This window comes from Pseudomonas sp. NFACC37-1, assembly GCF_900101575.1.
GTDB lineage: Bacteria > Pseudomonadota > Gammaproteobacteria > Pseudomonadales > Pseudomonadaceae > Aquipseudomonas > Aquipseudomonas fluorescens_AA.
Genome location: NZ_FMUZ01000005.1, coordinates 23987 through 77549, shown reverse-complemented (window position 1 = coordinate 77549; position 53563 = coordinate 23987). Strand labels below are relative to the sequence as shown.

Genomic DNA, 53563 nt, shown 5'->3' with positions numbered 1-53563 from the left:
CATGCGCGGATCTACGATAGCGACACCATCCTGAGCCTGGGTCACACCCCGCGTAAGCTCATCGTCTACGGTGCCGGCGTGATCGGTTGCGAATACGCCTCGATCTTCAGCGGCCTGGGTGTGCTGGTGGAACTGGTGGATAACCGCGGCCAGTTGTTGAGCTTCCTGGACTCGGAAATCTCCCAGGCCCTGAGCTATCACTTCAGCAACAACAACATCACCGTGCGCCACAATGAAGACTACGACCGGGTCGAAGGCGTCGACAATGGCGTGATCCTGCACCTCAAGTCCGGCAAGAAGATCAAGGCCGACGCCTTGCTCTGGTGCAACGGCCGTACCGGCAACACCGACACCCTGGGCCTGGAAAACATCGGCGTGAAGGTCAACAGCCGCGGCCAGATCGAAGTCGACGAGAACTACCGCACCTGCGTGCCGAACATCTACGGTGCCGGTGACGTGATCGGCTGGCCGAGCCTGGCCAGTGCCGCCCACGACCAGGGCCGCTCGGCCGCCGGCAGCATTGTCGACAACGGCAGCTGGCGCTTCGTCAACGACGTGCCGACCGGCATCTACACCATTCCGGAAATCAGCTCGATCGGCAAGAACGAGCAGGAACTGACCCAGGCCAAGGTGCCGTACGAAGTGGGCAAGGCGTTCTTCAAGAGCATGGCGCGCGCGCAGATCGCCGGCGAGCCGCAAGGCATGCTGAAGATCCTGTTCCATCGCGAGACCCTGGAAGTGCTGGGTGTGCACTGCTTCGGCTACCAGGCGTCGGAGATCGTGCACATCGGCCAGGCGATCATGAACCAGCCGGGCGAGCTGAACACGCTGAAGTACTTCGTCAACACCACGTTCAACTACCCGACCATGGCCGAAGCCTATCGGGTAGCGGCCTATGACGGGCTCAACCGGCTTTTTTGAGCGGCTCCGGCCGGTGGCCTGAGCCGGCCGGGGAGACCGATTTCAGCCCTTCCCGAGGGTGGCAGTGGCCAAACCGGGAAAGTCTGTAATCAGGCTGTCAGCGCCAAAGTCGGCGAGCCTGCGCATCAGCGCGGGCTCGTTGACGGTCCACACCGACACATGCAGCCCCTGGCGCTGCGCCTTGATCAGGCGTTCCGGCGTGCATAGGGTCCAGTTCAGCGCCAGAATCTCGCAGCCGTAGCTCTGGGCGACCTTCAACGGGTCGAGCCAGGCGTATTCGGCCACCAGTCCGCGGGAGATGTCGGGGGTCAGGTCCAGGGCCGCCTTGAGCACTTCCCGGGAACTGGACGTGATGGTGATCTTGTCCAGCAGCCCGAAACGCTGGGCCATTTCGCGGATGCCCAGCACCGTGGCCGCAGCGCGGGTGCGCGAAGCACTCTTGACCTCCAGTTGCCAGTGCTCGAAATCACACTTCTCGAACAGCTCCTCCAGGCGTGGGATCGGGCACGGCTTGATCCAGCCCGGGCCACCCTTGCGCGCATCGTAGGTCGCCAGCTCGGCGGCGGAATGTTCCACCACCTTTCCGCGGCGGTCCGTGGTGCGCTTGAGGGTCGGGTCGTGGATGACCATCAACTCGCCGTCCATCGAAAGATGCAGGTCCAGTTCGCAACGGCGTACGCCGTGCTTGAGGCACTCCTGAAAACCGGTCAGGGTGTTTTCCGGCGCTTCGCCCTTGGCGCCGCGGTGGCCATAAATGAGGGTCACGGTTCTTCCTTATTGATACCTGATTCGGTCAGTTCCCGGGCCAGGCGCCGTTCTTGCGCCTGTTTCTGCAGGATGTAGCGGGCCAGCAACTGGCGCTGGGCGTCGGTGGGGCGTTCGAACTCGGTGCCCACGTCGTAGCCGTCGCTCTTGGGGTCACAGTGGGTGACCCGCGCTCGCAGCAGCAAGCCGAGGGCCTGGGGCATCAGCACCAGCTTGATCGACAAGTGGGCGCCGACGGCGATTGGGGTGGGGTATTGGAAGTCGACGCCACCTTCGGAAATGATCACCGGCTGCGGTTCGCCGATTTCGCCGAGCACCGTCAGGGCAATGACCTGGCTGAGCAGGTCGATGCGTTTGTTCATCGCCTTGAGGTACGCCGCGACGCTGCGTTCGCGCTCGCTGATCTGGCGCAGCAGGTGCTGTGACTCGAATTCGCTCAGGTGCAGTTCACTGAGCAGATTGAACAGTGGAGAAGCATCCTGCAACACTTCCTGGCCAGCAGCTTCAGGAATGGAGAGGGGCCGAATTTCCAGTGCGATCGTGTCCTCGATACGGTAGTATTCGCGGCGATCTTCTTCATCTAATGTCGACATGGCGAACCCATGGTAGCGGCGGTGGTCTGAGTGTAAAGCTGGTTTGTGACCCCCGCCACAAGGACGTTCCTTTTCCCTCCGAACAAGCCCCGACATGTTCAGACCTCTCTTCGTATTTATCGGCACGCGTTATACCCGTGCAAAGCGTCGCAATCATTTCGTATCGTTCATTTCCCTGACATCCATCATCGGACTGGCCCTTGGCGTGGTCGTGATGATCGTCGTGCTCTCGGTGATGAATGGCTTCGACCATGAGATGCGCACCCGCGTGCTGGGCATGGTGCCCCACGCGACCCTGGAAACCGGCGAAGCCATCAGCGATTGGCCGAGCCTGGCCGCCAAGGTCAAGCAGAACCCGCAGGTGCTGGCCGTGGCGCCATTCATCCAGATGCAGGGGTTGCTGACCAACGACGGCAAGGTGTCCAAGGTGTTGCTCAATGGCATCGACCCCGGGCTCGAGCGGCAGGTGTCGATCATCGATAACTTCATGCAGCAGGGCAAACTCGACGACCTGGCGCCCGGCAGCTTCGGTATCGTCATCGGCGACAAGGCCGCGGCCAAGCTCGGCGTTGCCATTGGCGACAAGCTGACCTTCGTCGCCCCGGAGGTCACCGTGACCCCGGGCGGCATGTTCCCGCGCATGAAACGCTTTACCGTGGTCGGCATCTTCCATGTCGGCGCCGGCGAGCTGGACGGTTACCTGGGGGTCACCAACCTCCAGGACCTGGCCCGCCTGCATCGCTGGAAACCGGATCAGGTCCAGGGCCTGCGGTTGAAGTTCGATGACCTGTTCCAGGCCCCGCGTGTGGCCTGGACCATCGCCCAGCAGCTTGGCGAAGACCGCTACTACGCCCGGGACTGGACCCGCACCCACGGCAACCTGTACCAGGCGATCCGTATGGAAAAAGCCATGATCGGCCTGTTGCTGTTGCTGATTGTCGCCGTGGCGGCGTTCAACATCATTTCCACGCTGGTGATGGTGGTGAACGACAAGAAGGGCGACATCGCGATTTTGCGCACCCTCGGTGCTACGCCAGGGCAGATCATGCGGATCTTCATGGTCCAGGGCACGGTTATCGGCGTGATTGGTACGTTCGTGGGAGCCCTGGTGGGAATGTTCGCGGCACTGAATGTCAGCGCCGCGATCGCCGCCCTCGAAGGCCTGATCGGGCACAAGTTTCTCAACGCCGACGTGTACTTCATCGACTACCTGCCATCGCAGTTGCAGTCCGATGACGTGTTGATGGTCTGCGGCGCCGCGTTGGTCCTGAGTTTCCTCGCCACCCTGTATCCTGCCTGGCGTGCCGCGCGCACCCAGCCTGCGGAGGCGTTACGTTATGAGTGAGTCGGGCATGAGTGAAAAAGCAATCTTGAGCTGCCGCAACCTGGGCAAATCCTACGAGGAAGGCCCGGAGTCGGTGGTGGTGTTGTCGGGCCTGCAACTGGAGCTGCACCCGGGCGAGCGCGTGGCGATTGTCGGCACCTCCGGGTCCGGCAAAAGTACCTTGCTCAACCTGCTGGGCGGCCTGGATACGCCAACCGCCGGCAGCGTCTGGCTGGCCGGCGAAGAACTGTCGGCGCTGAACGAGAAGGCCCGTGGCCTGCTGCGCAACCGTTCCCTGGGTTTCGTCTACCAGTTCCACCATTTGCTGCCCGAGTTCACCGCGCTGGAAAACGTCTGCATGCCGCTGTTGATCGGCCGCACGGCGATTCCCGAGGCCCGTCAGCGCGCCACGGCGTTGCTGGAGCGGGTTGGGCTGGGGCATCGCCTGGAACACAAGCCGGCCGAACTGTCCGGTGGCGAGCGCCAGCGTGTGGCGATTGCCCGGGCCCTGGTCAACAAGCCCGGTCTGGTGATGCTCGATGAGCCGACCGGCAACCTCGACTCCCACACCGCCCAAGGCATCCAGGACTTGATGCTGGAGCTCAGCACCTCGATGCGCACGGCGTTCCTGGTGGTGACCCACGACATGAACCTGGCCCGGCAGATGGACCGCGTCCTGCACTTGCAGGAAGGTTGCCTGACGCCCATCTGACCGACCGAAACCCGACACTTGGAAACAGTGTCGGGTCTTTTATTTTCATACGGTGCCCCGCGAATGTTCAGACCGTTATCGATCTTTATCGGCACGCGCTATACCCGCGCCAAGCGCCGCAATCGCTTTGTTTCGTTCATCTCCATGACCTCGATGATCGGCCTCGCCCTGGGTGTGCTGGCGATGATCGTGGTGCTGTCGGTGATGAACGGCTTCCAGCGCGAAATGAGCTCGCGCATCCTCGGCATGGTGCCCCACGCCACGATCGTCGGTGTGAACCCGATCGACGACTGGCAGCCGGTGGCCGCCGCGGCGCTGAAGAATCCTGAAGTGATCGCCGCCGTGCCGTTTACCGAGATGGAAGGCATGCTCAGTCATAAAGGTTCGATGCAGCCGATCCAGATCAGCGGCATCGATCCGGCCCAGGAAGGCAAGGTGTCCATTGTTGCCCAGCATATCGTCCAGGGGCGTCTCGATGCCTTGAAGCCGGGCGAATACGGTGTGGTCATCGGCGAGATCACGGCCCGGCGTTTCCGTTTGAATGTAGGTGACAAACTGACGTTGATCGTGCCGGAAGTCAGCACCGCGCCGGGGGGCATCACGCCGCGGATGCAGCGCTTGAACGTCGTGGGTGTGTTCAAGGTCGGCGCCGAACTGGACGGCTCCATGGCCCTGATCCACCTGGCCGACGCCGCGCAGATGCAGCATTGGCAGCCGAACCAGGTGCAGAGCGTGCGCCTGGCAGTGAAAGACTTGTACGCAGCGCCGAAGGTCTCCGGTGACATCGCCACCGGCCTTGGCGCGGACTACAAGGCTGACGACTGGACTCATACCCAGGGCAGCCTGTTCAGCGCCATGAAAATGGAAAAAACCATGATTGGCTTGCTGTTGCTGATGATCGTCGCGGTGGCGGCGTTCAACATCATCGCCACGCTGATCATGGTGGTGAACGACAAGGGCGCGGACATCGCGATCCTGAGGACCATCGGCGCCACGCCGCGGCAGATCATGGCGATCTTCATGGTCCAGGGCACGGTGATTGGTGTCGTCGGCACGCTCATCGGTGGCGTGCTGGGGGTGATCGCGGCGTTGAACGTCAGTGCGCTGGTGGGCTGGCTGGAACGGGTCAGCGGCCAGCACATCTTCAGTTCCGATGTGTATTTCGTCAGCAACCTGCCGTCGGAGCTGCAGCGTGGCGACGTCGTGCTGATCTGCTCCGCCGGGTTCATCCTGAGCTTCCTTGCCACCGTGTACCCGGCGTGGCGTGCGGCGAAGATCGAACCGGCGCAGGCGTTGCGGTATTCCTGATCACTCAGGGATGGCCGCGAGACCCTTGTGGCGAGGGGATTTATCCCCGCTGGGCTGCGAAGCAGCCCTAAGCCCTGATAGCTCGGTACATCAGGCCGATTGAATTGACTGACTTGGGGCCACTTCGTGGCCCAGCGGGGATAAATCCCCTCGCCACAGGGTTTTGTGTCAGGGCTGGCCTGCCTTCGGCAATTCGATCAGGAACCGCGTCCAGCCATCGGCCGATTCACAACGGATCTGCCCACCATGGGCGCGGATGATCGAGCGGGTGATGGCCAGTCCAAGCCCCGCGTGTTCGCTGCTGCCTTCCTGGCGGGCCGGGTCGGCGCGGTAGAAGCGGTCGAACAGGCGCGGCAGCAAGTCCGCTGGAACCCCCTCGCCACTGTTCTCCACGCTGACCCTCACGCCTTGAGTCCCATCGACCATTCGCACCCGCACTTCGCCGTCGACGGGGGTGAAGCGCAGGGCGTTGTCCAGCAGGTTGGAGAGCGCCCGGCGCAACATGTTGCGGTCACCTTCGATACGGCCGTCGCCCTCGCGTCCCAAACGGACCTTGGCGTCTTCGGCCAGGGGGGCGAAAAATTCCAGCAGCACGTCCACTTCCTCGCCCAACTGCAGCGGTTCGCGATTGAGCGCCAGCAGGCCATGGTCGGCCTTGGCCAAGTACAGCATGTCGTTGACCAACTGCGCCATCCATTGCAGTTCTTCGAGATTGCTGTGCAACGCCTCGCGGTAATCCTCCAGGGGGCGTTCGCGCGTGAGGGTGACCTGGGTGTGGGTCAGCAGGTTCGACAGCGGCGTGCGCAACTCATGGGCGATGTCGGCAGAGAACGCCGAGAGCCGCTGAAACGCATCATCGAGGCGTCCGAGCATGGCGTTGATACTGTGGGCCAATTCCGCCAGTTCGGCGGGCATTTGCTCTTCGGGCAGTCGGGCGTTGAGGGAACGGGCCGAGACGTTGCCGGCGATGGCGCCCATGCGTCGCAATGGCCGCAGGGCCCGCCGGGCGGCCCAGGCACCGAGCAGGGCGGTGGCCAGGGCCGAAAGGCCGACGGTCAGCCAGATCAGCCTTTGCATGCGTTGCAAGAAGTGCTGGTGGTGGGTGATGTCCAGCAACAGGGTCAGTTGCGGTGAATCGGCTCGGTCGGGATACAGCGGTGCATTCAACACCCGGTAATCGTTGTCGGCATCGCTGAGGGTCGACAGGCCGGGCCGCTCCGGCAACTGAGCCGGAATCCGGATCGAACTGTCGTACCAACGCACGCCATCGCTGCCTTTGATGCGCAGCGCCAGGTCGGCCTGACGGCTCAGCTCATCTTCCAGTCGGCGCTGGGTCTGTTCGGCGTTAAGGTCTTGCAGGGCGCGGCGCAGGCCGATCAGCTTGCCTTCGAGCAGTTGCTGGTCCAGCTCGATGAAGTGTGCCTCGCTGCCACGGCTGAACAGCACGCCGGCAAACAACGACACCACGGCGGTGCAGGCGGCGAACAGCAGCGCCAGGCGGCTGCTCAGCGACCACCGGCCCCTCACAGGCTGCGCTCTTCAAGCACATACCCCATGCCCCGCACGGTGTGGATGAGCTTATTGGGGAACTCATCGTCGATCTTGATGCGCAGGCGCCGGATGGCGACTTCGATGACGTTGGTGTCGCTGTCGAAGTTCATGTCCCAGACCTGGGACGCGATCAGCGATTTGGGCAGCACTTCACCCTGGCGGCGCAGGAGCATTTCCAACAAAGCGAACTCCTTGGCGGTGAGGTCGATGCGTCGACCGCTGCGTTCGACGCGACGGCGGATCAGGTCCAGGCGCAAGTCGGCCAGTTGCAGGCTGGTTTCCTGTTGCGTCGAACTGCCTCGGCGCAACAGGCTGCGCACCCGCGCCAGCAACTCGGAAAAAGCAAAGGGCTTGACCAGGTAATCATCGGCCCCCAGTTCCAGGCCGTGGACCCGATCCTGTACCGCGTCCCGCGCGGTGAGGAACAGCACCGGGGTATCCAGGCCAGCCCCGCGGACGGCTTGCAGGATCTGCCAGCCATCGCGGCCGGGCAACATCACGTCGAGGATCAGCAAGGCGTACTCACCGCTCAAGGCCAGTTGCTGGCCGGTGATGCCGTCGGCCACCAGGTCGGTGTTGAATCCGGCTTCGCCCAGGCCTTGGCGCAGGTATTGGCCGGTTTTGGTTTGGTCTTCGACGATCAGCAGTTTCATGGGCGGCTCAAGACAGGGTTGGGACGAGGGCGTTATACCGTGGCAGGCGGGCTGGTGGCGCAACCTGACAAAGTTGTAATCGAGCTGTCAGCCGATTGGCAGGGCTGCAGCGATAGAGTTTCCCACACGCTGAATCCGATTGGAGTATGGACATGTTGATGGGAAACCGCTTGATTCTGGCTGCTTGTGCACTGGGCCTCAGTGCGCCGCTGTGGGCATCGCCCGGTCATTTCGATTTTGGCCAGCCCGCGCCGGCGGCCAAGGCCAGTCGCAGCATTGACGTGGTGATGGGCGACATGACGTTCGATCCCGGCGCCCTTGATATCAAGGCCGGCGAGACGGTTCGGTTCGTGCTGATCAATAAAGGCCAGTTGCTCCACGAGTTCAACCTGGGCAGCGCGGCCATGCACGCCGACCATCAACAGGAAATGCTCAAGATGCAGCAGAGCGGCCAGTTGATGCCAACCGCGATGAAGCCGGGGATGGATCATGCCGCCATGGGCCACGACCAGGCGAGCATGCGCCACGATGACCCCAACAGCGTGTTGGTGGAGCCGGGCCAGACCGCCGAGCTGACCTGGACCTTCAGCAAGGCCACGCGCCTGGAGTTTGCCTGCAATATTCCCGGCCACTACCAGGCTGGGATGAAGGGCGACCTGACAGTCAGTCAGTAAGCACTCAAAGGCTGCGGCAAAGGCTGATAGAATCCGCTGATTCTTCAGTCAGGTTTCCGTCATGCATCCCGCAGCCGAACATTCGCCGCTGGGCAAATCCAGCGAATACATCGCCACGTACACGCCGTCACTGCTGTTCCCGATCCCGCGCACCGCGAAATGGGCGGAACTGGGCCTGACGGCCGAGACCCTGCCGTACAAGGGCGTGGATTTCTGGAACTGTTTCGAGCTGTCGTGGCTGTTGCCGTCCGGCAAGCCGGTGGTGGCCATTGGTGAGTTCGCGATCCCGGCGGATTCGCCAAATATCATCGAATCCAAATCCTTCAAGTTGTACCTCAACTCCTTGAACCAGACCCCGTTCGCCGACACCGCGAGCCTGGAAGCCACCCTGCGCCAGGACCTGTCGGCCGCGGCCGGCAAGGCGGTGGGGGTGCGCATCCGCAGCCTCAAGGACGTGGAGCGTGAAGGCATCGTGGCGCTGCCCGGTACCTGCATCGACGATCTGGACATCAGCGTCGACTCCTACGCGCACCCGCGCCCGGAGCTGCTGCGCTGCGATGCTTCACGCATCGTCGAGCAAAGCCTGCACAGCCACCTGCTCAAATCCAACTGCCCGGTGACCAGCCAGCCAGACTGGGGCAGCGTGGCGGTGGAATATCGCGGCGCTGCCCTGGACCCGGCCAGCCTGCTGGCCTACATCGTCAGCTTCCGCCAGCATTCCGATTTCCATGAGCAATGCGTGGAACGAATCTTTCTCGACCTGCAGCGCTTGCTCAAACCGGAGAAATTGACGGTGTATGCGCGGTATGTACGGCGTGGTGGGCTGGATATCAATCCGTATCGCAGTACTGAAGACGTTCAACTGCCGAACCACCGCCTGGTCCGTCAGTAAACTTATCTTGTGGAGGTGAGCTCTTGTGGGAGCGAGCTTGCTCGCGATGAGGGCAGCACATCCAAGATTGAGGTTGGCTGATACACCGCTATCGCGAGCAAGCTCGCTCCCACAGAGGATGCATTGCAGGCACATGAAACTAAAAAGCCCTGCTATATAGCAGGGCTTTTTGCATGCGAAGGGTTCAGATCCCCATGTTGCCCAAGGCTTGCACGATGTTGCGCAAGGTCCCGGCCAGCGTGGGGTGCTCCAGCTCGAAGCGTTCGACAGCCAGGTTCACATTGTCAGCGAGGTTGGTGTCCTGTGTTTGGGTTTCCAGTTCAAGCTCAAATTCGATCTGTTCCATCAGCGCCTGCAGGTCGGCGCGTTCGGCTTCGGACAGGGGTGGATTCTGGTCCAATTGCTCGCGCAGTGTGTTGAGCTGGTCTTGCAATTCGCGGGCAGGCATTGGCGTACTCCCTTTATTGATAGGCACAGCCATGGACCGCGACGCTGCGTCAAAAGTCCATGGCCTGCCTTAAGAGTAATCCACACTCGCGCGCCCTGCATGATCCCGGTCAGGGCTTCTCGCCTTTAATGCGGCGCAGGCAGATATCGGCCAGGCACGTGTCGAGTTCGCCCAAATGATCGATCACTGAATGTACCCCGAGGCCGAACAATTGCACGGTGGCCTTGGCACGTTTGGTTTCCCGCGCCTGTTGGCTCAATGCCTGCCACTCGGCGGGCGCCAGGCCACACAAAGAACCGCAGGATGCCAGTCCGATCGTCCATAAGCCTGCGTTGAGTCCTGACTGCAACAACCGTGGTTCGCCGCTGACCAACACGCAGCCGTCCAACTGCTGGACGTTCAGCGCCATCAGCGCTTGCCAGCAGGCATGTGGCGCTGGCCATGGATAATTTGTTGCAGGAAGTTGCGGCGCTTTGATGGACGTGGGCAATGAAGCCGCCAGGCTATGGCTGATGGCGGGAGGCAATTCGTCCAGCCAGGCGCAGGGGATATTCAGATGTTGCAAGCGTTGCAGGCTTTCCAAGGCACCGGGTGTCGGCTGGGCGTGATCCCCTGGCGCTGCCCCTGGCTGACGAATGCGCGCTCCGAAATCCACCAGGCATCCGCTGAGGCCAAACAGTACGGCGGTCAGGCTGGGGGCGGGGAGGGGCAGGGCTTCGGCGCGGGGCATGGGAACGTCCTTGAAATAACCAGCAGCCTAATGGGCTCCGATGACAGTCCGGTGACAGTGAGGTGAAGGGTACCAGTCGCGGAAAAGTCCTACGGCCCGGGTGTTTTTCGGTGCTGCCTATCCACGCGTTCCGTCTTATACTAGCCAGCTTACCGCCTGGGCTCGGCGCCCTTGCCTGAATAATCCAAGGAGTTTTTCCCTATGCGCTGGAGCCATCGTCTAGCTCAGCTGTGTCTTTCCGCTTGTGTCCTGCTGGTTCCGTTCGCCACTCAGGCCGCGACGGAAGACGATCCTTGGGAAAGCATCAACCGTCCAATCTTCACCTTCAACGACACCGTCGATACCTATGCGCTCAAGCCACTGGCCCAGGGTTATCAATACGTGACGCCGCAGTTCCTCGAAGACGGCATCCACAACATGTTCCGTAACATCGGCGACGTCGGCAACCTGGCCAACAACGTGCTGCAGGCCAAGCCGGCCGCCGCCGGGGTCGACACCGCCCGGTTGATCTTCAACACCACCTTCGGCCTGCTGGGCTTCTTTGACGTGGGCACCCAGATGGGCCTGCAGCGCAGCGATGAAGATTTCGGCCAGACCCTTGGCTACTGGGGCCTGGGCAGTGGTCCGTATGTGATGCTGCCGCTGCTGGGGCCAAGCACCCTGCGTGACGCGCCGGCCAAGCTGGTCGATGACTACACCGCTCCTTATCGTTATATCGATAACGTCTCGGTGCGTAACTCCATTCACGGCCTGAACATCGTCGATACCCGCGCCAGCCTGTTGTCGGCCGAGAAGATGGTGAGTGGCGACAAATACGTCTTCATCCGCAATGCCTACCTGCAGAACCGCGAATTCAAAGTCAAGGACGGTCAGGTCGAAGACGATTTTTGATTTCGATTTGTAAAAGCACAGAAGGCGGCCCAAAAGGCCGCCTTCTGTGCTTTGGCATCGTGTTTGAGCGGGTTTGATCCTTCCATTGAGTTACGCTTCGCTCGGTTCTTATAACTCTCTGTGCTTTGACAAATAAAGACGGCAAGCGGCTATCTGCATGAGCTTGAAACGCCCCGCGGATGGGAGTACCGTCTGCGCCTTAGAAGGGCACCTCTGATGTAAGGGCGTGTAGGGCAAAGGCCTGAAGCCGGTACGACAGAGAGGCTAGAAAGCGAATCCAGTAGTGCGTGCCAGGCCAGACCGCCCAGCCCGCTACGCCAACCTAATTCTGGCGCCGTTTGCCCACATGCCAAAAACCAGTGCCACGCTGCTGATAATCGATGATGACGAAGTGGTGCGAGCCAGTCTCGCAGCCTACTTGGAAGACAGTGGTTTCAGCGTCCTGCAGGCCAGCAATGGCCAACAGGGTCTTCAGGTATTCGAGCAAGACAAGCCCGACCTGGTCATCTGCGACCTGCGCATGCCGCAGATGGGCGGACTCGAACTCATTCGCCAGGTGACCGAGCTTTCCTCGCAGACCCCGGTGATCGTGGTGTCGGGCGCGGGCGTGATGAACGACGCGGTCGAGGCGTTGCGCCTGGGCGCGGCGGATTATCTAATCAAGCCCCTTGAAGACCTCGCGGTGCTCGAGCACTCGGTGCGCCGGGCCTTGGACCGTTCGCGCCTGTTGGTGGAAAACCAGCGCTACCGCGAGAAGCTGGAAACCGCCAATCGCGAGCTGGAAGCCAGCCTGAACCTGTTGCAGGAAGACCAGAACGCCGGGCGCCAGGTGCAGATGAACATGCTGCCGGTCAGCCCCTGGACTGTCGACGATTTCCGTTTTGCCCACCAGATCATCCCGTCGTTGTACCTGTCGGGCGATTTCGTGGACTATTTCCGCGTCGATGAGCGGCGAGTGGCGTTCTACCTGGCGGATGTTTCCGGCCATGGTGCGTCCTCGGCCTTCGTGACGGTGCTGTTGAAGTTCATGACCACGCGGCTGCTGTTCGAATCCAAGCGCAACGGCACGCTGCCAGAGTTCAAGCCGTCTGAAGTCCTTGGGCATATCAACCGAGGCCTGATCAGTTGTAAGCTGGGCAAACACGTCACAATGGTCGGTGGAGTCATCGACGAGGAGACGGGTTTGTTGACCTATAGCATCGGCGGTCACCTGCCGTTGCCTGTGTTGTATACGCCAGACAGTGTTCGTTACCTGGAAGGGCGTGGTTTGCCGGTGGGCCTGTTCAACGAGGCCACCTACGAAGACCACGTACTGGAATTGCCACCGACATTCAGCCTGACGCTGATGTCTGATGGCATTTTGGACCTTTTGACAGAACCTACACTCAAAGAGAAAGAAGCGGCCTTGCCTGAACGGGTGAGCGCAGCGGGCGGCAGCCTGGAAGGCTTGCGTCAAGTGTTTGGATTAGCCACGCTCGGGGAGATGCCGGATGATATCGCCCTGTTAGTGTTGAGCAGGAACCTTTGATGAGTACCGGTAGAATCCAGTTCGCCGAGCAGGACGGCACCTTCGTCCTGAAGTTTGTCGGTGAAGTGCGCCTGACCCTGTGTTCGGCGCTGGATGCGACTATTGAGCGGATCTTCACCGCGCTGAACTTCAGCGCCATCGTGATCGACCTGACCGAAACCCGCAGCATTGACAGCACCACATTGGGCCTGTTGGCCAAACTGTCGATCCTGTCGCGGCAAAAGGTCGGCCTGCTGCCGACCGTCGTCACCACCCACAACGACATCACCCGTCTGCTGCAATCGATGGGCTTCGACCAGGTGTTCAACATCGTGGGCGACCCTGTGCCGTGTCCGGAATGCCTGGACGACCTGCCTGACCAGGATCAGTCCGAAGAGGAAGTGCGGATCAAGGTGCTTGAAGCCCACAAGATCCTCATGGGGCTCAACGATTCCAATCGTGAAGCGTTCCATGACCTGGTGAATGCGCTGGAGCGGCCTTGAGCCTTGGGTTTTGTGTAGGCTGCACCGGCTTTATCGCGAGCAAGCTCGCTCCCACAGGTTTTATGACGTTCTGACATCCCTTGTGGGAGCGAGCTTGCTCGCGATGGCCGCCACATCGCTTAAGCCAAGCAAGCCGCATAAAAAAGGGCGAACCCAACCAGGTTCGCCCTTTTTGCATGCCGGCTGAATCAGCTCAAAGCTTGGCTTGCAGCAACGCCTCCAGCTTCTCCTGGTCCCGGGCAAACTGACGAATACCTTCGGCCAGTTTCTCGGTCGCCATGGCGTCCTCGTTGGACAACCAGCGGAACTGCGCTTCGTCGAGGATCAAGCGTGCCTCCCCGGCTTGCCCTGGCGCCAGCTTGCGCTCCAGCTTGCCTTCGTCGGCGGCGAGTTTTTCCAGCAGGTCCGGGCTCACGGTCAAGCGGTCGCACCCGGCCAGTTGCTCGATCTGGTTGAGGTTGCGGAAGCTCGCGCCCATGACCACGGTCTTGTAGTCGTTGGCCTTGTAGTAGTTGTAGATGCGCGTCACCGACTGCACGCCCGGATCATCCGCGCCGGTGTAGTCGTTGCCATTGGCTTTCTTGTACCAGTCGTAGATACGGCCCACGAACGGCGAAATCAGGAACACCCCGGCATCGGCACAGGCTGCGGCCTGGGCGAAGGAGAACAGCAGGGTCAGGTTGCACTGGATGCCTTCACGCTCCAGCTGCTCGGCGGCGCGAATACCTTCCCAGGTGGAAGCGATCTTGATCAGCACGCGCTCGCGGCCAATGCCGGCCTTTTCGTACAGGTCGACCAGACGATGCGCACGCTTCAACATGGCCTCGGTGTCGAACGACAGGCGCGCGTCCACTTCAGTGGAAATACGCCCCGGGATCACTTTCAGGATTTCTTGCCCGACCGCTACGGCAAAACGATCGCTGGCCAGGCCCACATCGCCCTTGCAGTCCGCCACGCAGGCGTTCAGTTGCTCGGCATAGCCCTGAATGGCCGACGCCTTGAGCAGCAGGGAAGGGTTGGTGGTGGCGTCCACGGGTTTGACGCGGGCGATGGCCTCGAAGTCGCCGGTATCGGCCACGACGGTGGTGAATTGTTTGAGTTGTTCCAGCTTGGAAGTCATGAGCGTGCTCTGTCCTATGGGTCCGTTGACATTACCCGAGGGCCGGCAGCCGCTCAAGGGCGTGAAGAGGTATCGACGGCCCCAGCGGCAACAACCTGAAAACGGCTGTTTGAAAGGCCGGGGCGGTATCGGTAGATACGATGCCAAAACAGCGTGCAGGTTCAAAGCAAGTGACGGTTAACGCCCTTCCAGCAGTTGCCCTGCCTGATCCAGCAACGCCAACGGATCCTTGGTTTTGTGGATGTCCACCGACAACAACTGCCGAAACCGCCGCGCCCCCGGAAACCCGGTGCCCAGCCCCAACACATGACGGGTGATGTGATGCATCGCCCCGCCAGCGGCCAGGTGATCGGCGATGTAGGGCCGCAACTGCGCCAGCGCCTCGGCCCGGGTGATAACCGGCGCCGTGCTGCCGAACAGCTGCTGATCCACTTCGGCCAGCAGATACGGGTTGTGATAGGCCTCGCGCCCCAGCATCACGCCGTCGAAGGTCTGTAGATGCTCGTGGCACGCCTCCAGCGTCTTGATCCCACCGTTGAGCACAATCTCCAACTCCGGAAAATCCGCCTTCAACCGCGCGGCCACGTCATAACGCAGCGGCGGTATGTCGCGATTCTCCTTCGGCGACAACCCTTCCAGAATCGCAATCCGCGCATGCACGGTGAAACTTGTGCAACCGGCCTCACGCACCGTCCCGACGAATTCACACAATTGCTCGTAACTGTCCCGCCCATTGATCCCGATGCGGTGCTTGACCGTCACTGGAATCGACACCGCATCGCGCATCGCCTTCACACAATCGGCCACCAAATCCGGATGCCCCATCAGGCAAGCGCCGATCATGTTGTTCTGCACCCGGTCGCTGGGGCAGCCGACGTTGAGGTTCACCTCGTCGTAACCGTGCTCCTGGGCCATACGGGCGCAGGCGGCCAGGTCGGCAGGCACGCTGCCACCCAGTTGCAGGGCCAGGGGATGTTCGGATGGGTGATGGCGCAGGAAGCGTTCGTGATCACCGTTGAGCAGCGCGCCGGTGGTGACCATTTCGGTGTAGAGCAGGGCGTGTTTGGAGAGGATGCGTAGGAAGAAGCGGCAGTGGGCGTCGGTCCAGTCCATCATGGGGGCCACACTGAAGCGGCGGGAAGGCTCAGATCGCGTATTCTCTAGCTTTGAGCCTGTTTTTGCAGTGTTTGTATTCAACGTGTTTCGTACCGATTTTCGGGGGTTTTGGGGCGTTTTTACCAATCGGTTGGTACAATGTACCAACCGAATCAGAACGTGTACCAATTCTCATGGCAACGATCAGATCACGCAAAAAGGCCGACGGCACCATCAGCTACACAGCTCAGATCCGCATCAACCGCGACAAGGTGACAGTCTACCAAGAGAGCCAGACCTTCGCCCGGAAACAGGCGGCGCAAGCTTGGGCACGCAAACGTGAGTCCGAACTGGATGAACCTGGTGCGATTGAGCGGGCGAACCGCAAAAGCGCCACGCTCAAAGAAATGATTGACCAGTACCTGGTCGAGGTTGAGAAAGCCCGGCCGCTGGGCAAAACCAAACGCGCAACCCTTACGGCCATCGGCGAAACGTACCTGGGCAAGCTGGCCGATACCCAGATCAATACCCAATGCCTGGTCGATTACGCGCTATGGCGGATGAGCCCTGAAGGTGGGGGCGTCCAGGCGCAGACCGCTGGCAACGACCTGGCGCACCTCGGTGCAGTGCTTTCCATCGGCAAGGACGCTTGGGGTTATCAGCTTGACCCGATGGCGATGGGTGGCGCACGGCGCGTACTGCGCAAGCTCGGCTACAACCTGAAAAGTCGCGAGCGTGACCGTCGCCCCACTCTGGATGAGCTGGGTAAGCTCATGAAGCATTACCAGGATATGCAGGCCCGGCGCCGAAGCATCATCAACATGATGAAAGTTGTGGGCTTTGCCCTGTTCTCGACGCGCCGTCTCGACGAAATCACCCGGATTCGCTGGGACGACGTCGACGAGCCCGGCCAGCGCGTGTTGGTTCGCGACATGAAGAACCCAGGCCAGAAGATTGGCAACGATGTGTGGTGCTACCTGCCCGACGAGGCCTGGAAGATCCTCCAAACCATGCCTCGAGCCGGCGAGGATATTTTCCCGTACAGCCCGGAATCAATCTCCACATCCTGGGCGAAGGCCTGCAAACTCCTAGAAATCAAGGATCTGCACTTCCATGACCTCCGTCACGAAGGTGTAAGCCGTCTGTTCGAAATGGACTGGGATATCCCCCGGGTGGCGAGCGTTTCGGGGCATCGGGACTGGAATTCGTTGAGGCGCTACACACACCTACGTGGCAAAGGTGACCGCTACATAGGGTGGGAATGGCACGAAGAGATATTGAGGGCGCCCGTCCAACTGGGCGCCGCATCAATGAAGTGGCTTAAAAGGCGTGTTTTAACCCGTTGAGCTGGCTGTTCTCTTTAACCGCGGCTGCGCGCTGTAGATCGAGGTAAGCAGCCAGGTCGGTGATATGAATCCCCTTGGCCGACTTCTGGCTGCGTTCCAAGCGGGTGATGGGGATCTTGATTTGCCCGCTCATCACCTTGCGTTGGAACATGTCAGGCGTCAGGTGCGTGAAGTAGTCCCGGCAAACCTGCTCCAGCGAAATAATCGCCTGGCCGTCGTACTGGGCCATCAGGATAAAAGCTGTGTTCATGATGTCCCTCACATCCGAAACGATTGATGAATGAATGTCGGCCGGGCGGCACGTCCTGCAGGTTGTGCGCTGTCGGTTTGGATCTCGCAAACAAAACGATGTCGTTCACGGTTCGGTGCGCTCAACGCTTGAGTAAGCCCTGGCACCGCGCCGAGGCATTGCTCATAAGCGTCTGGCCCGTCCCAGCGTTGAGCTGGTAGCACCTGGCAATCCGTTCGGGTTGCGTCCGCACACAGGTAGAGCAGAAGGAAAACGCTCATACACTGGCCTCCGCCTGAGCCACACTCAACGCAACCGCCACCGGCCGCACCCAAATCGACACATTGCTCAACATGAACGTTTCGCCAGTCTCGGCGAGCAGCAGCGTCATGCCGAACACATCGGCCATCGCCTTCGACGCTGCTCGTGGGACCGCGTTGCCGATGCGCTCACGGTGGAGACCGTCATTAACGCCATCCAGTTGGAAGAACCGTGCCTGCTCGATCTTGCGAACACGCTGCATCCGTTGGATTTCATTTGCGGTCTGCGGATCGGTTGACCAATGGTCCTCCGGATCAAACAGCGATTGTAGCGCGGCCAGCTCCAGCGTGGTGAAGGGTCGGTGCCAGGTGCCGTCGAGGCTGGTGATCATGCAGGTCAGCCTGTCGTTAGGCGCCGGCATACGCCAGTCAGCGACCGACCACCGACCGTTGTCATGGCAGGCACTGGCGGAAACGGCACCGGCCGGATCCTTCCAATCGACCACTCCATAATGCCCGCCGGTCAAGTAGGCATCGCCCTTTGTGCGCGACATGCCCGGGCGTGGATCGGCGATGGACAAGGCGCCGCTGGCAACCTGTTGAGAGCCGGTCACGGTCTTAGCGTTTTCGTCCCAAGGTGTGATGCGCAGTTTTTGCGTGCTGGCCCCGGCGTGCCAGTTCTTGTACGCAGGATCTGCCACGGCAAAGGCACCTTGCCCTGTCGTGCTGCCAGCGATGACGGTACCGGCCGGCTTGTTGTAGTCGGTCACCAGGTACTTGCCGAAACCCTTGGAAGGTTGCCGTGGGTCGGCCACGGCCTGCCCACCAGAACTGGGACCATGTCCTGCGGTGACAGTGCCGGCGGCTTGGTCGTTGCGCACCACGCGGTACACGTTGTTGTGCCGCTCGCCGCTCATGCGCGGGTCTGCAACGCTGAACGTCCCTTGCCCTGGGCTTCGCTGCCCCGTGACTACACCACAGTGCCGGTCATAGGGCAGCACACCGTACTGGGTGTATTCGAATTTGCTAGCCGGCCGAGGGTCGGCGACCGAAAATTTTCCATTGGTAGGGCTCGACCGGCCAGCCACGGTGCCGGTGGTGTCCCGCCAATCATGCACACCGAGATAACCGGCGCGGTACTCCGGCACGATTACAAAATCACGCAGGTGACCGTCCTCGATCGCAAACCGGCTTAAGCTGCGCCAATCCTTTCCAGCCTCAACCAGGGCCAGGCGGACCCATGTCTTCCACTGCAACGCCGGCACCCGATGCATCGGCCCAGCCTGCTCCACGTCACCTGCCAGTGGCATGCGGCTCAGCACGTCGCCCACGGCCCGCAGGCTTCGTTTTTCCGGCTCGTACAGGAATGCCGGTACCTTTTCGACGTGCCGGGCGACCAACAGAAAGCGCTTGCGGCTTTGAGCCAATCCGCCAATTTCGCCACAGTCATGGGTGGTCTCGGCCACGGCGTATCCGTAGTGGCGCAGCAGCTTGTTGATCTGGTCCAGCAAATGTCGCCCACGAGTTGCCAGGCGCGGTACGTTTTCGAACACGATCAGCGAAACGGGGTTGTGCTTCCAGGCCTCGCACATCAGCCAGACACAACGCAGGGTCAGCTCATTGAGCGCCTGATATTTCGGCGTCTGACTCATGGTTTCCGATAGCAAACCGGATGCACCCTTACAAGGGCTGCTGATGAACACGGCGTCAGGGTCTTCATTGCCGGCGGCGCGGCGAAGATCCTCGGCAGTAGCCTCCTTCCAACCGGCGGGTGGCTCCTCCCCATGGAAGGCGATGTACTGCTGCCGGGTGAACAAGTCCATCAGCGTGCCAGGTACGCCCGTCATCATCTGGAAGTCACGCAACCCGGCCGGATCAACGTCAACGCCTCCCAGGCAGCGCCATTCGGCTTGGACGGGGCCAAGGGTGGGCTTGGAGTCGCTGAAGCCAGCGGCACCGCTGCCAAGGCCGCAGCAGAGGTGGAAATGGGTGAAGGTGCGCTTAAGCATCGTAGCGCCCTCCCAACAAGGCTTTGGTGAGTGCATTGGGTTCGCCTTCACGGCTGAGCTTGTTGAGCGGCTGCAAACTCCGGCCGTGGCGTGATTCCACCAGCGCGACCTGGTCTTCAATCGCCATGATTGTGCCCTTGCGCACGCTGAATTCGACACTGCGCGCCATGGTCCTGGCGACAACAAAGGAAACATCGTCGCCGACTTTCAAAGGGTTCGTGCTAGCCTCTACGGCGCTGCTGCTTGGGGTCTGTGCTTGCATGGTGCTGCTCCTTGGTGGTGGTAGGTGTCGGGGAGTTGCCGCTCCTCGACACCGTCTTTTCAGGCCGTTCTGGCCTGGTCTTGCTTGATGATCGCTATGACTTCGTCCCGGTCTTTCGCATAAGCGAAAGGCAGGTCGGCGCCTGGGCGAGTGATGGGGTACCGCGCTTCAGGCAACCGGCACTCGGCCACGGTGTAGCCGCTGTCGGTAATCCAGCAGTTCTGCTGCACTTGCCCGTCTCTATTGCGTTTCGGCGCCCACTTCATGCCCAAGCCCTGATCAGTTCTGCCCATATGGCGTCGCCGTTGGGGAAGTACGTGTGCACCTCTTGTTCCGGTGAGAAATCCAGTTGCAGCACGGCCAGGCAGTCGTCGAACAACGCAGTGTCGAGGCCGCGTAGGCTGGTCAGCACAAACGGGTAGTCGTGGCCGTTGTAGAGCCCGAGCAGGAAACGGCCGACAACGGCGCTCTGGCCTGTACCGCGCTGGGCGACAGGGACCAGGCGGTTCAGTGCCTCGATACCGGCCTTGCGGATGGAGGGGCGCTTTGCTTCGAACTCTTGCAACTGCTGAAACCAGTTTGTGTGCTGTTTTTGCGCTGACGTATTCATGCGGGTTCTCCTTTCGAAGACCGAATCAATAAGGAATGGTGTTGAGGAAAGCGATGTCGTGAATCAGCTTCCTGGTATCCAGTCGCAAGGCGTCATTGATCGATAGCAAGTTGCAGAGCAGGTCAAGCAGGACCAGCATTTGCGAGCAGTTGAGGGCTGTACGCGCGCTCAGGGCGGGGCCGTACTTTTCGAGCAGTTCTTTCTGATATGCGGGCCCGTAGTAGCGAATGTTGTTTGAGATCCACGCTTCCCGCTCTTTTACCTCCAGTCCGAAAGCGCTCACCTGGATCAAGTCGACATCGCTGATCGCGTCGGGTCGGATTCTGGTTGGTTGGGCGTCACTGGCTGAAAGGTCGACCATAATCATTCGGCTGCTGAGGGCATCGCTGCACTCCAGCGGCTGATTTGCGGTAATCACGATTGCGCCTTCGAACGTCACTTCTTCGCTCAGTCCCTCTCCTGTGCGCGTGATGATGCTGCCGGAGCTGTAGAGCGGCTTCAGTTCGTCCCAATCGATGGACTGCTCTGTCCCGTCTTGATTTTCGCAAACGACTATCCGCTTCCCTGCACCTGCAAATATTCGGGAGCGCCCAGCTGGGCTGGCGTGAGTCAGCGAATTGCTCCAAGGCGCCTGCCCGTTCAGCTTTTGTAGGTAATCCAGCAAAAGAGTCTTGCCGCTGCCGGCGGCGCCGACGATATGCAGGAACGGAAAGCTGTACTGGTCCTGGCGGATTCGGGCGGCATGTGCGGCCCCCAACCACCAGGCCATAGCCACCACTCCTCGAACGCCAAAGTAGGCGACAAAATCGTTGAAGCGAATGGCGGATTTAAGTTCGTTTTGCATGGTGTTGCTCCTGTTGTTGCTGTGGTTAAACGCCCTGGAATACCCAGCAGCGAATGGTTTTCGGTTTGTCGAAAGCGTCCAGCAAGCGCGCCGAGTTAACGGGCTTGTTCGACTCCAGAAATTTTGGTGACTTGCTGGTCTTGAGCAGGCGTTTCAGGTCGCTGAGCGCGGGCACCTGCTGCCGCTTGTTGGCCGCCATCTCTACGAACTCGTTGAGGTTCACGGCGATCAGGCCATCCCGACGCGCATGGTTGAGTGCGCCTTTCTCGTCCAGGCCATTGAGGAATTCGTACAGGTCCCAAAACTCGCGCACGGTCGGGTGGTCGGCGTTGATTGCCTGCTGCCGCTCCAAGGCCATGCGGCTGACCTCGGCGTGCGCCAAAGCCTTGCGGTGTTCGCCCAGGGGCACTACTTCTGCCAACGCATCCACCAGGCTGCGCAGTTGGGCGTGGTTCTTGGCGATACGGACGGTGCGGATTCCAGGTTGGGCCAGCAACTCCTGCTCGTAGCGGGAGGTGTTTTGCTCCATCAGGCGCATGGTGTTGGCTTCGCGTTGCAGCGCTTTCACCAGGAAGCCGCTGATGCTTTCCATCGGCATGCGTTCCAGTTGCTCGGCGAACTGCTTGGTCTCCGGGGTGTGGTGCTCCCGAGTCAGGTGGACATGGCAGAGTCGCTGCAGGATGGGTTCCGAGGCATTCACCGGGTTGTTCTGCGCGATCAGCAGCGCGGCGCGGAACGGCGGCTCATGAGTGTCGTTACCGTTGTTTTTCACACCCGTGGAGCGAACGCTACGGCCGTTGTAGGCGGTTTTCAGTTCGTCCCAGTCGAAGTGCTTAACCGGCTGGCCTTCCTTTTGCTCGCGCTCCGACTCGATGAGCACCACCGGCAAATTGCTGACCTGAGAGAAGTTGCGCGCACGGCTCGCGGCGGTCGCTTTGGACGGGTCGAAACCTTCGTAATCAGTCCGGCCGACCAGTTTCCATAGCAGCTCGACCAGGGTTGTCTTGCCCGATCCGGCTTCGCCCACCAGTTCCAAGAACATCAGCGACTTGTGAATCTGGCGTATCTGCTCGGCGTGCAAGGCACCCAGCCACCAGGCCAGCACCACCAGCCCCTGAACGCCAAAGCAGCGCCAGTAGATGTCGAACCAACCTTCGTTGTAGGCGTTGAGGTCGGTGTTGATATGCAGAACTGGCGACTGGCTCTGCGACTTGATGCTCAGCTTGCCGAGGTCAAAGAAGTCCTCGTTGTTGCGCGTCTGTACCTTTCCGCCGAAGAACGCCAGGTCGTTGAAGACATAGGCGCCATGTTCACGGCTGTAGCCAATCCATTCGATTGTGTTGACGGTTTTCAGGCAATCGAGCTGAGGCGCCAGGATCCGTTTCAGTTGCTGGGCGCTGCCCTCGAACATTGCGCCATTGGAGACATTGAGCAGGCGATTCGCGAATTCAGGTGCAGAGGTGAGCTGCTTGGCCGTGAAGGTACTTTTGATGGCAGCCCCTTGAGGGCGCTCGATGCGGAAGTAGTACCAGGCCTCATCGGTCAGGTCATTGCGCATGTAATACAGCGCCTGGAAATTGCAGTTGGCGATGCTGGTCACTGAGCCCGATTGACGCAACGCCTTGTAGCGGCGCTGTTCGTCGCTGAGCAACTGGTCCTCATGACGCTCAGAACTCTCCAGATCGCCCATGGCGCGGTCGTATCTCTCAAGGTCAAGCCGAAACCAGTACAGGCGCTTGCGGAACGAAAAGTGGAACTCCTTGCGCTCGTCACGCAGGTAAATGAGAAAGCCCTTTTCCTCAGCCGAGTCAGCCAGCAGCAGGTCGCCGTGATGGCGAGCTTCGTCGAGGTCTTGAGCGATCTGTTCGGCGCGTTTGTCATCGTCCTCTATCGACTTCCACCGGTGGTGCAGGTCGTTCCAGTCAACTTTTTTGCCGTTGGGCTGAGGGATTACTGCTGCCTTGCAGGTGAAGCCCAGGTCGCGGGCTTCCTTCGCCCAGCGGCGCATGTTGGCCTTGGCGATTGGCTCGTTATCCAATGCCCACACCAGGGTAGGCAGGCGCTTACCGGCATCGTGGCGCAGCTTGATCAACGCTTTGAGAGAGTCAGTCGGGCAGGGGGCGCTGGACATCATCGACACTGCCGCGATGCGGTTGTGAAATAGCGCGATAGCGTCGAAGATGCCCTCGACGATCAACAGCTCTTCGACTTCCAGTAAGTCCACGCTTGGCGGGCACCACCACACCCCTTTGTAACTCTCCCTGCCATCACCGGCCGGCCGAAAGCGTGCTTTCATCTTGCCAAACCGGTCGGGACGGTCGATCAAACGCTCCCAATAACCCCCTTTCTCCAGGGCGAAGCGCACAGTGGCACTGCCGATATTGAGGTCGCTGTTCCAGTAGTGCTCTTGGGTGAACCAGCCGGCGATGAGCTCGAACTTGAAGCCGCGGGCGAACTCCAGATAGGCACGTGCAGTGGCAAGCGGGTTATCCGGTGTAGACGGGGCGGTCTTGCTCCAGTCATTGAACAAATCGTCATAAACGTCCTTGACGTGAATGCGGTGGCCGCACTTTTCTGGCCGTCCGCAAATCAACATCCAGGGCGCATCGTAGAAGGTGTACAGCGTCTTCTGGCCGCAACCTGGCGCAGGGCAGACGCCCTTGCGCATGTAGTTGGTGCCGCGCATGTGCTGGAGCTGGTAGTCCCGCTCAATACGCCGGATAACTTCGGCTCGCAGCCTTTCTTGCATTTCCATCGGGGCTTACTTCGCTTCGGCAAGACTGTGTTTAAGGGCGCCAATCAGGCGTTTTTGCGCGGCCATTACCGGGAAGGCCGCGAGCAACGAGCCATGCCGTAAACCCTCGGGGATCATGCGAAAGCGGTCGTCGTACCAATGCTCGTTAAACTGCTGGGCGTATTGGTTCCGTAGCGCTTGGAGCAGCGCTTCGGCCTCTTCGCGGGGCAGTTTTGCGGTGATGGCGACGTCGATTTCCATGGTCCACCTCGGATTTCGGGCAAAGCTCACCCAAACCCACGGGAAGCGGGGTAGGGCGGATTGTTTAAAAGGGGGTTACTGAGGTTGTTGCTTCAGCGCGGCATCGCGCTGGGCCAGCATCGTCTGTGGTAGCAACCTTGCCGGGACCGGGTAGCGAAGGTCCGCCCGGGTGTCGATCAAATGGACGACGGTGCTGCCTGGGCTGGAGCCCCAGTCCACGCCGATCCACTTTCGCTGGTTGATGATCTGCAATTCAGTCCAGGCGTTGTGCACCAGTTGCTGTGCCATGAAAACTGGTACTTCCAATGCGGTGGTCATGTGCCGAACGCAGTTTTCATACAGTAGGTCTGAATCCACCAGGTGCTGCGCTTCGTGCCGTTCTAGGTAGGCGAATGCGGCACGTTGCATGCTGCTGCGGTAATCGTGGTCAAGCTGTTCATGGTTCATTGCGCACACTCCATTTCCATTTGGTCGAGCAGGTCGGGTTGATCGTTGGCGGACTTCATCGCGGCGCGGCGCAGGGCGATGTCGGCGATAGGGAGCTTCACGGAGGGGTTCGCCATGCCGCTGGGGCTCATTTCATGCGTCATTTCGAACTCGGCCCGCACCGACCAGCCGCAAGCTTCGTTGGTGCATTGCAGGTAGGCCACCCGCAGGAAAATGTGCGTGCCTTCGCTGGTGCGGATACGCATGCGGCCGAGGCAGTGAGGGCAGACCAGCTTGTAAGTGCTCAATGCTTGCGCTCCTTGCTGTGTAGCTGGATGGCGGCCAGCACTTCGGAATGGCGCGCAGCCATGTAGCGATTGTGAGCGCCGAGAATGGCCGCAGCTTCGCCTGGCTCAACTACTCCGTCCTCCAGTGCCTTCGCGATGATCTGATCGACGTAACCACGCTTCGCTGCGGCATGTACCGACCGGCTGTACAGGTCGATGTTGTCCAGCGTCTCGGGTTTAGCGAGCGGCACGAACATGCCGCCGTACATGGCGGCGATGTATTCAGGCAGGTGGGTTGTGCCGGAGTCTTGCTCGAGCAGGTGTATCTGCTCATCGCTCAGGGGGCGGCTGCCGGCATTCTCGTAAACATGATTGTCGAATTTCTTGAGTTCATAGCCGAGTCGGGCAGCGGCGCACTCGCGCCCGCCGGGGTAAGCGCAAATGACTGCGCTCATGACTTGGCGCCTGGTCGCTAGTATTGGGCGTTTCATCTTCTGGTTTCTCCCTGGTGCCATCGCCCCTACAGTCATTTCATACAGCCTTGCATTCTGTTTGCTCGTTGGAATCCGCCAGGATTCCGGGCAGAACTTCTTTGCCTATCACCTTGGAGAGGTCACGCAGAATGCGGAACGACAACCGCCCCCGAGGCAGCGTGTCGTGACCGGCCCAGCGCTGAACTACCTGGGTCACCGTGCGAGGCTCGTAGCCGTGACTGATTGCGAACTGGCGGAAATTGCTGCCGTTCTCGATCAGTCGCGCCTGGATTTGGCGCTTTTCCATGGCTTGGCTCATGGTTGATGTGTTCCTAGTTGGTTAAGATGTACCTGTTTGTTCGCAGTATACGCACCAAAACGAGTGCGTCAACCGGGTTATATGAAAAAATGAGTATATCCGAGCGTCTTCGCAGCGTTCTTGATGTCAAAGACCTGTCCATAAAACAGGCTGCCGAAATGGTTGGCATCCCCTACAGAACGCTCCAGAACTACCTTCTGGACGAGAGAGAGCCCAACGCAAAGGCGATGTCGGCCTTGCGTACTCATTTGGGTATAAGTGTGGACTGGTTGTTGACCGGTGAAGGTCCCATGTTCCATGGCTCTGTGGGCGAGGTAGCCCAGGCTCAGCCTGCAAACAAACAGGAGGAGGCCATCCTTGAACTGTTTCGCTCGCTTGGGGAGGCGGGCAAGCGGGAGATACAAAGCGCTGCTGAAGAGAAGAAACGCTTAATGGATGTCGAGCAGCGCCTCAAGGATTTGACTGAAGCCCTTGCCGATACCAAACGGCCAGCATAATCTGTACCCATTAAGAAAGGATCAGCCAGTGCAGGACGCCGGTGATCCACCCGCTTCGGCCCGTGCTTGAGGCGGGCGAGAAGTCATCGGAGCCGCGCTAGTCAGCAGAGGGATTTGAGACATGCAAAGCAATAGTCGTTTCCGCAGTTGCCGTGAGCTTCTTAAAACCGCAGGTAAGTCGCGGAGCCTATCTGGCAGCGCGTGTTCTCACTTTCTAAACAGTTACGGCTTACAGTTACACATATTTCATGTAGATATGTGCTTAGTTTGTGCTGTCAATAAGTCTAAAATTCACTCTTGAGATATATGAGGCGTTAATGCTAAATCCTCTTTCCTATATTGATGCGCTTCAGGTTCGAGATGTCTCATTTAAGAGTGTAAGGAATGCTTTAAAAAATCACGATCTACCTGTTTCGACTGGATGGCAGCAGACTGTCGCAAAAATTATTCCGGAACTTAAGAAAAAAGATACGAAGGACGCTTGTGCCGCCTCGCTTGTTTTGATTCATAATGAGATGACACTTTATTGTGATAAAGTTGTCAAGATCTATGAGGTGGATGCAGGACTTATCAATCTTCTAATTGGTGCGATGAGTAAGGGCTTTGTTGATAAGGGTAGCGTATACACGAAAGGTTTTCCCTTTCCTCTAGCGCTTGATGAGCTTTTAAAGGCCCCATTAGATATCATCTGTGCCGCCCAGTGGGATGAAAAAGATCGCTCCAATTTTATGATGTGTTCGAAGCAGTACATCACTGAGCGAGAAGAGCTTCCTGGCGATTCTCTTGATGATGACGCGACAAAAGATTTTGGGGTGTTTGACGAATTAATAGGTATTCGTCGTAGGCCAATACAACTGTACGATGTGGTGAGCCTTCTGCCTGATGAGGGTTTGATAGAGATCAGGCTAGATGGAGTAAAGAAATTCAATGCTGACGATATAAGTCGTCGTATGCGTAGAATTGAACAGCTGGTTTCTCAATTTGCTGCGAAAAATATTGGCACGCCTGATATTCTTGGTACCAAGTTGAATTTTTATCCTGCCATTAAAAAGCTTTATGATACTAATGATGGAGTGGTTGGAGAGCTAGGGCATGTCACGGACGCAGCTGGTATTTATCGTGAAAAGATGAGGCACAAGAGTCGAGACGTGCGATTGGATCCTTACCACCATGGTGGCACAGTTGCTGTAGTTGATCTAAATGCGTATTCCATATCAAAACATTGGCCTTCACCTGCGGGGAATGGAGAGCCGGAGATTTCTATTCCTGCACACTTTTCAATAGCGAGTGACAAAAATCCAGTGATTGATATTTTGCATGTGCTAAACTGCACCTCTCAGGAAGACTACGATTTTGTGTTAGATAAAGTTCTATAAGAGCTTATTATGAAGAAAGATGTAGTCATTAGTCGTATAGCAGATGACGACCCTTCAGAACCTCTGAAGGGTGCTTGCTTGCGTCTTGTTGAATATATCTACTCTCATGATGATATTGCTCATTTGACTTTTACAAGGCTTGCTAATATAGCTGGTCTTGATGATTTGTTACTTTTGGTTCAGATGACTCAATATCTTACAGGGGCTTCAGTACCTTTATTAGATATGAAATTTGAATTAATAATTGAAGATGAAGTTTTTTATTTGGAATCTGAGTATCTGGATGAGGCGCAGCGAACAAATAAACTTATGCATCCAGAATATGGGGTTGAGGTCCCTGACTACGAGAGCAAAATTTACCCTTATTTTGTGCCAAGTCGTGAAGTGGTGGAGGGCAAACAGGAATGACTGAGGGTGCTCTCGATAACTTGACAATAGCTCAGCTAAGAGCTATGGGGCCAATAATTCCAGGGGTAGAATTGTTTTTTAATCGACTTCTAGCGAATACGTATGAAGATTTTGTTAAGGTGTTTTATAAGGACCTCGACGCTGTTCTCGGCGGTTTTCAGGAGAATCCTGAGTTACTTAAGAAGGATGGTGAGGACAGGCTAAATACAGAAATAAAGCGAGCTCTACGTCTTCTTGGTTATATCGCTACTCATGACGAAAAGATTGGTGGTCATTCCGATCTGGTAGTTCGTGGTAAGAAAGATAATTTTTTATGGATAGGTGAGGCTAAGATTCACGCGGGTTATGATTATCTTTATAAAGGCTTTCAACAGTTAACGACTCGTTACTCCACTGGCGACGTTAATCAGGATTGTGGTGGTATGTTGATTTACATTAAGAATAATGATGCCGCGAGTGTTATGGCTGCTTGGAGAGCTCATCTGGCGAGCCAAGCTCTGGAAGGTTATATCGAAGCCGCCTGTAACGAACGTCCAAGTTTCGTATTCTATAGTGTTCATAAGCACGACAGGTCTGGAACTCCTTTTAAGGTGAAACACATCGGTGTCATTCTTGGCTTTGACCCAAAAGATAAAAGGGCTGCCAAGCCAAAGGCCGATAAAGGTGCGAAGAAGAAAGCGACTTCTTCTTAGGATATGGGCGAGTCGGTCGGATTTTTCATTCGTTGGTACTCTCTCGTTACCGCCCGTTTTGCAGTTTTTTCGCTTGCATACAACCACCGCAACCGCTTCGGCTTGCTCTGATCCCCCGCAGTCACGGTCTTCTCCTTCCCGGTCTTCTTGTCGCGGTAGTACGCGATGATCCCTGTGTAATCCCCTTTATTTTCCTCCGCCAGCCCCTCAACCGTATCCTCTGGCAGCTTGCTTTCCAGCTCCAGACTGACGGTGTAGCCGTTGTCTGCGCTGAGGGTGTGCTGCACGTTGCCGCCGTACCAGATGATCTCGTCAATTTCCGGCTTCACCCCCTGGAGCGTGTAGGTCAGCTCAGGAATCAGATCGGGCCGACCCCGAGCCAGGGTGTAGCTGAGCGTCGCGCTGCCGCGTTGCAGGCGGTTGAATTCGGCCCGAGCAGCACGCAGGGCTGATTGGCGGTCACTGAAGGTGTGGCGCAAATCCTTGAGGTGTTCACCGCCGCCGGCAATGGCCTCCTGTTTCTTTGCACTGTTCACGTCATAGAAATAGGCTCGCACACCGTCGTAGCTGTCGCGGTCAGCTTGCAGGTAGCGGTGCTGGTCGCCATCGGTGCGGGTGAGGGTGATATGCGGCAGCTCGGCGCCGGTGGCCGTCTTGCCGCCGCCCGCCGGCAGGCACAGCAGGCAGCCCGCCTTGACGGTGACCACGGCGTCGAACTCTTCGCCTACGCGGCTGATCAGGTTGGCGTCGGATTCGTTGGCCTGGTCCAGCTGAAGAATGGGCAACCCGTCTAGGGCGCCGGAAATGGTGGCGGTGAGGCCGTTGCCCAGGGCTATGTCGCCCAGGACGTCGCCGAGGGTGGTGTTGCTCCAACTGCGCTCGCGCTTGGTCTTCAGGCCTTTGCGCAGGTCGGCAGAGCGGGCGCGGATGCTGAGTACGTCCGGAGCACCGCTATGCTCGGTTTCATCGACGGTGTAGGTGCCCTTGTCCACCAGGCCTGTGTCGCTCCAACCCAGCCACAACCGAATCACCGCGCCCTTGGGCGGGATCGCTAGCAGGCCGTCGTGGTCGCTGAGGGTGATGCTGAGTTGGTCGGCCTCGATCCCGCGATTGTCGGTCAGCTCCAGGCTCATCAGCCGTGGACTGATCAACTGGGCGATGTCGTTGCCATCGACCGTGATGCGAAACGCCGGCACCGGATAAGCGGCATCGCGGCGGTAGCGTTCGGCCAGGTCTTCGATGTAGCCGGTGACCTTGGACAGAGCAGCGTCGATCACAGCAACGCCCTCAAGATGTTGATGCCTGCGCTGGTACCAGCGCCGAGCAGGTCAATCCGGTCGTCGTCGATCCGTTTGAGGCTGATCGTGAATTCGATGCGCCGTGGCGTGCCGTCGCGGAAGAAGATGGTTTTGGTTTCGCTCAGGCTCTCGATAATCCACAGGCCGTAGATTCGGCCGCTTCCCTCTACCATCGGCCAGGCCTTGCCGGTGTTTGCCATCAGGCGCAGGGCGTCGAGGCTCAAGGCACTGCCGGCCAGCTCCGGCAGGATGATGCCGGGGAGGGTGATGGTGTCGTCGCCACGCCCGACGAACTGCCGAGCCGGAGCGGCGCCGACGCGGCTGTTGCTCGCATGGCGCCACTCGGTTTGGCGTTGCAGCTCCTGGTAAGCGGCGGTGGACAGGCTAAACACGAACATGCCCAAAGCAAGCATCATGGGGATTACTCCAGATCTGACAGTTTGCTCCGCTGGCGTGCGGCTTTCTCGCTGGCGATACGCGCCAGCTCGGCCCGTACGGCGCGGCTGATCGCCTGGGCTTCCATGCCTGGCGTGGTGTGGATGTTGATTTCGTAGGTGTCGTGGCTGTCATGAACCGCCGCCGGGGCAGGGCTGATGGGCGCCCGATCATCGATCGACAACGAAGAGGCAGCGGCAGCCCCGACCGGGAATTGCGGCAACGGCATGGCGGCCAGCGGCATGGCGGTTGCGCCGAGGGCCAGTGTGCCGGCTGCCGTGAGTTGTTTGCTCAGGCTGGTCATGGCGCTCAGCGGCCCGTTCTGGCTGCCCTCAAGCCCCTGAGCAAGGCCTGCCATGGTGAAGCCGCCCAGCTCCGCGAACACACGGGAGGGGCTGTGGATGTCGAGCTTTTCCTTGAACCAACCAATCACCGCATCGCCTGCCCCGGTAATGGCCTCCTTGGCTACGGTCAGGCTGTTGGTGATGCCATTTGCCAGGCCTTGAATCATCTGCGTACCCAGTTCAGCGAACTGTGCGGGTAGACCCAACAAAAGGCTGAGCATGTTGCCGATGACTGCGCCAAAACGCTCGCCCATTGACTGAGCCGCGCCGCCGACATCTTCGACGGGAGTGAGTAGCTGGCCGAACCAGTTGATAAGACTGCTGACACCATCCGAGATCAAGCTGAACAACGGGCGAGCGATGCTACCCAGAAGCTCCAAGGCTGCCCCGACACCTGGCAACGTCATGACGACTTGGCCCAGGTTTAGCAGCGATTGGCCGAGGCCTGCAAAGCTATCGAGCACGGGTTGAAGGGCACCGACGAGCCCCTGCCAGAAACCGAGGAAAAAGCCCTTGATGGGGTTCCAGTACTTGTAGACCAACACACCAGCACCAACCAGGGCGGCGATAGCCGCCAGCAGCCAGCCGATGGGCGTCGCCATGATGGCGGTACCGACCGCACTGATCGCGCCGCCGAGCATCGGCAGCACGCTGGCGGCAGCCAGGCGGGCGCTGCTGACGAAAGCGGGTAACGCACTGAGCAATCCACCCGCCGAGCGAGTGGCTACCAGGGACCGCCAGACTTTCCCAAGCCTGCCAATGTTGGCTCCGGCGCCTGCTGCTGCGGTGCGCGTGCCTATCAACTGGGCTTTCACGATGCCCAGGCGAATGCCAAACATGCCCATGCCGTACCGCACCATGGCGAAAGGGCCGAGCAGACTCGCCATCGTCAAGGCCAGGCCACCAAACACGAAGGCCAGGCCTGCAACAGCCGCTAGAACCTTCACCAGCCCGCCCGCCAGTCTCGGGTTTTCACGAGCCCAGGCACCAACGCTGTTAGCGACCTCGCCGAGGGTGGTGATGATCTGTTTCAGCTCGGGCGCAACGGCGGCGCCGAACTCAGCCAGGGCGTTGGTGAAGCTGCCTTCTGCGGCCTCCATGACGTTGGTGAGCGTGGCGAGCTGTTCGTTGACTCGCTTGCGCAGGTCGGCCTGGTTTTGAAGCTTCTGTTGCACTTCCCGATAACCCGCGATCCCCTTGTTCATCATGGTGTTCAAGGTGGTCATGGTTTCGGAGTCGTCGCCGAACAGCAGTTTGATCGTGGACGTGCGGTCTTCGTCGTTCAGTGATTTAAGTTTTTCGACCTGGGCGAACAGGTTCTCCAGGCCGGCGAAGTTGCCTTTGTCGTCGGTGAACTTGAAGCGGATGTTTTTGCCTTCCAGCTCCATGATTTTGTTGACGTCCTTGATCCCGTCCTTGTCCAGGCCTGCCTGGAAGATTTTCCGGTAGGCGTTACCGGCCGCGCCGCCTTCCATGCCCGCCTGGTCCATCATGATCAGCAGCGGGGCCAGCTCGGCAGCAGCGTCGATGCCTGACTTCTTGATGGTGTCCATGACCGGCGCGATTTTGCTGAAACCCTGGAGCATGTTGGTCGGGTCTACGCCGGAGTAGAACCCGCGCTGGATGATGTCCATCAGCACCATCATGTCTTTTTCGGATGTTCGGGTTGCGTCCTGCATTTTGGCGGCGAATTCAGCCGCGGCGGTTACGGGCATCTGCAACTGAACGCCCAGGTACGCGGCCGCTTCACCGGTGCCGCCGAGGATGCTCTGCGCGCTCAGGCCCTGGCGCCGCAGCATGGTCATCATTTCCTGGAAGTCGGCCGTGGTACCGGGCAGGCGGTCGCCCAGCTTGGTCGCCAGGTCGGTGATTTTTTGGAAGTCTTCAGACACCTTGCCGGTGCCGTCCATCATTGAAACCTTGAGTTGCGTGGCCGAGTCTTCGTTTGGCGCAAAGGCACCGATGGCCTTAGCCACCGGCCGACTCGCTGCATATCCCACACCCAGGCCAGCGGCGCCGTTCATAGCCATGTTGCCGGCGAGGTTCTGCGTTTTCTCCAGCTTGGCGCGCTCGATGGCAAGGCGCTTTTGTTGAGCATTCAACGCGACCAGACGTTTGCCCTGTTCGCTGATGCTGGCGTTGGTGGCGCTGATTTGCTCGCGCAGCTGGCGTTCGTGGCTGCTCAGGTTCTTGGTGCTGATACCGGCGCTTTGCAGTTTGCTGCGCAGGGCCTGGAGCTGTTCGCCCTGTTGTTGATGTTGTTCCTTGAGCTTCTGCGCTTCGCGAACGGCTGCACGGAAGTCCCTGGTCATGGCCTTGGTTGGCGCGCCTGTAGCGGCGAACTGCTGGGACAGGGCCCTGACTTTGTCGCGGGCGGCGATGAGGGCTTGCTCGGTTTGCTCGGCGGCAGCGCGCTGGGTGCGCCAGGCGCTGACGTCCTTCTGTTGAGCGTTGAGTTCCTTGAGGCGGTCGCGGGCTTCCTTGAGGGCGCGGGCGGCCCCGATGCTGCCGTTGTTGATGGCCTTCAGGGGGCCGCTCGCCTTATCGATGGCATTGAGCAGCACCTGAAGTTTTAAGTCATTCGCCATCGGTGGAACTCCGCACCCGGGCGCGCTCGCGCCACTCCATCAGCTCTTGAAGGCCCAGCTGGTCCATGTCAGCCGGTGCCCAGTGAAAAACCACAGCCAGGTCGGCCATGGCGTCTTCTACGCAACGAGGGACGCGTCCGTCTTCACCGACTTCTGCAACAAAAAACCGGAAATCTTGCTACCACAGGCGAGCAGGTCGGCCGGGTCCATGCTGGCGGCTTCGGGCGCCGTGATGCCTGGGCTACTGATGCGCGGCAGGATCTTGATGAGGGTGGCTACGTCCATGTTCAGCAGCTCGACCAACTGCACACCGCGCAGCTCGCCGGATTGCGGTTTGCGCAGGGTGATGCTGTCGATGACGGTTTTGCCACGGGTGATAGGGGTGTCCAGGGTGACGGTGTTGTCGTCAACCGGGGGCAGCGCTTCGAGGGTGTCTTCTGGTTTCATAACTTGCTCCAGTTTGCAGGGTTAACCGCCCTGGGTCAGGGCGAGATTGGTCAGATGCCGAGGGCTCGGCGCTGCTCGGCCATCATGTCTACGCCATCGACGACTTCGATGAAATTGAGCAGGTCGATTTCGATGATCTCTTCGTTATCGACGATCAGTTTGTAATAGGTGCAGGTGGTGGTGATGCTGTGCTCGGTGTCTTCACCCGGCTGCGCATCGCCCATTTCGATGGTTTCGTGCCGGCCGCGCATTACGACTTCTACGGCGCTGATCTCGGCGGTGTCGTCCTGCTGGAACGATCCGGTGAAGCGCAACGCGACGCCCGAGGCGTTGACGGCGCCGAACTGTTTGAGTGCGATCAGATCCAGGCCGCCGGTCTTCCATTCGAATTGGATGCCATCATCCGAGAAGCCCAGATCGGCCTTGACCGGGCCGTTCATGCCGCCGCCGCGATAGCCTTCCATCTTGCGGCCGAGCGGGGGCAGAGTGACGGTTTTGACCACGCCCAGATAGCTGTTGGCGTCGTTGAACAGGTTGAGGTTTTTGAGTTTGCGAGGCATAGCCATGGTGCGTGTCTCCGTTGCTCAGGCACTGGGTCAGCTCCCCTTGCGGGGAGGCCCGGGTTAGCTGTTGATCTTGCTGGCGAAGTCGATCAGGTAGCGGTCAGTGATGCGTTGCCGCAACGTGAGATCTTCCAGCGGCGGTACCGGCGTGTAGTCGTAGTCCAGGAACAGCTTGCCGGCCTTGAGCGTGTCTTTGTCGTTGGCATCGTCCGGGTACCAGCAATTGCCGCCGATCAGGTAGCCCGCCGCGATCAGCTCGCGGAACTTGGCGTTGATCCCTTCGATGATGTCGCGCACCAGGGAGGCATGCATGGGCTTGTCCACGGCCCACATATGCGCCTCGGCCATGGTGTCGGCGAGGATCTGCGCGGTGCGGGTGTAATTCTCAAAGGCAAACAACGGGTCTTCGCTGGTGGTGCGGCTGCCCCAGAAGCGAAAGCCGCCTTCGTTGATGAGCGTGGTGACTTCGTTGCTGTTGAGGTAGTTGGCGTCCGTGGCCGGGTTTTGCAGGTCCCAGAACACATCGGCGCTGATGCCGGTGACGCCATTGACTGCGACGTTGGACAGCGTCTTGTGCCAGCCCACTTCCTGGTCGATCTTGGCGCGCAGGCCCAATGCACGGGCCACGGCCGAGGCGGTGACGGTCGCGTTGGTGACGGTGCTCCAGCTCTGGAACTCCGGCCAGATGACCATGGCTTCCCGGGCGCCAAAGTTGTCACGGTAGGCGACCACTTCTTCCTTGGTTTTGCAGTCCCAGGCGCTGATGTAGGCGAATGCGCGCAACTGCTGGGCGATGGTGACCAGAGCGGTGGCCACCGGCAGGCTGTCGAGGCCTGGCACACCCAGGATGCGCGGCACCATGCCAACGCGAGCCTTGGCGGCGAGCAGGGCTTTCATACCGGTGTATTTGCCATCGGCGGTGGTGGTACCGATCAGGGCGCTAGTGGTTTCTACCTCGGTTTCCCCTTCCTTCACCCGCACGACGATGGTGTAGGGTTTGGTCTGGTCGGCGATGGCTTGAAGACTCTTCGACAGTGTGCCCGTGGTGCCGGCCTTGCCGATGGCGGTTTGAACGTTGGTCAGCAGTACCGGAGTGTCGAATGGAAAAGCGGTGGCATCGGCGTCGTCGGCCGTGCAGACCATGCCGATAACAGCGGTGGGGATGGTGCGAATGGGGCGGGTGCCGTCGTTGAGTTCGATGACCCGCACGCCGTGAAGATAATCGGACATGGGTTTGCCTGCGCAGTGATTGGGATGACAGTGCACAGGCTGCCGCGCGCGCGCCGGTTGGGCGAGCGCGGGGGCTTGTAGGGGAGGGGATTACAGGACGAGATGACTTAAACAGTTCATTGAACCTGCCCAGCGATCCATGACGGCGCCATGGGCCGAAACTCGACGGCAGGGAAAGCCGCCGTTTGCGGCCAGTCGCGCAGGGCTTGTACGTAATCGAGCAGTTCCCCTGATTGCTCAGCCGTGAGGGTCGTTGGCCGGGCTGAATCGACTTCGTCACGGTGACGCTCCCGCAACCAGCGTACGCTTTCGATTTGGGCGTCCCGCCAAAGGCGTTCGGCTTCCGTCCGCTCCTCGATGGTTGCTGGTGGAGGATCGATTAGCGTCGGTAGGCCATCAGGGTCGTGAGCGCGAATCTTGCCGAAAGCAGGATTGGCAATAACCTGGTCATAACGGTCATCGGGGATGTCCACGGCATCGGCGGGTATTTCGGTATGCAGACCAACGATGTAGCAGTTCCCCGTTGTTTTGCTGTACTTGCGCATGACTAGCTCCCCAAACAAATGAACGTGTATCCAATGACCCCCGGGGGAGTCGATATCGCCCCTCCGCTGACAGTACGTGCCAATAAATCGATTCCGTTGGGGGTCGCACTTTGTGCACTCATCATCGTCCCCGTCTGTGAGGTGGAGACAGAGTAGGCGGTCAATGTGTTCGGAAACGCCAGCGCCAGGTTCACATGTACGATGCCCGCTCCCGCAGGGATCGCTCCATTTGCCCACTGAATGATCAAGCCGCCGAGCCACGTCGGGAAGACGATGTAGCCGTTGCTGGTCAGACTGATGGAAAAGCCCCATCGCAGTTTTTTGGGAGAAACAATGGTCGCGTCGTCGGTGCCCAAATTGACTTGCGATTGGCTTGCGATCTTTGCCCAACCGAAAGCCGACTCCGTTGACTGGGTCACTACGTTGGCAATGGCTTGGAATACCCGCAGCGGGGTCATGATCTTTGTATTGTCAGTTCCAGCCTCGGCCTCAGCCTGAGTGGCTTGTGCGGCTCGAAGCTTCTTCGGCGTTATGAGGCAGGTGTCGTCTGTGCCGATTGTGACTTGGGCTTGGGTGGCGACCTTTGCCCAGCCGAACACCGTCTCGGTGGCCTGTCCTACTACTTTGGCGATGGCCTGGAACACGCGTAGCGGTGTCATAGTTTTTGTATTGTCAGTGCCTGCCTCGGCTTCCACCTGCGTGGCTTGAGCAGCCCTGAGTTTTTTGGGCGTGACGATTGCTGTGTCATCTGTCCCTGTGGTGACTTGAGCTTGGGTAGCAATTTTTGCCCAGCCGAATGCACTCTCCGTTGCCTGTTTTATTACCTTGCCAATGGCCTGAAATACCCGCAACGGGGTCATGATTTTGCTGTTTTCCGTTCCTGTCTCGGCCTCGACTTGGTTGGCGCGTACAGTCAAGCCATCCACATAAGCACGAGTAGCCAGCACAACGGACGGGTCAATCTTCAACTCGACGTTGGCGGTGTTGCTGATGATGAGATTCATGCGCACCACCTGGGTGCGTCCAGATCCTTGAGTCAGCAACGGCTTGAAGCTTGGCGCGCAGTTCGCCACGGCGACCAGGTCACCGTCGGCGTCATACAAACCAACCTCACGAATCCACCACCCACCTACGTTCTCAGGAATAACCTGCTCGGCAATGATGATGTTCGGGTTGGCTGAGTCAACCTTCAACTGATTCAGCGGGGCGCGTCGCCGCTCATTGATTAAGTGCGTCTGTTGCTCGCTGGGGATTGGGTCGGTGTCGTTGGCGTCCCCGACGCCCATCTGCGCGAATGTCCAGGGAATGCCCAGGGCGTCCGCGTTGGCCTGCTTGGCCTTGCCGATGGCGGTGAGAATGGCGAAAAACTGGCTGTTTTGGTCTGTCATGGGTAGATGTCCATGGTGTCGATCTGGTGTTCACGGCCGCCCTGGTGGATGTAGCCCGTGACCTCGATGTCCCGCTGTGTGGGTGGATAGATATCAATCTCGTCGCCCTCGGTGATGCAGGCGCCGATATGAACTGAACCTGTGGTCTCCAGGCTGATGGCGAGCCCGGTGAGGTGGCGTGTCAGGGGTTTGGCATCGTCGATCAGCCAGGTGAGCTCCTGGTACATCTCTTCGGTGATACCAGTGTCCAGCACGCCGACCTTGAGCCTGAAGGTGGCGCGAGGACCGACCGGCACGGTCTGCCACCATTCGATGATTTCAATCAGGTAGCCGAGCGGTTCAACGACACGGCGCAGAGAGCCAATAGTGCCCTTGCGCGAATGGATGTAGTACGCGCTGCGGATAGCGGCGCGTTTGGCTGCTTCGGTCCACTTGCTGTCCCAGCGATCCACGGAGAAGGCCCAGGCCAGGTAAGGCAAAAGAGGCAGCGGGCACCGGTCGGGGCTGTACAGAGTGCGCAGCGGAATCGGCACGCGCTGGATCTGAGCCAGTGCCTGCGCCGCTTGGCGCTCCAACGGCGTCGAATTGCTTGGAAGAAGGGGCGCGTCAGGCATCACTCAACCCCCAACGCCAAATCGACGGCCGTGCAGTACGGCGCCTGGTACTTCGTAGCAACGATGTCCGCCCAGTTCTCCAACACGACCTTGCGCACCCCCTCAACGTGCAGCGAGGCGTGGATAATCGATTCCGATACCTCCAAGCCCAGGCGTCGCCGCTGGTGCACGAAGGCCAGCAACTGCGCATTGGCCGCCGCGAGAATCAACTCGCTCTCAGGGCCGGACGTCGAAAGAAACAGCTTGGCCTTGACCTGGTAGTTGATGACCTGCGCACTTTGCACGGTGAGCCGATCCGCGACCGGGCGGCGGTCGTCGTCGCTGAGGTAGGCATTGACCTTTGCCAGCAGCGCGGGCGAGGCGGTGCCGTCACCCAGGATCGATTGCACTGTCACCACCGCCTCGGCTGGGGCGGGACTCTCGGCAGTGGCATCGGCCACTTGGCCGTCAGCAGACCGCGCATGGAAGATGTAGCTATTGCGCGGGCCGGCGGTGCTCAGTCCTTCCCACGCCATTTGAGCCCGCTCCCGCAGGCTGTCGTCGCTTTCCATCAGCAACGGTACCGGCGGCACGGCTGTGGGCTTGGCGGCCTGGATGACCAGGCGCTTGACGTTGAAGTTGCCGGCCAGGTTCTCCAGGTCACTGCCCTTTGCCAGAGCCAGCATGTTGGCGACGGATGCCTCATTGACGCGCTGACGCCAGACCGTCTCGCGGTAGGCGTTCTCCTGGAGCAGTTTGGTCAGGGGCTCAGATTCCAGCTCAAGCCGTGCGGCAATCTCGGCTTGTTCCTCGACCGGCCAGAGGCTGATGGCGTAGGCCTTGCGCTCGGCGAGGATCTGCTCGTAATCGATTTGCTCTACGACTTCGGGCGCAGGGAGCTGGCCCAGGTCAATCGCGACGAATGAGTTCATGCGCTACCCCCAAGGTTCAGCGGCACGCTCAGGCTCAGCGGCTCGTTGCTATCGACGATGCTGCCCTCGATGTCCAGTGATGCTTGACCTTGCAGGGTGGCGCCCTGGAACTGCACGCGGCTCAGGGTTATACGGGGCTCCCAGCGCATCAGCGCCATGACGGTGGCGGCGTACACCTGCAAGCGGGTGATGTCGTTGAAAGGTTGGTCCACCAGTTCGGGCAACAGACTGCCGTATTCGCGGCGCATCACCCGGGTACCGAGGCGCGTGCTGAGCACGTCGCTCATGGATTGGGCGATGCTCTCCACGGTGGTGATGGCGGCGCCGGTGTGTCGGTTCATTCCGGTTTCCCTGTCTTGCCGCTGCCAGACATGACGTCGCCGTGCAGGTGTTTCACCAAGCTGATGCCGGCGGCCACCACATCTACCGACACGGTGACCTTACCGGTGACGTTTTGGTTGCCGTTCTGGATGTAGTCGCCCTGGTGCGTGATGTTGCCGACGATGTTGATGCCGCCGGTGCTGATGAGGTTGGTGGTGCCGCCATCGGGGAGCGTGGCGTTGAGGTGGTGAGCGACGCTGTCGTACTCGATCACCGTGCCGTCGCGGTAGGTGAAGCGGTGCAGGCCTTCACGGTCGCCGTTGGCGGGGATCTGGTCGCTGAACAGGCCGGTCAGGACGACGCCATTGCCGAGTTGGCCCGAGGGGCTGAAGAGCAGAACTTGTTCATCGACGGTGGGTGGGTTCCACTCCCGGTCGGCGCCGGCCCGCAGGGCAATCCACGGTAGCCAAGCGGTGGTCAGGGTTCCGGTTTTGACCTGCACACGCGGGGGCTGCATCTGGACGGCGGCGATGGTGCCGAAGCGGATGAGGTTTTCGATCAGGCGGGCGAGGGTGGCTAAGTCGTTCATGGCGCTGATGGTGGCGCCAGCCACATGAATGTGCAGCCTCGGTGACTTGTTAGACTGTAGAATACAATCTCAAGTTAAAGAATATGTCGTAGCGCTAAATGCTGGGCTCGATATCAACTAAGTACGGAGATCTGAGTGCGCATGGTATGTGCAGTCCGGTGAATGCCAAGAAAGAGAATGCTTTCAAACTGTTAAGTTCGGTTCCGTAGTTTGAGATCTCGCCATGAAGCACTTGGTGTCGATTGAGTGCGTTGAATGTTTTTCCGCTTGCTAAACTTTCTTGGTCTCTGATTTTTTTGCTTTTTAAGATATCCATGGTGTGCAAGTTCAGTAGTTGATATAGCAAGTTTTTTAATTCTTGATTGTCTCCTATCTGGGCTTGCACCCATGCGCTACCTTTGAGTTCAGAGCCGTCTCTAACTTTATCCATGGCGGAGGGGGTGCCTGTAACCTCTGAAAGGATTCCATCGGCTTGGGCAAGAAATACAGGAATGCTAAGGTAATAGCCTTCTGGGCTACAGATTTTGTGAGCGTTGATTGCTGCGTTTATTGCCTGTGCTCTGTCGGGAAATGCTTTTTTTAATTCGCTGACATACCAGTCCATGTCGTTTAAATAGTGCGCCTTCAAAATATTGTCTACTTCGTCGCTGTTAGCATCTTGTAGGCTGTCGATAAGAGACCAGACATCGGAAAAAGAATTGTTCCAGTTAAAAAACCAACCTTGTTCGGAAGCTTTTATCATTGCTTCTTTTGATCGAGTTGGCATGTTTTCGATGCGTTCCTGTACCGCTTGCCAATCAACCTGAGCGATTTTTTCCAAATATGGGGCTACGTTGGTTTGAATTTGTGTCAGCCATTGACCAAATTGTTGCGCAAAAGAATTTATTACTGGAGCATGAGCTTCCAATATTTTGGTTACTTGCTTTGCAAGTAGCTCATTTCGCTCAAATATTTTATCAGCCAAATCTTTCATGATGCCCCCAGAGATTATGTGCCTTTGAGGCAACATTTGTAAGTTCTGGCCCACCGAATCATTGGCTATCCCACAAGATGAGTGAGCAAGCCATCGCGGATTAGGTCTAAATCCGCATCTGTTAATCCTAGCATTTCCCGCCGTTCATACTTCACATTTGGGGCTCTTGGTTCAGCACGATCCTTCAGTCCATATTGGTGCACCTTGGCAATCCGGGCAACCCGTCCGGTAAAGCCTACGTAGATAGCATTCCCATCGCCCTGGACCCTCAAGTAGCTCGCCGTCCGCAGCTTCTGAAACATCTGCACCTTCCGCTTCAACCGTCCTTGTTTCCCTCGCAGATTGCGCTGCTTTCGCGGCGCGTACTTGCTCCCGTCCGGGTTGCGCTGGGCGATGATCCGCTGTTGCTGACTACGCCGCAGGGCCTGGCCGATGCTGCGGGCCAGTTTGTTGCGCGATGCCGGTTCCAGTTGTCCCAGTAGGCCGGCGGCCCAATCCTCCAGCGTTTCCAATCGGTTGGTCATTTCGGCACGACCCATTCATTGCCGGTGCCTTGGGTACCAGGTATCCACGCCGGGTCAAGGAATGCGGCCACCTGCTTAGGTTCGCCAGGATGGTGGAGGGTGGTATTGCCGTCGGCGTCTTTCCCCACAACCACACGCTCGGTTAGCGGCAGTGTCAGGCTCAGGTCCACCTTGCTGTTGTCCAGGATGTCGGCCTCGAACTGGATGCCCTCGGCGGACTTGTTCAGGTTCTCCAGCAGTTCGGACTGGTTCACGCTCAGCCAGCCCAGCAATGGCAACATGACGCTGTCGGGGTGACCTGCGTAGTCGGTGAGGATGACCTGTAAATCAAAGCTGTATTCGAACGACAGCGAGGCAGCCGCGGTGCAGCGGATTTTGCCGTTGTCGATGAAGATCAGCAGCCGGTCGGGGTTGTGCTTAAGTTCTGCCACGGTCGCCAGCAGGTGGGCACGCAGGCTTTCGGGTTTGTTCATGGGGCCGCCTGTTGATGGTTGAACACCATGTCTACCTGGCCGGCGCATTCAGCCCATGCGGCTTCGACGCGGTCCTGGTCGGTGAGCTGATCGCCGTTATTGAGTGGGCTTGTCGCCGGCAGGGTGCAGGGCACCACGGCCGGACAGCCACTGACGATAAGCGTCGGCGCCGGTGAGGGCGGGGCGCTCGCGCAGCCGGCGAGCAAGCTCAGGCAAAGGCTGGTCAGCCCAGTTGCGAAGGTCTTCGTTTTCACGTTTCAGCGCCTCAATGGTTTGCTCGCGCTTTGCCAAGCCCTGGCGCAGTTGATCCTGCTGGGTTCGCAGGGCAGTCTGGGCGATGCGCTCTTCGTTCAGGGTGTTTTGCAGGGTGTTGAGATTGGCGCGCAGCCTGTCAGCTTCATCGCGGGCGATTTTGGTGTCCTTCCCCGCGAGTTCGGTATTCTTCTCGGCCACGGTGATGCGTTGCTCTTGGCCCCAGATGAGCAGCGCCAGGGCGCCCAGCAGGGCGATGCCGTACAGCGCCTGGCGCAGGGTACTCATGCGCGGTACCAACCCAATTTGTTCATGTCGCCTACGTCCATCAGCTCCACGGGACCTCGCACGACGACTACACGGCAACCTGGTGTCACGTAGGCCAGTGCTTCGCACAGCAGCTCCATATCGGCTTGTTCGGTACTTTCGGGCACCACCAGCAGATCGCCGTCCTTCACGTTCAACTGTTGCACGCGTTCAAGGTCGATCATTTTAGGAATTCTCCAAGGTAGAGCAGCCGGAATTCCTCTGGGCTGTGCGAAGCACGGGCCTCTTCGAGAATGTCGGACATATGGATCTGCCAGGTGTAACGGCAGAAGTACCCGTTATTGGCTTCGATCAGACGTAACAGCAGATCGTTTTCCGAGGTATGAACGCCCACCGTCCGTTGGAATCTCGGTGTGGTTGCGTAAAAGGCGTCCGCCCGAATTCTGGTCGAATTGAGCCAATCGAATTCGTCGTAAAACCAGATAGCGTTTTCAGCGTCTTCATCGCATGGCACGTCTTTGCCATCTTCTAGAATCACCGCGCCAGGCAAGCGGCGGCGCATGTCTTCGACCAGCCCCTTCGAGGTAACGAAACAAACCTTCCTTCCCGCTACAAGGTAGGGTTTTGCACGTTGAATCAGCCGTTCGGTTTTCCCTGTTTGTCTCGGACTGATTTCAAGATGAGCAATTCGAGGGGGAATCATGCCGCCACCGCCTGGCCGCAGCCGCACTCAGCGTGCCGCTCATAGGCGCGCTGGAGCTTGATGTCGTACAGGTTCCGCTGGTAGTCCGGTCCGTTGTAGAGCTTGGCGAACTCGGCCCATTTGCGAGCTTTTAGCGCCTTGTGCAAAACCGGGTCGGTTTGAATGAAACGCACGAATGCGGCGAGCTGCTGAGACTCGCCTGCGCTCATGTCATCGACGAATGCCCGCACACTGGCGTAGCCCAGGCGCTGCCAGTGAAAGCCCATGATCTGGAACGCGCCCCAGGAGGCGGACTCCAGCGCGGCGGTGTCATCAATCAGACGCGCATGGCTCAGGCGTTGGTGTTCAGCAGTGCCGCCGGCATAGCCGCCGGACTTCGGATTGACGATCGCCGGATTGGCTGCGGCCAACTGGTCGGCGTGACGCTTGAGTTCGTCGGGGTTGTCGCCGTCGTGGCGCGGTGTGGCGAGCTGGCGGTACATGATGTGCCGCTCGAACAGAATCACCGGCTTACCGTTGGACAGGAAACCCTTTCCCTTCGATTCCACCTCGTTGACGGCATAGACGCTCGCCAACGGTACGTCGAGGATCTGCGAAGCCTGCACCAGGTCTTCATTTTTCAGCAGGAGCTGGCAGTCGCCACCGGCCAGGCTGGCCTGGGTCTTTTCGCCGGCAACGCCATCGGCGACCAAGCCGACTTTCAGCTGATACGCCCGTACGGCGGCCTCGGTGGAGTCACCATAGTCGCCGTCCGCTACCAGTCCGGCACCGTGTTCGTTCAGGTTCTTTTGCAGGATGCGCACCGCTTGCGAGCGGTCGCCGTGGCGGAGCGTCGTCATAGCTGTTCTACCTTGCGAGTGAAAAATTTCTTGGCAGCGGCGCGAGTCCCCTCGACGCCGAGCAAACCGATTACTCCACCGAAGAACGGCGCGGTGGAGGCGGGAATGCCGAGCAGCGCTAAGCCATGGCTGGCGGCCAACGCCAGGGCACCGCAAAGCGGGGCCTCAACTGCCATCCGGCGCAGGGTTCCGCCGCCGTACATGATCCGTAGGGCGGCGATGGTCAGGGCCAGGATTCCCGCGTATAGGGCCGGCCAGTTCTGTTCGAGCCAGGCGGCGAGCCAGGCCCAGGTGTCGGGACGTTCAGGCATGCGCTTCATTCCGTAATCCAGGATGGGTAGGTTCGTGGGCTCGCTGCAGCTTGATCAGTCCCATAAATTCACCATCTGCCGCTGTGGGGCGGCCGTCTGGGCTTCGGGCATTTGCACAGCCAGGCCTTGGGGCAGGATCGGTCCGTAGTCGGCCAGGCCGGGGTTGGCTTCGAGTACCGCTTCGGTTACGCCGGCGGTGCGGCCGTAGTGACGCCAGCACAGGGCGTCAACGGTGTCGTTTTGAAAGGCGCGGACGGTGACGGGCATCAGATCAGCTCCACGGTAGTGCGGTTGATGCCCAGGAAGTCACGCACGGCCCAGCGCAGGTCGCGGCGGTAATCGTCGATGTTTGGCGTGAGGTCTTCGGCGTTCTGGTTGCCGCTATTGGTGGTGTCGTAGGAGCGGTAGCGCTCGCACACTTCGGCACCGGTGGCGGCTTCGATGGCGCGGCGGTAGAGGTGCTCCAGTACCGATACGTCGTTGATCTTGTCACCAGGAACGTCAGCCAGTTCGGCATGGCCTGCGGCTTCCTGCCTGGCTCGCCATTCGCTCAGCTCACGGTTGACGCTGATGGCGGCGGCCACAGCGGCGGTTTCCAGGCGTGGCGCGGTGACGCTCGCGTCGATCCTCAGCGTGGCGCGCAATTGATCCAGATCGATGGAGGGCCAGAAGGCGTCGGTGTTGATATGGCCGCTGGCGACGGTGCCGCCGGCTACGAATCCGCTCATGGAACAGCACTCAAAAATAGGTCGCCGGTGGTCGGGGCTTCACGTTCAGGAGGAGCGGCCTGGCCGATCCGCCCCGAGCCGGCGGGGTGCGTGGGGACGCTCGGTTAGCCGGCAGGGCCGGCAAGTTTGTTGAGCAGGCGTTCGGCCCGCTCCAGATCTTTCTTGCCACCGCAGGCGTCGTGCAGAGCGATGGCTTTTTTCAGCAGATCCACACCGGCCTGGAGCTTGCCGGGTTGGCCCGGGGCCTCCTCGGTGATGCCTTCCAGCGTGGCGCGGCCCATGGCGAGAAACAGCTTGGCGCGGGCCTGGTCGGGCATGTCTTCGGCGTCGGTGAGTTCGGCGGTGCGGTGAAGGATTGCCAGGTCGAACGGTTCGCCCACCTTCTGAGCCTTGAAGGCTGCCGTCGCGACTTCCTCGGCGACCAGGCAACCCAAGGTGCGGGCGAAGCGGTCGGGCATGACCATCTTGTGTTTCAGCACGTAGGTCGCGATGTCGAGCCCACCGGTGAAGTCGCCAGCATCGAAGCGCCAGACCATGACGGTGGTCAGGACCTCGTCCTGGGCGCCCTGGCCGCCTTCCAGCACACCTTGCACATAGGATTCATAGCTCGGCAGTAACTGGCGCTTGAGTTCGGCCTTGCCCTGGTTGGACTGGACCTGTTTCAGGCGCAAGCGGTCTTGCAGCAGCTGGTTGAGCTGGTGCTCGTAAGCCGTGGCGCCGGCCATGGTTTGGGTGGGCTCGGTCGCTGCCGCCTCGATGGCGGCAGTGACGCGCTGGTAGTGGCGCTTGGCGAGGCTGTTAGCCATGAATCAGGCCTCCTCAAGCTCGATGTTTTCGATCAGGCAGCCGAGGCCGTAATCCTCGACGACATACGCGTCATTGCTGGACTCGTAGTTTTCGATGCGGTTTTTTTCCGGTGCTTCTTTGACATAGCGGCGCCGACCACCGATCTGCCAATAGATAGCCAAGTTCGACAGAGTGGTGACCAACGCCGAGCCGTCTGGAACATATGGCACTTCGACCGGTTGTTTCCCGCCCATGCGCTTCTGCGAAAGGATCATGTCGGTTGCCAGTTTTTCGGAGGCTGGCTGTTCCTTGTTGATCAGCGGGAAATATTTGTCGTGCACCAGATTGCTGCCCAGGATGACGACGATGCCCGGATCCTTGCGGTGCCATGGGTCGATGAGGTTGGCGACCGCGTCGAACACCAATGCATCAAGGTTGTTGTAGTCGGCGGTGGCACCGCTACCGATGATGATCTTGCCGGCAGTTTTCCCCTCTTTGAGGACTCGTGCAGGCGCATTGAGACGGTACTGTTCCAGCCAGCCGATATTGACGTCTTGCAACAGAGCATTGACCTGGCGGTCGGTCGTAGCGGCTGCGCTGACACCGTTGAAGCCGATCATGATGCGGTCGAGCGCCTGGCGCTTGAGGATCGCGTCGCGCAGGCGAGCCTGGAAGTCTGGAAATTTCGCCCAAGCGTCGAGCTGCGCGTAGCGGATCGCGGTGTCGAAGTCGGTTTTCTTGGCTTCGTAGCCTTTCTTATCCAGGGAGGATACGTCGCGAGGTTGGCGCACGCCGTTGCCGGTGGTGTCGGTACGACCGGCAATGGTGCTGCTGACACCCAGGCCGACTTTCTCGCCTTGGAGTTCATCGACGCCGATGATGCCGATCTTGCCCAGGAACTCGCTGGATTCCTGCATCCGGGTTTCCAGCGTCTGCTGAACCGTGGGATCTACGGAAAAGGTCGCGGTGGTAGAAGACACACCGTTGAGTCGGGCGAGCTGGCTCAAGTAGGCGTTGAAGTGTTCGCGAGTATCGTTGCGCATGAATATCGTCCTTCGTTTGTTCGGGGCTGTGGGTGGCCGGCTGTTAGCAGTCGGTCATGACCTGTTTGTCGCCACCGGTAACCGGAGGGCGCGTCTTTTGGTTGTGGTCCTGGGTGGTGGAGAGCTTGTTTTTCAGCTCTGTGAGTTCCGTGCTGACCTGGTCGAGCTGGGTTTTCAGCCCCGCTGAAAATTGCTTTTCTGCGGCCAGTTGGTCGGGCAGATCCTTGACGTGCTCGGCGATGGCTTCGACGGCTTCGCCGATCTGGGCGAATTCGGTGTCGTCCTTGGCCTGCTTGCCAGTCAGCAGCGCTTGCACCTTGTTGAACAGCTGGGCGCCGATGCTGGGCTTCTCTTCGATTTCTTCGAACTTCAACTCGGTTTCCACCGCCTCGGTAAACATCGACGTTGCCGAGTAGTGGCGATCCTTGAAGGGGCTGGCGTCAGGTTTTTGGGCAGAGAACGCCAGGACGTCGGTGCCCAGGCTGGCGGGCGAGTCGGTGACTGCCAGGCCGACGATGTAGGCCTCGCCGGTGTCGGCAAAGCTGTCGTCGATTTCGATAGAGGTGTAGATCTTCTGTTTCGCCTTGTTCATGGCGATCAGCTCTGGGGTCGGCTCAACCTGGGCGAACAGGGCCAGTTTCTTCTGGCCGGCGATGTCCACTTCTTCGGTTTTCACAGCCAGCACGTCGCCGTAGGCCTTGAACGGGCTGTCGGGCAACAGGCTGCGGAAATGCTCCAGCCAGATGCGGGCGCCGTAGGTGGACGGGTTGAAGTTCTTGGCGGCCTGTTCCAGCCAGCTGCGTTTGATGGTGCGCTTGTCCGAAGTAGCGCCCTCGACGGCGACGCGGAACCAGTTGCTGCGAAACTTCTTCATGCCGGGAATCCTCAGTGCGTGGGGCGCCTGCTGGGTTGAGCAGTGCGTTGCAATGAGGGGCATGGTCGTCACGGGCGCGAGCGGCGGCAACGAGACGGGACTGTAGGCGGGGAGGGTACAAGGGGCGGCGCTATTGAGTCGCCGCCGTGGGCGGCAGCATCTCGGCCATGACGACGACCACCCTGCTGCCTATCGATCCGCGACGCCAATCCAAGTTCCTGTACTGGATGGGTTGGCGCATCTGCGAGATTGCCGAGGCTACGGGCGAAAAAGAAAAAACGCTACACAGCTGGAAGGCCCGCGACGAGTGGGACCGGGCCGACAACGTCGAGCGCATCGGCGCCGCCCTGGAAGCGCGCTTGGTGCAGTTGATCCTCAAGGACAACAAGACCGGCGGCGATTTCAAGGAGATCGACCTGCTGCACCGCCAGCTTGAACGCCAGGCCCGTATTCAGCGCTTCCAGGGCGGCGGTACCGAAACCGACCTCAACCCGAACCTCGCCAAGCGCAACGAGGGGCCAAAGAAAAAATCTCCGAAGAACGACATCAGCGAAGACCAGATCGAGCTGCTGCGCGAGGCCTTCATCGACGGCTGTTTCGATTACCAAAAAGACTGGTACCGGGCCGGCAACCAGCGCACCCGCGTCATCCTCAAGAGCCGCCAGATCGGTGCTACTTACTACTTCGCTCGCGAGGCGTTCATCGACGCCCTGGACACCGGTCGCAACCAGATTTTTCTGTCGGCTTCGAAGAATCAGGCCTACCTGTTCCGTGGCTACATCCAGGCCTTCGCCCGGGAAGTCATCGGCGTCGAGCTGACCGGTGACCCGATTGTATTGCCCAACGGCGCCGAGCTGTTTTTCCTCGGAACCAACGCCCGCACTGCCCAGGGCTACCACGGCAATTTCTACTTCGACGAGTTCTTCTGGACGTTCAAGTTCGAGGAGCTGAACAAGGTCGCCTCGGGCATGGCGATGCACAAGAAATGGCGCAAAACCTATTTCTCCACGCCGTCGAGCATGGCTCACGAGGCCTACACCTTCTGGACGGGCGAGCGCTTCAACAAGGGCAAGCCCGCCGCGCAGCACACCAAGGTTGATGTGACCCACGGCGCGCTCCAGCAGGGGCGGTTCTGTGAGGACCGGCTGTGGCGCCAGATTGTCACTATCCTGGACGCGGAGCGGGGCGGCTGCGACCTGTTCGACATCGAAGAGCTGCGCCGGGAGTACAGCCCCGAGGCGTTTGCCAACCTGCTGATGTGCGAGTTCGTCGATGACGGCGCGAGCATCTTCCCGCTGTCGGTGTTGCAGTCCTGCATGGTCGATAGCTGGGTGGAGTGGGCCGAGGACTACAAACCGTTTGCCATGCGCCCGTTTGGCGACCGTCAGGTGTGGGTCGGGTACGACCCGGCCGAGACAGGCGATTGTTCCGGTCTGGTGGTGGTCGCGCCGCCACTGGTGCCGGGCGGCAAATTCCGTGTGCTCGAGCGCCACCAGTTTCGCGGCATGGACTTCGCCGCCCAGGCCGCCGCCATCAAGGGCGTGTGCGACCGCTACTGGGTGACCTACATCGGCATCGACGTCACCGGCCTGGGCAGCGGCGTGGCCCAGCTGGTGCGCCAGTTCTTCCCGGCCGTGACTACCTTCAGCTACTCCCCCGAAGTGAAAACCCGCTTGGTGCTGAAGGCCTACGACGTGATTCACAAGGGCCGGCTGGAGTTCGATGCCGGCTGGACCGACATGGCCCAGTCGCTCATGGCGATTCGCAAAACCATCACCGCAGGCGGTCGCCAGTTCACCTACACCGCCGGCCGCAACGACAACACCGGCCACGCCGACTTGGCCTGGGCGCTCTTCCACGCATTGCAGAACGAACCGCTCGAAGGGCAGACCGCTGCCAATACCGGGCGAATGGAGATTTTCACATGACCGAACCACTCGCCAGCCAAGCGCTACTGCCGGCCACTCTCGACGCCGCCAATGCGGGTACCCAGGTGTTCAGCTTCGGTGACCCGACGCCGGTGCTGGGTGGGCGAGAGGTGTTCGATTACCTGGAGTGCTGGTTCAACGGGCGGTGGTATGAGCCGCCCTTGTCGCTCAATGGTCTGGCCCATTCTGTAGGGGCAAGTGTGCATCTGCATTCGGGGTTGATGTTCAAGCGCAACCTGTTGAGCAAGACGTTTATTCCGCACCCGATGTTGTCCCGGGCGGCTTTTGAACAGTTCGCCCTGGATTTTCTGTGCCTGGGCAATGGCTATCTGGAAAAACGCCGTTCGGTGCTGGGCAGCACCAGGCAACTGGTGCCGTCGTTGGCGAAGTACATGCGGGTTGGGCCGGAGGGGCAGTTCTACCAGGTGCAGGGCTGGAAGAACGAGCACGCGTTTGAGCCAGGCAGCATCTTCCACTTGCGCGAGGCGGATTTGCACCAGGAGATTTATGGGTTGCCGGAGTGGGTCAGTGCTTTGCAGTCGGCGCTGTTGAACGAGTCGGCGACGCTGTTCCGGCGCAAGTATTACGAGAACGGCAGTCACGCCGGTTTCATCCTGTACATGACCGACGCGGCGCAGACTGAGGCGGATATCGACGCTTTGCGCAAAGCGCTGAAGGAGTCGAAGGGACCGGGGAATTTTCGGAATCTGTTTGTCTACTCGCCCACGGGCAAGAAGGACGGGATTCAGTTGATTCCGGTCAGTGAGGTGGCGGCTAAGGACGAATTCAATTCGATCAAGAATCAGACCCGTGATGATGTGCTGGCGAGTCTGCGCATTCCTCCGCAGTTGATGGGGATTGTGCCGCAGAACGCAGGAGGGTTTGGTTCGATAAGCGAGGCTGCTCAGATCTATGCGGCCAATGAATTGGAACCTATACAGCAACGGATGGGCCAGCTTAACGAATGGCTTGGGGAAGAAGTTATTTCCTTTAAATTATGGGCCTAGAGTAGTAGGCCCATGAGGCTGAGAGAGATTATAGCTCTGTTATTATGCCGAATATCAATTTTCTCATGTGCTCTTCGATTGCATCGTTTGTTCCCTCGAACAAACGGCTCATGTCATCGGAGGTTATTATTTTTTTATAGATTTTTCTCGCTATGTTGTCGCAATGCTCGGATGTTTCAATAAGGTTTTTTACATCTTTACTTGGTATGATATCTCCGTGCACAGTTTTTGAGCGAATGTTATAAGCTTTTTTGGTTTTTAGAAATATCTCAAGCCTTTCATTTGGATCGCTCGATAGCGAGAAAGCTATCCGCTCAGCTAGCTGGTGTGAGAGCTCCACTGTGTTGGTGCTGAATAGCGATTCAAAAAATGAGCAATAAGTAGAAATTCTGATTGCTAAATCGCTAGCTGCACGCGCTGTTTGTAAGTGGTAACTGGCGATGTTGATTCTACCGGTGGACTTTTGTAATGCGGTGTGCGTTGGTTTGTTCTGCTCTTTTAATCCTTTAAATGTACTAAAAGAAAGTGCGGACGCTGACTCAATATCCGCCTGATTTAAAGTTAGGGTTTCCGTGCCTCCTTTTGCAAGTGAGTAATATAAGCTCAATGAATTGCTGTGAATGTGTGGGTTATCGGTTCCTATAGCGAAGCCGTTATCACAGTTTACGCTGCAGTCGCGCTCCATCCAAAGTGCAGTTAAAAAGGCTTGAGCTTCCCTGAGTAGGTTAATGGTTTCTATGTGTGTTCCTTCTTCAGCTAAAACACTGCCCGAAGTATAGATTACTGGCCTTCCGCATGTAAGAAAGTTGTATTCGAGCTGGCCTAGGGCTGGGATTTGCCAGTGCGGTATCAGTGATTTTATGAAGCTGGAATTGTTCGTTATGAAAGTATTTTTTGCGGTTTTTATTGAGTGCTTTAGAGTGTCGGATATCTTTAAATCGGTCAGGCCTGTTATGTATAAAAAATTCACTTTTGACTCGTTTATCTAAGTTGGCGTGGACATGGTTATTATCCTGCTTTTCAAGGCCAAGCCCCAAGGGCTGCCAAAGGCTCTATCAGCTCTGGACCTTGATTTTTCACATTTCCTACTGTTCTGCCTACGGCATACCACTCGAAATCCTCCACAGGCCGGCAATGCTCTCGCGCAATTTCTTCAGCGCGTTCCGGCTCAAGGCCAGGCACCAGCCACTCCCGAGCTTGCTCCGGTGATAACACCAAAGGGCGTCGGTCATGAATATCCACCATGCCCTGATCGCTGGCAGCGGCGATGATGACAAAATCCTTGACCCACTCATACCAGCCCTCGCTTGGCAGCAGAGCACGCCCGTTCGGCCAGAGCTGTTTGAAAAACTTCCCTGTCGTGACAGTTTCAACCCTTGCGTTGATGGTGGTGCTGGACCAGATCAATGGGCGATGGGGTAGGGGCTCCTCTGATCAGCCAGCGCGCCCGTCAATCCAGATTGGGGTATGCGTCGGGACATGATGAGCCAGAGCTACACGACCAGGCTGGACCAGCTGTGGCAGGTGTCCTGTCGATAACCTGCTGACCCCATTGAGCCGCCCGCCGAGGCGGTTTTTTTCGCCCTGAGAAATCGCACAGAAATGGGGCGCTATCGGCGGGCAGTGGCGAGCTTCAAACCTGGCGCGCGCCGTCGTCCCCCCACCTCGCCTCCGGTCTAAATAGGTCTTTTTTTCCGCACACCTGCGGACTGCTCGAAACGAGCCCGGCCGGGGGCCTTCTGACGATCCTGGGAGGTGCAAAAGCCTGCGGATCCCTGCATGCCGAGGGGGTTCGCTCATTGGTCTCGACAGGCGCTTGATTTGAGGGGAAGGGGGCGGTTCAGAAAAAGAGTAATTTCAGTAATCAGGGGGAAGGGATGGCCTGGAGCCCACGTATTCCGTGGCTTTGCTGATTACAAAGATGAGTAACAAAGAGGTAACTCAAAAAGTAATAAATTATCAAGTCATTGAATTTAAAGGGTTTTTTGTTTTGTGAGAGTTACGTCAAATAAGAGTAATCAGATTACTTCAATATTACTTAAAAATTACTCTTTTTGGATCTTAAAAAATCCTTTGTTTTCAATTGATTACAGGCTTAATCGGGCCGATGTTACTTATGTTACTCTTTTTTTTGCCCCCCTCTGATACTTCTCTTTTGCTAGCCCATACGTGCGGACGCGTACGTGCGACTGGCATTTTGTCGAGTCGATGATTCACATGGGGGCTGGACTGGGTTGGGCAATGCTAGGGATTGGAGCGACAAGCACTACAGCGCGACCATGAGCACGCTGTTTGGTGGCTGAACAGAACCTGGAGGACAGTGAGTGGTGTGAAGGTGTCCGGCTTTTGCTTGCACAGCAAGGCTCGTATTTACGAGGCACGCCCTCTGATTCGAGCCAGGCCTTGTTTGATATGGCCTGCGTTTTCACCAATCGTGCTAAGTGCGCCTCGAACGTTCTCACCCGTCTCTGAAGCGTCTTGCTGCTCAGCCCACAGAGTCAGCTCCATTACTGCCGCTTCTAGGGCTAATTGATTTTGATAAAGCCGTTCCAGAACATCCGCTAGAGAGTATTCGCTTGCCATAGGTGCCGACTCGATTCGAAAGAAATTAAGCATAGCAGTACCCATGTGCGGGATTTGCTGGAGGCAGCGAGAACGGGGCCGGGCTTCGGTGCGTTGGAATGGTGTTGGTACAAAAGTGGTACGAGTTTTTTCGGAGGGCGCTACAAGGCACGTTTTACGAGGGCTGTAGCATTAGGCGTTCCAATCCATCATGGGGGCCACACTGAAGCGGCGGGAAGGCTCAGATCGCGTATTCTCTAGCTTTGAGCCTGTTTTTGCAGTGTTTGTATTCAACGTGTT

Annotated in this window: 64 protein-coding genes and 3 pseudogenes (1 of these 67 only partly in view); 17 read left to right on the top strand and 50 right to left on the bottom strand. The window is 59.0% G+C overall.

All coding sequences use genetic code 11. The annotated features are described in order from the left end of the window. Positions 1–921: the 3' portion of a Si-specific NAD(P)(+) transhydrogenase gene (gene sthA / locus BLP82_RS08240; protein WP_003183399.1), read on the top strand. It extends 474 nt beyond the left edge of the window; the window shows 921 of its 1395 coding nt (coding positions 475–1395); its start codon lies off the left edge, out of view; it ends in the stop codon at positions 919–921. A 42-nt stretch (positions 922–963) separates the two neighbouring features. On the opposite strand, the gene BLP82_RS08235 is transcribed toward sthA, so the two are convergent. Continuing rightward, positions 964–1686 carry a glycerophosphodiester phosphodiesterase gene (locus BLP82_RS08235; RefSeq protein ID WP_092166589.1) on the bottom strand — a complete coding sequence of 241 codons (723 nt, stop codon included), beginning with the start codon at positions 1684–1686 and terminating at the stop codon, positions 964–966. Continuing rightward, positions 1683–2279, bottom strand: coding sequence for a PilZ domain-containing protein (locus BLP82_RS08230; protein ID WP_092166587.1), 597 nt, complete (start codon positions 2277–2279; stop codon positions 1683–1685). Before BLP82_RS08230 ends, BLP82_RS08235 begins: the two co-directional genes overlap by 4 nt. Before the next feature lie 94 nt (positions 2280–2373). On the opposite strand from BLP82_RS08230, the gene BLP82_RS08225 reads away from it, so the two are divergent. The 3 genes from BLP82_RS08225 to BLP82_RS08215 all read left to right on the top strand — a co-directional run bounded on the left by BLP82_RS08225 (position 2374) and on the right by BLP82_RS08215 (position 5623). Continuing rightward, positions 2374–3624 carry a lipoprotein-releasing ABC transporter permease subunit gene (locus tag BLP82_RS08225; protein ID WP_092166585.1) on the top strand — a complete coding sequence of 417 codons (1251 nt, stop codon included), beginning with the start codon at positions 2374–2376 and terminating at the stop codon, positions 3622–3624. A gap of 7 nt (positions 3625–3631) precedes the next feature. Further along, on the top strand, positions 3632–4315 hold the full coding sequence (gene lolD, locus BLP82_RS08220) for a lipoprotein-releasing ABC transporter ATP-binding protein LolD (RefSeq protein ID WP_162843734.1): 684 nt from the start codon (positions 3632–3634) through the stop codon (positions 4313–4315). 63 nt (positions 4316–4378) lie between these two features. Then, on the top strand, positions 4379–5623 hold the full coding sequence (locus tag BLP82_RS08215) for a lipoprotein-releasing ABC transporter permease subunit (protein ID WP_092166575.1): 1245 nt from the start codon (positions 4379–4381) through the stop codon (positions 5621–5623). Between the two features lie 168 nt (positions 5624–5791). Here BLP82_RS08215 and BLP82_RS08210 read toward each other — a convergent pair whose 3' ends face one another. Then, positions 5792–7150, bottom strand: a complete 1359-nt coding sequence (locus tag BLP82_RS08210) for a heavy metal sensor histidine kinase (RefSeq protein WP_092166574.1) — start codon at positions 7148–7150, stop codon at positions 5792–5794. Beyond that, positions 7147–7827 (bottom strand): heavy metal response regulator transcription factor, encoded by a 681-nt coding sequence (locus tag BLP82_RS08205; RefSeq protein WP_092166573.1) that lies wholly within the window; start codon positions 7825–7827, stop codon positions 7147–7149. Before BLP82_RS08205 ends, BLP82_RS08210 begins: the two co-directional genes overlap by 4 nt. Positions 7828–7979: 152 nt before the next feature. Here BLP82_RS08205 and BLP82_RS08200 point away from each other — a divergent pair, with 152 nt between their 5' ends. Together BLP82_RS08200 and queF are read left to right on the top strand one after the other, a co-directional pair. Next, positions 7980–8501: a copper-resistant cuproprotein CopI gene (locus tag BLP82_RS08200; RefSeq protein ID WP_092166572.1), complete on the top strand. Its 522-nt coding sequence runs from the start codon at positions 7980–7982 to the stop codon at positions 8499–8501. Between the two features lie 61 nt (positions 8502–8562). Then, complete coding sequence (queF, locus tag BLP82_RS08195) at positions 8563–9393, top strand: NADPH-dependent 7-cyano-7-deazaguanine reductase QueF (RefSeq protein WP_013692631.1); 831 nt, start codon at positions 8563–8565, stop codon at positions 9391–9393. A gap of 184 nt (positions 9394–9577) precedes the next feature. Here the strand turns inward: queF and BLP82_RS08190 are convergent, their stop codons facing one another. Next, positions 9578–9841, bottom strand: coding sequence for a DUF4404 family protein (locus BLP82_RS08190; RefSeq protein WP_060738392.1), 264 nt, complete (start codon positions 9839–9841; stop codon positions 9578–9580). A gap of 109 nt (positions 9842–9950) precedes the next feature. Next, complete coding sequence (locus tag BLP82_RS08185; RefSeq protein ID WP_092166571.1) at positions 9951–10571, bottom strand: HAD superfamily inactivated hydrolase PcrP; 621 nt, start codon at positions 10569–10571, stop codon at positions 9951–9953. A 201-nt stretch (positions 10572–10772) separates the two neighbouring features. Here BLP82_RS08185 and BLP82_RS08180 point away from each other — a divergent pair, with 201 nt between their 5' ends. From BLP82_RS08180 to rssC, 3 genes are all read left to right on the top strand, one after another. Then, positions 10773–11462 carry an MlaA family lipoprotein gene (locus BLP82_RS08180; RefSeq protein WP_092166570.1) on the top strand — a complete coding sequence of 230 codons (690 nt, stop codon included), beginning with the start codon at positions 10773–10775 and terminating at the stop codon, positions 11460–11462. Between the two features lie 346 nt (positions 11463–11808). Then, on the top strand, positions 11809–12990 hold the full coding sequence (gene rssB / locus BLP82_RS08175) for a two-component system response regulator RssB (protein WP_060738389.1): 1182 nt from the start codon (positions 11809–11811) through the stop codon (positions 12988–12990). Next, a complete protein-coding gene (rssC, locus tag BLP82_RS08170) occupies positions 12990–13472 on the top strand; it encodes an anti-sigma factor antagonist RssC (protein WP_025212773.1) in 483 nt (160 codons plus the stop codon). The genes rssB and rssC overlap by 1 nt, the downstream gene beginning before the upstream one ends. Positions 13473–13665: 193 nt before the next feature. Here the strand turns inward: rssC and tal are convergent, their stop codons facing one another. Both tal and dusA read right to left on the bottom strand, forming a co-directional pair. Further along, complete coding sequence (gene tal, locus BLP82_RS08165) at positions 13666–14592, bottom strand: transaldolase (RefSeq protein WP_092166569.1); 927 nt, start codon at positions 14590–14592, stop codon at positions 13666–13668. Positions 14593–14769: 177 nt separating this feature from the next. Beyond that, complete coding sequence (gene dusA / locus BLP82_RS08160; RefSeq protein ID WP_092166568.1) at positions 14770–15789, bottom strand: tRNA dihydrouridine(20/20a) synthase DusA; 1020 nt, start codon at positions 15787–15789, stop codon at positions 14770–14772. A gap of 92 nt (positions 15790–15881) precedes the next feature. Between dusA and BLP82_RS08155 the strand changes: the two genes are divergently transcribed. Beyond that, entirely contained in the window at positions 15882–17033 is a 1152-nt protein-coding gene (locus tag BLP82_RS08155; protein WP_092166566.1) for a site-specific integrase, read from the top strand. Here the strand turns inward: BLP82_RS08155 and BLP82_RS08150 are convergent. The 12 genes from BLP82_RS08150 to BLP82_RS08090 form a co-directional block, all read right to left on the bottom strand. Continuing rightward, positions 17008–17283, bottom strand: coding sequence for a pyocin activator PrtN family protein (locus tag BLP82_RS08150; RefSeq protein WP_024778225.1), 276 nt, complete (start codon positions 17281–17283; stop codon positions 17008–17010). The genes BLP82_RS08155 and BLP82_RS08150 overlap by 26 nt on opposite strands. A gap of 256 nt (positions 17284–17539) precedes the next feature. After that, on the bottom strand, positions 17540–19531 hold the full coding sequence (locus BLP82_RS08140; RefSeq protein ID WP_092166563.1) for a DNA cytosine methyltransferase: 1992 nt from the start codon (positions 19529–19531) through the stop codon (positions 17540–17542). After that, positions 19524–19793 carry a hypothetical protein gene (locus tag BLP82_RS08135; protein WP_092166562.1) on the bottom strand — a complete coding sequence of 90 codons (270 nt, stop codon included), beginning with the start codon at positions 19791–19793 and terminating at the stop codon, positions 19524–19526. Before BLP82_RS08135 ends, BLP82_RS08140 begins: the two co-directional genes overlap by 8 nt. A gap of 59 nt (positions 19794–19852) precedes the next feature. Next, complete coding sequence (locus BLP82_RS08130; protein ID WP_092166561.1) at positions 19853–20059, bottom strand: hypothetical protein; 207 nt, start codon at positions 20057–20059, stop codon at positions 19853–19855. After that, the gene (locus BLP82_RS08125; protein WP_092166559.1) at positions 20056–20403 is read right to left on the bottom strand and encodes a DUF7673 family protein; all 348 of its coding nucleotides are present in this window, start codon (positions 20401–20403) and stop codon (positions 20056–20058) included. The genes BLP82_RS08130 and BLP82_RS08125 overlap by 4 nt, the downstream gene beginning before the upstream one ends. A 25-nt stretch (positions 20404–20428) precedes the next feature. Then, positions 20429–21247 carry a hypothetical protein gene (locus BLP82_RS08120; protein ID WP_092166558.1) on the bottom strand — a complete coding sequence of 273 codons (819 nt, stop codon included), beginning with the start codon at positions 21245–21247 and terminating at the stop codon, positions 20429–20431. Positions 21248–21272: 25 nt separating this feature from the next. Then, a complete protein-coding gene (locus tag BLP82_RS08115; RefSeq protein WP_170842286.1) occupies positions 21273–23996 on the bottom strand; it encodes a toprim domain-containing protein in 2724 nt (907 codons plus the stop codon). 12 nt (positions 23997–24008) lie between these two features. Next, on the bottom strand, positions 24009–24242 hold the full coding sequence (locus BLP82_RS08110) for a hypothetical protein (protein WP_092166552.1): 234 nt from the start codon (positions 24240–24242) through the stop codon (positions 24009–24011). Between the two features lie 75 nt (positions 24243–24317). Next, positions 24318–24689 (bottom strand): hypothetical protein, encoded by a 372-nt coding sequence (locus BLP82_RS08105; protein WP_060738379.1) that lies wholly within the window; start codon positions 24687–24689, stop codon positions 24318–24320. Beyond that, positions 24686–24976 (bottom strand): Ogr/Delta-like zinc finger protein, encoded by a 291-nt coding sequence (locus BLP82_RS08100; protein ID WP_003183346.1) that lies wholly within the window; start codon positions 24974–24976, stop codon positions 24686–24688. Before BLP82_RS08100 ends, BLP82_RS08105 begins: the two co-directional genes overlap by 4 nt. Continuing rightward, the gene (locus BLP82_RS08095; protein WP_092166860.1) at positions 24973–25446 is read right to left on the bottom strand and encodes a YmfL family putative regulatory protein; all 474 of its coding nucleotides are present in this window, start codon (positions 25444–25446) and stop codon (positions 24973–24975) included. The genes BLP82_RS08100 and BLP82_RS08095 overlap by 4 nt, the downstream gene beginning before the upstream one ends. Before the next feature lie 40 nt (positions 25447–25486). Beyond that, positions 25487–25735: a helix-turn-helix domain-containing protein gene (locus tag BLP82_RS08090; RefSeq protein ID WP_041021958.1), complete on the bottom strand. Its 249-nt coding sequence runs from the start codon at positions 25733–25735 to the stop codon at positions 25487–25489. Between the two features lie 38 nt (positions 25736–25773). On the opposite strand from BLP82_RS08090, the gene BLP82_RS08085 reads away from it, so the two are divergent. From BLP82_RS08085 to BLP82_RS08070, 4 genes are all read left to right on the top strand, one after another. Beyond that, complete coding sequence (locus BLP82_RS08085) at positions 25774–26244, top strand: helix-turn-helix domain-containing protein (RefSeq protein WP_092166550.1); 471 nt, start codon at positions 25774–25776, stop codon at positions 26242–26244. Positions 26245–26561: 317 nt separating this feature from the next. Beyond that, on the top strand, positions 26562–27620 hold the full coding sequence (locus BLP82_RS08080) for a hypothetical protein (protein WP_092166548.1): 1059 nt from the start codon (positions 26562–26564) through the stop codon (positions 27618–27620). A gap of 9 nt (positions 27621–27629) precedes the next feature. After that, positions 27630–28028, top strand: coding sequence for a hypothetical protein (locus BLP82_RS08075; protein ID WP_092166547.1), 399 nt, complete (start codon positions 27630–27632; stop codon positions 28026–28028). Then, positions 28025–28720 carry a hypothetical protein gene (locus BLP82_RS08070; protein ID WP_092166546.1) on the top strand — a complete coding sequence of 232 codons (696 nt, stop codon included), beginning with the start codon at positions 28025–28027 and terminating at the stop codon, positions 28718–28720. Before BLP82_RS08075 ends, BLP82_RS08070 begins: the two co-directional genes overlap by 4 nt. Here BLP82_RS08070 and BLP82_RS08065 read toward each other — a convergent pair. The 27 genes and pseudogenes from BLP82_RS08065 to BLP82_RS07940 form a co-directional block, all read right to left on the bottom strand. Continuing rightward, complete coding sequence (locus tag BLP82_RS08065) at positions 28717–29997, bottom strand: phage late control D family protein (RefSeq protein WP_092166545.1); 1281 nt, start codon at positions 29995–29997, stop codon at positions 28717–28719. The genes BLP82_RS08070 and BLP82_RS08065 overlap by 4 nt on opposite strands. After that, complete coding sequence (locus BLP82_RS08060) at positions 29994–30434, bottom strand: phage tail protein (protein WP_092166543.1); 441 nt, start codon at positions 30432–30434, stop codon at positions 29994–29996. The genes BLP82_RS08065 and BLP82_RS08060 overlap by 4 nt, the downstream gene beginning before the upstream one ends. A 5-nt stretch (positions 30435–30439) precedes the next feature. Next, positions 30440–33385: a phage tail tape measure protein gene (locus BLP82_RS08055; protein WP_092166542.1), complete on the bottom strand. Its 2946-nt coding sequence runs from the start codon at positions 33383–33385 to the stop codon at positions 30440–30442. Then, on the bottom strand, positions 33375–33494 hold the full coding sequence (locus BLP82_RS08050; protein ID WP_003183333.1) for a GpE family phage tail protein: 120 nt from the start codon (positions 33492–33494) through the stop codon (positions 33375–33377). Before BLP82_RS08050 ends, BLP82_RS08055 begins: the two co-directional genes overlap by 11 nt. 8 nt (positions 33495–33502) lie before the next feature. Next, positions 33503–33832 carry a phage tail assembly protein gene (locus BLP82_RS08045; RefSeq protein ID WP_092166541.1) on the bottom strand — a complete coding sequence of 110 codons (330 nt, stop codon included), beginning with the start codon at positions 33830–33832 and terminating at the stop codon, positions 33503–33505. A gap of 50 nt (positions 33833–33882) precedes the next feature. Further along, the gene (locus tag BLP82_RS08040) at positions 33883–34398 is read right to left on the bottom strand and encodes a phage major tail tube protein (RefSeq protein WP_060738369.1); all 516 of its coding nucleotides are present in this window, start codon (positions 34396–34398) and stop codon (positions 33883–33885) included. Positions 34399–34455: 57 nt separating this feature from the next. Beyond that, positions 34456–35625 (bottom strand): phage tail sheath protein, encoded by a 1170-nt coding sequence (locus BLP82_RS08035; RefSeq protein ID WP_092166539.1) that lies wholly within the window; start codon positions 35623–35625, stop codon positions 34456–34458. Between the two features lie 116 nt (positions 35626–35741). Continuing rightward, positions 35742–36170 carry a phage tail assembly chaperone gene (locus tag BLP82_RS08030; RefSeq protein WP_092166538.1) on the bottom strand — a complete coding sequence of 143 codons (429 nt, stop codon included), beginning with the start codon at positions 36168–36170 and terminating at the stop codon, positions 35742–35744. A 2-nt stretch (positions 36171–36172) separates the two neighbouring features. After that, positions 36173–37558 carry a phage tail protein gene (locus BLP82_RS31570; protein WP_237140797.1) on the bottom strand — a complete coding sequence of 462 codons (1386 nt, stop codon included), beginning with the start codon at positions 37556–37558 and terminating at the stop codon, positions 36173–36175. Further along, positions 37555–38172, bottom strand: coding sequence for a phage tail protein I (locus BLP82_RS08020; RefSeq protein WP_092166532.1), 618 nt, complete (start codon positions 38170–38172; stop codon positions 37555–37557). The genes BLP82_RS31570 and BLP82_RS08020 overlap by 4 nt, the downstream gene beginning before the upstream one ends. Then, entirely contained in the window at positions 38172–39083 is a 912-nt protein-coding gene (locus tag BLP82_RS08015; protein ID WP_060738365.1) for a baseplate J/gp47 family protein, read from the bottom strand. Before BLP82_RS08015 ends, BLP82_RS08020 begins: the two co-directional genes overlap by 1 nt. After that, a complete protein-coding gene (locus tag BLP82_RS08010; protein ID WP_092166531.1) occupies positions 39080–39424 on the bottom strand; it encodes a GPW/gp25 family protein in 345 nt (114 codons plus the stop codon). Before BLP82_RS08010 ends, BLP82_RS08015 begins: the two co-directional genes overlap by 4 nt. Next, positions 39421–39993, bottom strand: a complete 573-nt coding sequence (locus BLP82_RS08005) for a phage baseplate assembly protein V (RefSeq protein WP_092166859.1) — start codon at positions 39991–39993, stop codon at positions 39421–39423. Before BLP82_RS08005 ends, BLP82_RS08010 begins: the two co-directional genes overlap by 4 nt. A gap of 94 nt (positions 39994–40087) precedes the next feature. After that, positions 40088–40966: a hypothetical protein gene (locus tag BLP82_RS08000; protein ID WP_139197831.1), complete on the bottom strand. Its 879-nt coding sequence runs from the start codon at positions 40964–40966 to the stop codon at positions 40088–40090. A gap of 65 nt (positions 40967–41031) precedes the next feature. After that, on the bottom strand, positions 41032–41490 hold the full coding sequence (locus BLP82_RS07995; protein WP_092166528.1) for a phage virion morphogenesis protein: 459 nt from the start codon (positions 41488–41490) through the stop codon (positions 41032–41034). Continuing rightward, positions 41487–41963, bottom strand: a complete 477-nt coding sequence (locus BLP82_RS07990; protein ID WP_092166527.1) for a phage tail protein — start codon at positions 41961–41963, stop codon at positions 41487–41489. The genes BLP82_RS07995 and BLP82_RS07990 overlap by 4 nt, the downstream gene beginning before the upstream one ends. Beyond that, positions 41960–42148, bottom strand: a pseudogene (gene lysC / locus BLP82_RS31370) (Rz1-like lysis system protein LysC); the annotation flags it as partial. The pseudogene lysC and the gene BLP82_RS07990, both read right to left, overlap by 4 nt. Beyond that, positions 42060–42503, bottom strand: coding sequence for an Rz-like lysis system protein LysB (gene lysB, locus BLP82_RS31565; RefSeq protein WP_092166526.1), 444 nt, complete (start codon positions 42501–42503; stop codon positions 42060–42062). The gene lysB and the pseudogene lysC, both read right to left, overlap by 89 nt. Further along, positions 42500–42706: a hypothetical protein gene (locus tag BLP82_RS07980; RefSeq protein ID WP_092166525.1), complete on the bottom strand. Its 207-nt coding sequence runs from the start codon at positions 42704–42706 to the stop codon at positions 42500–42502. Before BLP82_RS07980 ends, lysB begins: the two co-directional genes overlap by 4 nt. Beyond that, positions 42703–43185: a hypothetical protein gene (locus BLP82_RS07975; protein ID WP_092166522.1), complete on the bottom strand. Its 483-nt coding sequence runs from the start codon at positions 43183–43185 to the stop codon at positions 42703–42705. The genes BLP82_RS07980 and BLP82_RS07975 overlap by 4 nt, the downstream gene beginning before the upstream one ends. Next, positions 43182–44024 carry an N-acetylmuramidase domain-containing protein gene (locus BLP82_RS07970; protein WP_092166520.1) on the bottom strand — a complete coding sequence of 281 codons (843 nt, stop codon included), beginning with the start codon at positions 44022–44024 and terminating at the stop codon, positions 43182–43184. Before BLP82_RS07970 ends, BLP82_RS07975 begins: the two co-directional genes overlap by 4 nt. Continuing rightward, positions 44021–44344 (bottom strand): phage holin, lambda family, encoded by a 324-nt coding sequence (locus tag BLP82_RS07965; protein ID WP_003183304.1) that lies wholly within the window; start codon positions 44342–44344, stop codon positions 44021–44023. The genes BLP82_RS07970 and BLP82_RS07965 overlap by 4 nt, the downstream gene beginning before the upstream one ends. Before the next feature lie 45 nt (positions 44345–44389). Further along, positions 44390–44602 (bottom strand): tail protein X, encoded by a 213-nt coding sequence (locus BLP82_RS07960; RefSeq protein ID WP_003199765.1) that lies wholly within the window; start codon positions 44600–44602, stop codon positions 44390–44392. Continuing rightward, positions 44602–45063 carry a head completion/stabilization protein gene (locus tag BLP82_RS07955; protein ID WP_060738359.1) on the bottom strand — a complete coding sequence of 154 codons (462 nt, stop codon included), beginning with the start codon at positions 45061–45063 and terminating at the stop codon, positions 44602–44604. The genes BLP82_RS07960 and BLP82_RS07955 overlap by 1 nt, the downstream gene beginning before the upstream one ends. Positions 45064–45167: 104 nt before the next feature. Further along, complete coding sequence (locus BLP82_RS07950; RefSeq protein ID WP_092166518.1) at positions 45168–45869, bottom strand: phage terminase small subunit; 702 nt, start codon at positions 45867–45869, stop codon at positions 45168–45170. Positions 45870–45872: 3 nt separating this feature from the next. After that, entirely contained in the window at positions 45873–46892 is a 1020-nt protein-coding gene (locus BLP82_RS07945; protein ID WP_092166516.1) for a phage major capsid protein, P2 family, read from the bottom strand. Between the two features lie 43 nt (positions 46893–46935). Next, the gene (locus tag BLP82_RS07940) at positions 46936–47766 is read right to left on the bottom strand and encodes a GPO family capsid scaffolding protein (protein WP_060738357.1); all 831 of its coding nucleotides are present in this window, start codon (positions 47764–47766) and stop codon (positions 46936–46938) included. A 167-nt stretch (positions 47767–47933) separates the two neighbouring features. Here BLP82_RS07940 and BLP82_RS07935 point away from each other — a divergent pair, with 167 nt between their 5' ends. Both BLP82_RS07935 and BLP82_RS07930 read left to right on the top strand, forming a co-directional pair. Then, on the top strand, positions 47934–49694 hold the full coding sequence (locus BLP82_RS07935) for a terminase ATPase subunit family protein (protein ID WP_092166858.1): 1761 nt from the start codon (positions 47934–47936) through the stop codon (positions 49692–49694). After that, positions 49691–50701, top strand: a complete 1011-nt coding sequence (locus tag BLP82_RS07930) for a phage portal protein (RefSeq protein ID WP_092166511.1) — start codon at positions 49691–49693, stop codon at positions 50699–50701. The genes BLP82_RS07935 and BLP82_RS07930 overlap by 4 nt, the downstream gene beginning before the upstream one ends. Positions 50702–50729: 28 nt before the next feature. Here BLP82_RS07930 and BLP82_RS30315 read toward each other — a convergent pair whose 3' ends face one another. Both BLP82_RS30315 and BLP82_RS07925 read right to left on the bottom strand, forming a co-directional pair. Further along, a complete protein-coding gene (locus BLP82_RS30315; protein WP_139197830.1) occupies positions 50730–51671 on the bottom strand; it encodes a HEPN domain-containing protein in 942 nt (313 codons plus the stop codon). 50 nt (positions 51672–51721) lie between these two features. Beyond that, positions 51722–52087: pseudogene (locus BLP82_RS07925) on the bottom strand (SOS response-associated peptidase family protein); the annotation flags it as partial. Here BLP82_RS07925 and BLP82_RS31560 point away from each other — a divergent pair. After that, positions 52083–52240: pseudogene (locus tag BLP82_RS31560) on the top strand (DUF4113 domain-containing protein); the annotation flags it as partial. The pseudogenes BLP82_RS07925 and BLP82_RS31560 overlap by 5 nt on opposite strands. A gap of 831 nt (positions 52241–53071) precedes the next feature. Here BLP82_RS31560 and BLP82_RS31555 read toward each other — a convergent pair. Beyond that, a complete protein-coding gene (locus tag BLP82_RS31555; RefSeq protein WP_080766451.1) occupies positions 53072–53284 on the bottom strand; it encodes a hypothetical protein in 213 nt (70 codons plus the stop codon). Positions 53285–53563: the final 279 nt, after the last annotated feature.

Excerpts from the sequence above, each read along its gene's own strand:
- BLP82_RS08230 (WP_092166587.1), bottom strand. The coding sequence starts at position 2,279 with ATGTCGACATTAGATGAAGAAGATCGCCGCGAATACTACCGTATCGAG.
- BLP82_RS08225 (WP_092166585.1), top strand. The coding sequence starts at position 2,374 with ATGTTCAGACCTCTCTTCGTATTTATCGGCACGCGTTATACCCGTGCA.
- lolD (WP_162843734.1), top strand. The coding sequence starts at position 3,632 with ATGAGTGAAAAAGCAATCTTGAGCTGCCGCAACCTGGGCAAATCCTAC.
- BLP82_RS08215 (WP_092166575.1), top strand. The coding sequence starts at position 4,379 with ATGTTCAGACCGTTATCGATCTTTATCGGCACGCGCTATACCCGCGCC.
- BLP82_RS08205 (WP_092166573.1), bottom strand. The coding sequence starts at position 7,827 with ATGAAACTGCTGATCGTCGAAGACCAAACCAAAACCGGCCAATACCTG.
- BLP82_RS08200 (WP_092166572.1), top strand. The coding sequence starts at position 7,980 with ATGTTGATGGGAAACCGCTTGATTCTGGCTGCTTGTGCACTGGGCCTC.
- queF (WP_013692631.1), top strand. The coding sequence starts at position 8,563 with ATGCATCCCGCAGCCGAACATTCGCCGCTGGGCAAATCCAGCGAATAC.
- BLP82_RS08190 (WP_060738392.1), bottom strand. The coding sequence starts at position 9,841 with ATGCCTGCCCGCGAATTGCAAGACCAGCTCAACACACTGCGCGAGCAA.
- BLP82_RS08185 (WP_092166571.1), bottom strand. The coding sequence starts at position 10,571 with ATGCCCCGCGCCGAAGCCCTGCCCCTCCCCGCCCCCAGCCTGACCGCC.
- BLP82_RS08180 (WP_092166570.1), top strand. The coding sequence starts at position 10,773 with ATGCGCTGGAGCCATCGTCTAGCTCAGCTGTGTCTTTCCGCTTGTGTC.
- rssB (WP_060738389.1), top strand. The coding sequence starts at position 11,809 with ATGCCAAAAACCAGTGCCACGCTGCTGATAATCGATGATGACGAAGTG.
- rssC (WP_025212773.1), top strand. The coding sequence starts at position 12,990 with ATGAGTACCGGTAGAATCCAGTTCGCCGAGCAGGACGGCACCTTCGTC.
- tal (WP_092166569.1), bottom strand. The coding sequence starts at position 14,592 with ATGACTTCCAAGCTGGAACAACTCAAACAATTCACCACCGTCGTGGCC.
- BLP82_RS08155 (WP_092166566.1), top strand. The coding sequence starts at position 15,882 with ATGGCAACGATCAGATCACGCAAAAAGGCCGACGGCACCATCAGCTAC.
- BLP82_RS08150 (WP_024778225.1), bottom strand. The coding sequence starts at position 17,283 with ATGAACACAGCTTTTATCCTGATGGCCCAGTACGACGGCCAGGCGATT.
- BLP82_RS08140 (WP_092166563.1), bottom strand. The coding sequence starts at position 19,531 with ATGCTTAAGCGCACCTTCACCCATTTCCACCTCTGCTGCGGCCTTGGC.
- BLP82_RS08135 (WP_092166562.1), bottom strand. The coding sequence starts at position 19,793 with ATGCAAGCACAGACCCCAAGCAGCAGCGCCGTAGAGGCTAGCACGAAC.
- BLP82_RS08130 (WP_092166561.1), bottom strand. The coding sequence starts at position 20,059 with ATGAAGTGGGCGCCGAAACGCAATAGAGACGGGCAAGTGCAGCAGAAC.
- BLP82_RS08125 (WP_092166559.1), bottom strand. The coding sequence starts at position 20,403 with ATGAATACGTCAGCGCAAAAACAGCACACAAACTGGTTTCAGCAGTTG.
- BLP82_RS08120 (WP_092166558.1), bottom strand. The coding sequence starts at position 21,247 with ATGCAAAACGAACTTAAATCCGCCATTCGCTTCAACGATTTTGTCGCC.
- BLP82_RS08115 (WP_170842286.1), bottom strand. The coding sequence starts at position 23,996 with ATGCAAGAAAGGCTGCGAGCCGAAGTTATCCGGCGTATTGAGCGGGAC.
- BLP82_RS08110 (WP_092166552.1), bottom strand. The coding sequence starts at position 24,242 with ATGGAAATCGACGTCGCCATCACCGCAAAACTGCCCCGCGAAGAGGCC.
- BLP82_RS08105 (WP_060738379.1), bottom strand. The coding sequence starts at position 24,689 with ATGAACCATGAACAGCTTGACCACGATTACCGCAGCAGCATGCAACGT.
- BLP82_RS08095 (WP_092166860.1), bottom strand. The coding sequence starts at position 25,446 with ATGAAACGCCCAATACTAGCGACCAGGCGCCAAGTCATGAGCGCAGTC.
- BLP82_RS08090 (WP_041021958.1), bottom strand. The coding sequence starts at position 25,735 with ATGGAAAAGCGCCAAATCCAGGCGCGACTGATCGAGAACGGCAGCAAT.
- BLP82_RS08085 (WP_092166550.1), top strand. The coding sequence starts at position 25,774 with ATGTACCTGTTTGTTCGCAGTATACGCACCAAAACGAGTGCGTCAACC.
- BLP82_RS08080 (WP_092166548.1), top strand. The coding sequence starts at position 26,562 with ATGCTAAATCCTCTTTCCTATATTGATGCGCTTCAGGTTCGAGATGTC.
- BLP82_RS08075 (WP_092166547.1), top strand. The coding sequence starts at position 27,630 with ATGAAGAAAGATGTAGTCATTAGTCGTATAGCAGATGACGACCCTTCA.
- BLP82_RS08070 (WP_092166546.1), top strand. The coding sequence starts at position 28,025 with ATGACTGAGGGTGCTCTCGATAACTTGACAATAGCTCAGCTAAGAGCT.
- BLP82_RS08060 (WP_092166543.1), bottom strand. The coding sequence starts at position 30,434 with ATGATGCTTGCTTTGGGCATGTTCGTGTTTAGCCTGTCCACCGCCGCT.
- BLP82_RS08055 (WP_092166542.1), bottom strand. The coding sequence starts at position 33,385 with ATGGCGAATGACTTAAAACTTCAGGTGCTGCTCAATGCCATCGATAAG.
- BLP82_RS08050 (WP_003183333.1), bottom strand. The coding sequence starts at position 33,494 with ATGGCCGACCTGGCTGTGGTTTTTCACTGGGCACCGGCTGACATGGAC.
- BLP82_RS08045 (WP_092166541.1), bottom strand. The coding sequence starts at position 33,832 with ATGAAACCAGAAGACACCCTCGAAGCGCTGCCCCCGGTTGACGACAAC.
- BLP82_RS08040 (WP_060738369.1), bottom strand. The coding sequence starts at position 34,398 with ATGGCTATGCCTCGCAAACTCAAAAACCTCAACCTGTTCAACGACGCC.
- BLP82_RS08035 (WP_092166539.1), bottom strand. The coding sequence starts at position 35,625 with ATGTCCGATTATCTTCACGGCGTGCGGGTCATCGAACTCAACGACGGC.
- BLP82_RS08030 (WP_092166538.1), bottom strand. The coding sequence starts at position 36,170 with ATGCGCAAGTACAGCAAAACAACGGGGAACTGCTACATCGTTGGTCTG.
- BLP82_RS31570 (WP_237140797.1), bottom strand. The coding sequence starts at position 37,558 with ATGACAGACCAAAACAGCCAGTTTTTCGCCATTCTCACCGCCATCGGC.
- BLP82_RS08020 (WP_092166532.1), bottom strand. The coding sequence starts at position 38,172 with ATGCCTGACGCGCCCCTTCTTCCAAGCAATTCGACGCCGTTGGAGCGC.
- BLP82_RS08015 (WP_060738365.1), bottom strand. The coding sequence starts at position 39,083 with ATGAACTCATTCGTCGCGATTGACCTGGGCCAGCTCCCTGCGCCCGAA.
- BLP82_RS08010 (WP_092166531.1), bottom strand. The coding sequence starts at position 39,424 with ATGAACCGACACACCGGCGCCGCCATCACCACCGTGGAGAGCATCGCC.
- BLP82_RS08005 (WP_092166859.1), bottom strand. The coding sequence starts at position 39,993 with ATGAACGACTTAGCCACCCTCGCCCGCCTGATCGAAAACCTCATCCGC.
- BLP82_RS08000 (WP_139197831.1), bottom strand. The coding sequence starts at position 40,966 with ATGAAAGATTTGGCTGATAAAATATTTGAGCGAAATGAGCTACTTGCA.
- BLP82_RS07995 (WP_092166528.1), bottom strand. The coding sequence starts at position 41,490 with ATGACCAACCGATTGGAAACGCTGGAGGATTGGGCCGCCGGCCTACTG.
- BLP82_RS07990 (WP_092166527.1), bottom strand. The coding sequence starts at position 41,963 with ATGAACAAACCCGAAAGCCTGCGTGCCCACCTGCTGGCGACCGTGGCA.
- lysB (WP_092166526.1), bottom strand. The coding sequence starts at position 42,503 with ATGAGTACCCTGCGCCAGGCGCTGTACGGCATCGCCCTGCTGGGCGCC.
- BLP82_RS07980 (WP_092166525.1), bottom strand. The coding sequence starts at position 42,706 with ATGATCGACCTTGAACGCGTGCAACAGTTGAACGTGAAGGACGGCGAT.
- BLP82_RS07975 (WP_092166522.1), bottom strand. The coding sequence starts at position 43,185 with ATGATTCCCCCTCGAATTGCTCATCTTGAAATCAGTCCGAGACAAACA.
- BLP82_RS07970 (WP_092166520.1), bottom strand. The coding sequence starts at position 44,024 with ATGACGACGCTCCGCCACGGCGACCGCTCGCAAGCGGTGCGCATCCTG.
- BLP82_RS07965 (WP_003183304.1), bottom strand. The coding sequence starts at position 44,344 with ATGAAGCGCATGCCTGAACGTCCCGACACCTGGGCCTGGCTCGCCGCC.
- BLP82_RS07960 (WP_003199765.1), bottom strand. The coding sequence starts at position 44,602 with ATGCCCGTCACCGTCCGCGCCTTTCAAAACGACACCGTTGACGCCCTG.
- BLP82_RS07955 (WP_060738359.1), bottom strand. The coding sequence starts at position 45,063 with ATGAGCGGATTCGTAGCCGGCGGCACCGTCGCCAGCGGCCATATCAAC.
- BLP82_RS07950 (WP_092166518.1), bottom strand. The coding sequence starts at position 45,869 with ATGGCTAACAGCCTCGCCAAGCGCCACTACCAGCGCGTCACTGCCGCC.
- BLP82_RS07945 (WP_092166516.1), bottom strand. The coding sequence starts at position 46,892 with ATGCGCAACGATACTCGCGAACACTTCAACGCCTACTTGAGCCAGCTC.
- BLP82_RS07940 (WP_060738357.1), bottom strand. The coding sequence starts at position 47,766 with ATGAAGAAGTTTCGCAGCAACTGGTTCCGCGTCGCCGTCGAGGGCGCT.
- BLP82_RS07935 (WP_092166858.1), top strand. The coding sequence starts at position 47,934 with ATGACGACGACCACCCTGCTGCCTATCGATCCGCGACGCCAATCCAAG.
- BLP82_RS07930 (WP_092166511.1), top strand. The coding sequence starts at position 49,691 with ATGACCGAACCACTCGCCAGCCAAGCGCTACTGCCGGCCACTCTCGAC.
- BLP82_RS31555 (WP_080766451.1), bottom strand. The coding sequence starts at position 53,284 with ATGGCAAGCGAATACTCTCTAGCGGATGTTCTGGAACGGCTTTATCAA.